Annotated in this window: 68 protein-coding genes (2 of these 68 running past the window's edge); 67 read left to right on the top strand and 1 reads right to left on the bottom strand. The window is 32.7% G+C overall.

Annotation, left to right across the window (positions count from 1 at the left end):
* From rpsG to ctlX, 36 genes are all read left to right on the top strand, one after another.
* Window positions 1-154 carry the end of a 30S ribosomal protein S7 gene (gene rpsG, locus H600_RS0105690; protein WP_026727879.1) on the top strand. It extends 323 nt beyond the left edge of the window, so 154 of the gene's 477 nt are visible here — the last part of the coding sequence; its start codon lies beyond the left edge, outside the window; the stop codon is at window positions 152-154.
* Window positions 155-165: 11 nt separating this feature from the next.
* Window positions 166-2,322 carry an elongation factor G gene (fusA, locus tag H600_RS0105685; protein WP_026727878.1) on the top strand — a complete coding sequence of 719 codons (2,157 nt, stop codon included), beginning with the start codon at window positions 166-168 and terminating at the stop codon, window positions 2,320-2,322.
* A gap of 10 nt (window positions 2,323-2,332) precedes the next feature.
* A complete protein-coding gene (rpsJ, locus tag H600_RS0105680) occupies window positions 2,333-2,638 on the top strand; it encodes a 30S ribosomal protein S10 (protein WP_007803605.1) in 306 nt (101 codons plus the stop codon).
* 406 nt (window positions 2,639-3,044) lie between these two features.
* Window positions 3,045-3,662, top strand: a complete 618-nt coding sequence (gene rplC / locus H600_RS0105675) for a 50S ribosomal protein L3 (RefSeq protein WP_026727877.1) — start codon at window positions 3,045-3,047, stop codon at window positions 3,660-3,662.
* Entirely contained in the window at window positions 3,662-4,291 is a 630-nt protein-coding gene (rplD, locus tag H600_RS0105670) for a 50S ribosomal protein L4 (RefSeq protein ID WP_026727876.1), read from the top strand. The genes rplC and rplD overlap by 1 nt, the downstream gene beginning before the upstream one ends.
* A gap of 7 nt (window positions 4,292-4,298) precedes the next feature.
* Window positions 4,299-4,589, top strand: a complete 291-nt coding sequence (rplW, locus tag H600_RS0105665) for a 50S ribosomal protein L23 (RefSeq protein ID WP_008464286.1) — start codon at window positions 4,299-4,301, stop codon at window positions 4,587-4,589.
* A gap of 9 nt (window positions 4,590-4,598) precedes the next feature.
* Window positions 4,599-5,423, top strand: coding sequence for a 50S ribosomal protein L2 (gene rplB, locus H600_RS0105660; RefSeq protein WP_026727875.1), 825 nt, complete (start codon window positions 4,599-4,601; stop codon window positions 5,421-5,423).
* Window positions 5,424-5,429: 6 nt separating this feature from the next.
* Window positions 5,430-5,708, top strand: coding sequence for a 30S ribosomal protein S19 (gene rpsS, locus H600_RS0105655; protein ID WP_008464288.1), 279 nt, complete (start codon window positions 5,430-5,432; stop codon window positions 5,706-5,708).
* A gap of 8 nt (window positions 5,709-5,716) precedes the next feature.
* Window positions 5,717-6,130, top strand: a complete 414-nt coding sequence (gene rplV, locus H600_RS0105650; protein ID WP_007803631.1) for a 50S ribosomal protein L22 — start codon at window positions 5,717-5,719, stop codon at window positions 6,128-6,130.
* A gap of 5 nt (window positions 6,131-6,135) precedes the next feature.
* Window positions 6,136-6,894: a 30S ribosomal protein S3 gene (rpsC, locus tag H600_RS0105645; protein ID WP_008464292.1), complete on the top strand. Its 759-nt coding sequence runs from the start codon at window positions 6,136-6,138 to the stop codon at window positions 6,892-6,894.
* 19 nt (window positions 6,895-6,913) lie between these two features.
* Window positions 6,914-7,339, top strand: coding sequence for a 50S ribosomal protein L16 (gene rplP, locus H600_RS0105640; protein WP_008464295.1), 426 nt, complete (start codon window positions 6,914-6,916; stop codon window positions 7,337-7,339).
* A gap of 12 nt (window positions 7,340-7,351) precedes the next feature.
* Window positions 7,352-7,543: a 50S ribosomal protein L29 gene (rpmC, locus tag H600_RS0105635; protein WP_026727874.1), complete on the top strand. Its 192-nt coding sequence runs from the start codon at window positions 7,352-7,354 to the stop codon at window positions 7,541-7,543.
* A gap of 17 nt (window positions 7,544-7,560) precedes the next feature.
* Window positions 7,561-7,821 (top strand): 30S ribosomal protein S17, encoded by a 261-nt coding sequence (gene rpsQ / locus H600_RS0105630; protein WP_008464298.1) that lies wholly within the window; start codon window positions 7,561-7,563, stop codon window positions 7,819-7,821.
* Window positions 7,822-7,823: 2 nt separating this feature from the next.
* Complete coding sequence (rplN, locus tag H600_RS0105625; protein ID WP_007803649.1) at window positions 7,824-8,192, top strand: 50S ribosomal protein L14; 369 nt, start codon at window positions 7,824-7,826, stop codon at window positions 8,190-8,192.
* Window positions 8,193-8,203: 11 nt separating this feature from the next.
* Complete coding sequence (gene rplX, locus H600_RS0105620) at window positions 8,204-8,518, top strand: 50S ribosomal protein L24 (RefSeq protein ID WP_026727873.1); 315 nt, start codon at window positions 8,204-8,206, stop codon at window positions 8,516-8,518.
* A 2-nt stretch (window positions 8,519-8,520) separates the two neighbouring features.
* The gene (gene rplE / locus H600_RS0105615; RefSeq protein ID WP_026727872.1) at window positions 8,521-9,072 is read left to right on the top strand and encodes a 50S ribosomal protein L5; all 552 of its coding nucleotides are present in this window, start codon (window positions 8,521-8,523) and stop codon (window positions 9,070-9,072) included.
* A gap of 3 nt (window positions 9,073-9,075) precedes the next feature.
* On the top strand, window positions 9,076-9,345 hold the full coding sequence (gene rpsN / locus H600_RS0105610) for a 30S ribosomal protein S14 (RefSeq protein WP_008464305.1): 270 nt from the start codon (window positions 9,076-9,078) through the stop codon (window positions 9,343-9,345).
* Between the two features lie 105 nt (window positions 9,346-9,450).
* Window positions 9,451-9,849 (top strand): 30S ribosomal protein S8, encoded by a 399-nt coding sequence (gene rpsH / locus H600_RS0105605; protein WP_008464306.1) that lies wholly within the window; start codon window positions 9,451-9,453, stop codon window positions 9,847-9,849.
* An 18-nt stretch (window positions 9,850-9,867) separates the two neighbouring features.
* Window positions 9,868-10,410: a 50S ribosomal protein L6 gene (gene rplF / locus H600_RS0105600; protein WP_012022483.1), complete on the top strand. Its 543-nt coding sequence runs from the start codon at window positions 9,868-9,870 to the stop codon at window positions 10,408-10,410.
* Between the two features lie 11 nt (window positions 10,411-10,421).
* Window positions 10,422-10,772, top strand: coding sequence for a 50S ribosomal protein L18 (gene rplR, locus H600_RS0105595; protein WP_026727871.1), 351 nt, complete (start codon window positions 10,422-10,424; stop codon window positions 10,770-10,772).
* Window positions 10,773-10,775: 3 nt separating this feature from the next.
* Window positions 10,776-11,300: a 30S ribosomal protein S5 gene (gene rpsE, locus H600_RS0105590; RefSeq protein ID WP_085949269.1), complete on the top strand. Its 525-nt coding sequence runs from the start codon at window positions 10,776-10,778 to the stop codon at window positions 11,298-11,300.
* 12 nt (window positions 11,301-11,312) lie between these two features.
* Entirely contained in the window at window positions 11,313-11,495 is a 183-nt protein-coding gene (gene rpmD, locus H600_RS0105585) for a 50S ribosomal protein L30 (protein WP_026727870.1), read from the top strand.
* Between the two features lie 11 nt (window positions 11,496-11,506).
* Window positions 11,507-11,959 carry a 50S ribosomal protein L15 gene (gene rplO / locus H600_RS0105580; protein WP_026727869.1) on the top strand — a complete coding sequence of 151 codons (453 nt, stop codon included), beginning with the start codon at window positions 11,507-11,509 and terminating at the stop codon, window positions 11,957-11,959.
* A gap of 12 nt (window positions 11,960-11,971) precedes the next feature.
* The gene (secY, locus tag H600_RS0105575) at window positions 11,972-13,318 is read left to right on the top strand and encodes a preprotein translocase subunit SecY (RefSeq protein ID WP_026727868.1); all 1,347 of its coding nucleotides are present in this window, start codon (window positions 11,972-11,974) and stop codon (window positions 13,316-13,318) included.
* Window positions 13,319-13,326: 8 nt separating this feature from the next.
* Entirely contained in the window at window positions 13,327-13,542 is a 216-nt protein-coding gene (gene infA, locus H600_RS0105570; protein WP_007136545.1) for a translation initiation factor IF-1, read from the top strand.
* A 12-nt stretch (window positions 13,543-13,554) separates the two neighbouring features.
* The gene (gene ykgO / locus H600_RS22680; protein WP_002987490.1) at window positions 13,555-13,671 is read left to right on the top strand and encodes a type B 50S ribosomal protein L36; all 117 of its coding nucleotides are present in this window, start codon (window positions 13,555-13,557) and stop codon (window positions 13,669-13,671) included.
* Between the two features lie 2 nt (window positions 13,672-13,673).
* On the top strand, window positions 13,674-14,048 hold the full coding sequence (rpsM, locus tag H600_RS0105565) for a 30S ribosomal protein S13 (RefSeq protein ID WP_026727867.1): 375 nt from the start codon (window positions 13,674-13,676) through the stop codon (window positions 14,046-14,048).
* A gap of 8 nt (window positions 14,049-14,056) precedes the next feature.
* Window positions 14,057-14,440, top strand: a complete 384-nt coding sequence (gene rpsK, locus H600_RS0105560; RefSeq protein WP_026727866.1) for a 30S ribosomal protein S11 — start codon at window positions 14,057-14,059, stop codon at window positions 14,438-14,440.
* A gap of 92 nt (window positions 14,441-14,532) precedes the next feature.
* Window positions 14,533-15,138, top strand: coding sequence for a 30S ribosomal protein S4 (gene rpsD, locus H600_RS0105555; RefSeq protein WP_008464326.1), 606 nt, complete (start codon window positions 14,533-14,535; stop codon window positions 15,136-15,138).
* 21 nt (window positions 15,139-15,159) lie between these two features.
* The gene (locus tag H600_RS0105550; protein ID WP_026109818.1) at window positions 15,160-16,152 is read left to right on the top strand and encodes a DNA-directed RNA polymerase subunit alpha; all 993 of its coding nucleotides are present in this window, start codon (window positions 15,160-15,162) and stop codon (window positions 16,150-16,152) included.
* Window positions 16,153-16,214: 62 nt separating this feature from the next.
* Complete coding sequence (rplQ, locus tag H600_RS0105545) at window positions 16,215-16,706, top strand: 50S ribosomal protein L17 (RefSeq protein ID WP_026727865.1); 492 nt, start codon at window positions 16,215-16,217, stop codon at window positions 16,704-16,706.
* Between the two features lie 245 nt (window positions 16,707-16,951).
* Complete coding sequence (carA, locus tag H600_RS0105535; RefSeq protein ID WP_026727864.1) at window positions 16,952-18,070, top strand: glutamine-hydrolyzing carbamoyl-phosphate synthase small subunit; 1,119 nt, start codon at window positions 16,952-16,954, stop codon at window positions 18,068-18,070.
* Window positions 18,071-18,172: 102 nt separating this feature from the next.
* Window positions 18,173-19,465 (top strand): phosphopyruvate hydratase, encoded by a 1,293-nt coding sequence (eno, locus tag H600_RS0105530; RefSeq protein WP_026727863.1) that lies wholly within the window; start codon window positions 18,173-18,175, stop codon window positions 19,463-19,465.
* A 156-nt stretch (window positions 19,466-19,621) separates the two neighbouring features.
* Window positions 19,622-20,899, top strand: a complete 1,278-nt coding sequence (locus H600_RS0105525; protein WP_026727862.1) for a citrate synthase — start codon at window positions 19,622-19,624, stop codon at window positions 20,897-20,899.
* 62 nt (window positions 20,900-20,961) lie between these two features.
* Window positions 20,962-21,876 (top strand): dimethylarginine dimethylaminohydrolase family protein, encoded by a 915-nt coding sequence (locus tag H600_RS0105520; RefSeq protein WP_026727861.1) that lies wholly within the window; start codon window positions 20,962-20,964, stop codon window positions 21,874-21,876.
* Between the two features lie 77 nt (window positions 21,877-21,953).
* On the top strand, window positions 21,954-22,889 hold the full coding sequence (gene ctlX, locus H600_RS0105515) for a citrulline utilization hydrolase CtlX (protein ID WP_026727860.1): 936 nt from the start codon (window positions 21,954-21,956) through the stop codon (window positions 22,887-22,889).
* A gap of 73 nt (window positions 22,890-22,962) precedes the next feature.
* Here the strand turns inward: ctlX and H600_RS0105510 are convergent, their stop codons facing one another.
* Complete coding sequence (locus tag H600_RS0105510; RefSeq protein ID WP_026727859.1) at window positions 22,963-23,589, bottom strand: MarC family NAAT transporter; 627 nt, start codon at window positions 23,587-23,589, stop codon at window positions 22,963-22,965.
* Between the two features lie 257 nt (window positions 23,590-23,846).
* Here H600_RS0105510 and H600_RS0105505 point away from each other — a divergent pair, with 257 nt between their 5' ends.
* From H600_RS0105505 to H600_RS0105355, 31 genes are all read left to right on the top strand, one after another.
* Window positions 23,847-25,040, top strand: coding sequence for a C10 family peptidase (locus H600_RS0105505; protein WP_026727858.1), 1,194 nt, complete (start codon window positions 23,847-23,849; stop codon window positions 25,038-25,040).
* A 4-nt stretch (window positions 25,041-25,044) separates the two neighbouring features.
* Window positions 25,045-25,512 (top strand): hypothetical protein, encoded by a 468-nt coding sequence (locus tag H600_RS0105500; protein ID WP_026727857.1) that lies wholly within the window; start codon window positions 25,045-25,047, stop codon window positions 25,510-25,512.
* A gap of 136 nt (window positions 25,513-25,648) precedes the next feature.
* The gene (locus H600_RS0105495; protein ID WP_026727856.1) at window positions 25,649-26,014 is read left to right on the top strand and encodes a CoA-binding protein; all 366 of its coding nucleotides are present in this window, start codon (window positions 25,649-25,651) and stop codon (window positions 26,012-26,014) included.
* 151 nt (window positions 26,015-26,165) lie between these two features.
* Window positions 26,166-26,786, top strand: a complete 621-nt coding sequence (recR, locus tag H600_RS0105490; protein ID WP_026727855.1) for a recombination mediator RecR — start codon at window positions 26,166-26,168, stop codon at window positions 26,784-26,786.
* 72 nt (window positions 26,787-26,858) lie between these two features.
* Window positions 26,859-27,650, top strand: a complete 792-nt coding sequence (locus tag H600_RS0105485) for a polysaccharide biosynthesis/export family protein (RefSeq protein ID WP_026727854.1) — start codon at window positions 26,859-26,861, stop codon at window positions 27,648-27,650.
* Window positions 27,651-27,672: 22 nt separating this feature from the next.
* Window positions 27,673-30,120, top strand: a complete 2,448-nt coding sequence (locus H600_RS0105480) for a polysaccharide biosynthesis tyrosine autokinase (protein ID WP_026727853.1) — start codon at window positions 27,673-27,675, stop codon at window positions 30,118-30,120.
* Between the two features lie 11 nt (window positions 30,121-30,131).
* A complete protein-coding gene (locus H600_RS0105475) occupies window positions 30,132-31,121 on the top strand; it encodes an SDR family oxidoreductase (RefSeq protein ID WP_026727852.1) in 990 nt (329 codons plus the stop codon).
* 20 nt (window positions 31,122-31,141) lie between these two features.
* Complete coding sequence (locus H600_RS0105470; RefSeq protein ID WP_026727851.1) at window positions 31,142-32,533, top strand: UDP-glucose 6-dehydrogenase; 1,392 nt, start codon at window positions 31,142-31,144, stop codon at window positions 32,531-32,533.
* A gap of 84 nt (window positions 32,534-32,617) precedes the next feature.
* Window positions 32,618-33,082 (top strand): UpxY family transcription antiterminator, encoded by a 465-nt coding sequence (locus tag H600_RS0105465; RefSeq protein WP_026727850.1) that lies wholly within the window; start codon window positions 32,618-32,620, stop codon window positions 33,080-33,082.
* A 283-nt stretch (window positions 33,083-33,365) separates the two neighbouring features.
* The gene (locus H600_RS0105460; protein WP_026727849.1) at window positions 33,366-34,646 is read left to right on the top strand and encodes a nucleotide sugar dehydrogenase; all 1,281 of its coding nucleotides are present in this window, start codon (window positions 33,366-33,368) and stop codon (window positions 34,644-34,646) included.
* A 29-nt stretch (window positions 34,647-34,675) separates the two neighbouring features.
* Window positions 34,676-35,683 carry a mannose-1-phosphate guanylyltransferase gene (locus H600_RS0105455; protein WP_026727848.1) on the top strand — a complete coding sequence of 336 codons (1,008 nt, stop codon included), beginning with the start codon at window positions 34,676-34,678 and terminating at the stop codon, window positions 35,681-35,683.
* 9 nt (window positions 35,684-35,692) lie between these two features.
* Entirely contained in the window at window positions 35,693-36,739 is a 1,047-nt protein-coding gene (rfbB, locus tag H600_RS0105450) for a dTDP-glucose 4,6-dehydratase (protein WP_026727847.1), read from the top strand.
* Window positions 36,740-36,785: 46 nt separating this feature from the next.
* Window positions 36,786-39,236, top strand: a complete 2,451-nt coding sequence (locus H600_RS0105445; protein WP_026727846.1) for an SLBB domain-containing protein — start codon at window positions 36,786-36,788, stop codon at window positions 39,234-39,236.
* Between the two features lie 10 nt (window positions 39,237-39,246).
* Window positions 39,247-40,317 (top strand): Wzz/FepE/Etk N-terminal domain-containing protein, encoded by a 1,071-nt coding sequence (locus H600_RS0105440; protein ID WP_026727845.1) that lies wholly within the window; start codon window positions 39,247-39,249, stop codon window positions 40,315-40,317.
* Between the two features lie 370 nt (window positions 40,318-40,687).
* The gene (locus tag H600_RS0105435; protein ID WP_026727844.1) at window positions 40,688-42,232 is read left to right on the top strand and encodes a lipopolysaccharide biosynthesis protein; all 1,545 of its coding nucleotides are present in this window, start codon (window positions 40,688-40,690) and stop codon (window positions 42,230-42,232) included.
* Window positions 42,229-43,518, top strand: a complete 1,290-nt coding sequence (locus tag H600_RS0105430) for an O-antigen polymerase (RefSeq protein ID WP_026727843.1) — start codon at window positions 42,229-42,231, stop codon at window positions 43,516-43,518. The genes H600_RS0105435 and H600_RS0105430 overlap by 4 nt, the downstream gene beginning before the upstream one ends.
* 68 nt (window positions 43,519-43,586) lie before the next feature.
* On the top strand, window positions 43,587-44,882 hold the full coding sequence (locus H600_RS0105425; protein ID WP_035108380.1) for a glycosyltransferase family 2 protein: 1,296 nt from the start codon (window positions 43,587-43,589) through the stop codon (window positions 44,880-44,882).
* Window positions 44,883-44,902: 20 nt separating this feature from the next.
* The gene (locus tag H600_RS0105420) at window positions 44,903-45,940 is read left to right on the top strand and encodes a polysaccharide biosynthesis protein (protein ID WP_026727841.1); all 1,038 of its coding nucleotides are present in this window, start codon (window positions 44,903-44,905) and stop codon (window positions 45,938-45,940) included.
* 12 nt (window positions 45,941-45,952) lie between these two features.
* Window positions 45,953-46,813 (top strand): SDR family oxidoreductase, encoded by an 861-nt coding sequence (locus H600_RS0105415; protein ID WP_026727840.1) that lies wholly within the window; start codon window positions 45,953-45,955, stop codon window positions 46,811-46,813.
* A 5-nt stretch (window positions 46,814-46,818) separates the two neighbouring features.
* Window positions 46,819-47,943: a non-hydrolyzing UDP-N-acetylglucosamine 2-epimerase gene (gene wecB, locus H600_RS0105410; protein ID WP_026727839.1), complete on the top strand. Its 1,125-nt coding sequence runs from the start codon at window positions 46,819-46,821 to the stop codon at window positions 47,941-47,943.
* A 56-nt stretch (window positions 47,944-47,999) separates the two neighbouring features.
* The gene (locus H600_RS22495; protein WP_026727838.1) at window positions 48,000-49,211 is read left to right on the top strand and encodes a glycosyltransferase family 4 protein; all 1,212 of its coding nucleotides are present in this window, start codon (window positions 48,000-48,002) and stop codon (window positions 49,209-49,211) included.
* A gap of 6 nt (window positions 49,212-49,217) precedes the next feature.
* Window positions 49,218-49,625, top strand: a complete 408-nt coding sequence (locus H600_RS0105400) for a sugar 3,4-ketoisomerase (protein WP_026727837.1) — start codon at window positions 49,218-49,220, stop codon at window positions 49,623-49,625.
* A 1-nt stretch (window position 49,626) separates the two neighbouring features.
* Window positions 49,627-50,040, top strand: coding sequence for a sugar 3,4-ketoisomerase (locus H600_RS0105395; protein WP_026727836.1), 414 nt, complete (start codon window positions 49,627-49,629; stop codon window positions 50,038-50,040).
* Entirely contained in the window at window positions 50,041-50,496 is a 456-nt protein-coding gene (locus H600_RS0105390) for an acyltransferase (protein WP_026727835.1), read from the top strand.
* Window position 50,497: 1 nt separating this feature from the next.
* Window positions 50,498-51,601 carry a DegT/DnrJ/EryC1/StrS family aminotransferase gene (locus tag H600_RS0105385; protein ID WP_026727834.1) on the top strand — a complete coding sequence of 368 codons (1,104 nt, stop codon included), beginning with the start codon at window positions 50,498-50,500 and terminating at the stop codon, window positions 51,599-51,601.
* Window positions 51,601-52,848, top strand: coding sequence for a glycosyltransferase family 4 protein (locus H600_RS0105380; protein WP_026727833.1), 1,248 nt, complete (start codon window positions 51,601-51,603; stop codon window positions 52,846-52,848). The genes H600_RS0105385 and H600_RS0105380 overlap by 1 nt, the downstream gene beginning before the upstream one ends.
* Window positions 52,849-52,859: 11 nt before the next feature.
* Window positions 52,860-53,492, top strand: a complete 633-nt coding sequence (hisH, locus tag H600_RS0105375) for an imidazole glycerol phosphate synthase subunit HisH (RefSeq protein ID WP_026727832.1) — start codon at window positions 52,860-52,862, stop codon at window positions 53,490-53,492.
* Window positions 53,492-54,253 carry an AglZ/HisF2 family acetamidino modification protein gene (locus H600_RS0105370; protein ID WP_026727831.1) on the top strand — a complete coding sequence of 254 codons (762 nt, stop codon included), beginning with the start codon at window positions 53,492-53,494 and terminating at the stop codon, window positions 54,251-54,253. The genes hisH and H600_RS0105370 overlap by 1 nt, the downstream gene beginning before the upstream one ends.
* Before the next feature lie 17 nt (window positions 54,254-54,270).
* Window positions 54,271-55,398 (top strand): N-acetyl sugar amidotransferase, encoded by a 1,128-nt coding sequence (locus H600_RS0105365; protein ID WP_084157354.1) that lies wholly within the window; start codon window positions 54,271-54,273, stop codon window positions 55,396-55,398.
* Between the two features lie 90 nt (window positions 55,399-55,488).
* Window positions 55,489-56,100: a GNAT family N-acetyltransferase gene (locus H600_RS0105360; protein WP_026727829.1), complete on the top strand. Its 612-nt coding sequence runs from the start codon at window positions 55,489-55,491 to the stop codon at window positions 56,098-56,100.
* Window positions 56,084-56,579, top strand: the 5' portion of a protein-coding gene (locus H600_RS0105355) for a sugar transferase (protein ID WP_026727828.1). 95 nt of this gene lie beyond the right edge of the window; only the first 496 of its 591 coding nucleotides appear in the window; the start codon lies at window positions 56,084-56,086; its stop codon lies beyond the right edge, outside the window. The genes H600_RS0105360 and H600_RS0105355 overlap by 17 nt, the downstream gene beginning before the upstream one ends.

Genomic DNA, 56,579 nt, shown 5'->3' with positions numbered 1-56,579 from the left:
TTATTCTAGAAGAAGAAATGAAAAATCTATGGCACAACGTTTAGCGTCAGAGTGTTTAGCTGCTGCTAAAGAAGAAGGTGCTGCGGTTAAGAAAAGAATGGATACTCACAAAATGGCAGAGGCTAACAAAGCATTCTCTCACTTTAGATTTTAATTCGTAAAGAAATGGCTAGAGATTTAAAATATACAAGAAATATCGGAATCGCTGCTCACATTGATGCTGGTAAAACAACAACAACTGAGCGTATTCTTTTTTATACTGGAAAGTCACACAAAATTGGTGAGGTACACGATGGTGCTGCAACAATGGACTGGATGGCTCAAGAGCAAGAAAGAGGTATTACAATTACTTCTGCTGCTACAACTTGTACCTGGAACTTTCCAACTGTACAAGGTAAAGTTATTCCAGAATCGTTACCATACCACTTTAACATTATTGATACTCCTGGACACGTTGACTTTACTGTAGAGGTAAACCGTTCTTTGCGTGTACTTGATGGTTTGGTTTTCTTATTTAGTGCTGTTGATGGTGTTGAGCCTCAATCAGAAACTAACTGGAGACTTGCTGATCAATATAGAGTTCCTCGTATGGGATTCGTAAATAAAATGGACCGTCAAGGTGCTAACTTTTTAGCTGTATGCGGACAGGTTAAAGATATGTTGAAATCAAATGCGGTTGCAATTACTTTGCCTATTGGTGATGAAGCAGATTTTAAAGGTATTGTTGACTTAGTTAAGAATCAAGCTATCGTATGGCATGATGAAACTCAAGGAGCTACTTTTGACGTTGTGGATATCCCAGCTGATATGGTTGATGATGTTAAGCATTACCGTTCTATCCTTATCGAAGAGATTGCAACTTATGATGAAAATCTTTTAGATAAGTACATGGAAGATGAAAATTCTATTACTGAAGAAGAGATCAACAACGCTTTAAGAGCGGCTACTATCGATATGGCAATCATTCCTATGCTTGCTGGTTCTTCTTTCAAAAACAAAGGTGTTCAATTTATGTTGGATGCAGTTTGTAAGTATTTACCATCTCCATTAGATAAAGAAGGTATTGAAGGAATTCACCCTGATGATGCTGAATTATTAGAAGAAGATCAAACTAAAATTATTCGTAGACCAGATGTAAAAGAGCCGTTCGCTGCTTTGGCATTTAAAATTGCTACTGACCCATTCGTTGGTCGTTTAGCTTTCTTCCGTGCTTACTCTGGACGTTTAGATGCAGGTTCTTACGTTTTAAATACTCGTTCTGGTAACAAAGAGAGAATTTCTCGTATTTACCAAATGCACGCTAACAAACAAAATCCAATCGAATTTATTGAGGCTGGAGATATTGGAGCTGCTGTAGGATTTAAAGATATCAAAACTGGAGATACTTTATCTGACGAGAAGCACCCAATTATCTTGGAATCTATGAAATTCCCAGAGCCAGTAATTGGTATTGCTATTGAGCCTAAAACTAAAGCTGACGTTGATAAAATGGGTATGGCTTTGGCTAAATTAGCTGAAGAGGATCCAACATTTACTGTAAGAACTGATGAGGCTTCAGGTCAAACTATTATTTCTGGTATGGGTGAGCTTCACTTAGATATCTTAGTTGATCGTATGAAACGTGAGTTTAAAGTAGAGGTTAACCAAGGTGAGCCACAAGTAGAGTACAAAGAGGCGTTTACTAAATCTGCTCAACATAGAGAAACGTACAAAAAACAATCTGGAGGTCGTGGTAAATTCGGTGATATCGTATTTAGAATCGAGCCTGCTGATGAAGTTGATGGTAAAGTTCCAGTTGGATTACAGTTCGTTAACGAGGTAAAAGGTGGTAACGTTCCTAAAGAATATATCCCTGCTGTTGAAAAAGGTTTCCGTGAGGCTATGAAAACAGGTCCATTGGCTGGATACGCTGTTGATAGTTTGAAAGTAACTTTGTTAGACGGATCTTTCCACCCTGTGGATTCTGATGCTCTTTCTTTTGAATTAGCTGCTAGAATGGGTTATAAAGAATCTGGACGTGCTGCTGGAGCTGTTATTCTTGAGCCAATCATGAAAATCGAAGTTATTACTCCTGAAGAAAACATGGGTGATATCGTAGGTGACTTGAACCGTCGTAGAGGTCAAGTTAATGACATGGGTGATAGAAATGGTGCTAAGACTATCAAAGCTGATGTGCCTTTATCAGAAATGTTTGGTTATGTAACTACATTAAGAACATTATCTTCTGGTAGAGCTACTTCGACAATGGAGTTCTCTCACTATGCAGAAACACCTTCTAATATTTCAGAAGAGGTAATCAAAAAAGCAAAAGGTAACGCTTAATTTAAAGAAAATGAGTCAAAAAATCAGAATAAAACTAAAATCTTACGATCACATGTTGGTGGATAAATCTGCTGAAAAGATCGTAAAAACAGTAAAAACTACTGGAGCGGTTGTAACAGGTCCAATTCCGTTGCCAACTCACAAAAAACTTTTCACTGTATTGCGTTCTCCGCACGTTAACAAAAAAGCGAGAGAGCAATTTGAAGTAATGTCATACAAGAGATTGATTGATATTTATTCATCTTCATCTAAAACTATTGATGCTTTAATGAAACTTGAATTGCCAAGTGGTGTTGAAGTAGAGATAAAAGTATAATTTTTTTATATTTTTTTCATATAAAAAGCGAGTCAGAAATGTCTCGCTTTTTTTTGTTTTTTAAAATAGCTTTCACAGTGTCTTTTTACGGGGATTTAAGGTTGGATTTATTTGGAAAATTTGTATAAATGCCTTTGTTTTAAAGCGATGCGAAGTTTTTTTGTTGTGATTTTATTAATTAATTGTTAAGTGTTATTTGTTTGTTGAAGGAAAAAATAAGATTGAATTTCGGGGTAAAAAAGGTCGTTTTTAGTCTTTGTTTTGAGCTTGGATTTTGATTATGAGCGATTTAATTTTTGTAACTGTTTGGTATATTCAATTTTAATAACTACTTTTGCACTCCCTGTTTGGAAATTTCTGTTATTTTCAAATTGAAGGGAATTTTAGTAATTAATAATTAATATTTATGTCTGGGTTAATTGGTAAGAAAATCGGCATGACTAGTATTTTCGACGAAAACGGGAAAAACATTCCTTGTACAGTAATCGAAGCTGGTCCATGCGTTGTTACCCAAGTCAGAACCAATGAGGTTGACGGGTATGAAGCGTTGCAACTTGGTTTCGATGACAAAAACGAGAAACATTCTACGAAAGCGGCTTTGGGTCACTTTAAGAAAGCTGGAACTGTTGCTAAGAAAAAAGTCGTTGAATTCCAAGATTTTGCAACTGAACAAAAATTAGGGGATCTTATTGATGTTTCTATTTTTGAAGAAGGAGAATTTGTAGATGTACAAGGTGTGTCTAAAGGTAAAGGTTTCCAAGGTGTTGTTAAGCGTCACGGTTTTGGTGGTGTTGGGCAAGCTACTCATGGTCAGCACAACCGTTTAAGAGCGCCAGGTTCTGTAGGAGCTTCTTCTTATCCATCTAGAGTATTCAAAGGAATGCGTATGGCTGGAAGAATGGGAGGAGAAAATGTAAAAGTTCAAAACCTTAGAGTTTTAAAAGTAGTTGCTGAAAAGAACCTACTTGTTGTTAAAGGATGTATTCCAGGACACAAAAACTCTTACGTAATCATTCAGAAGTAATGGAAGTAAAAGTATTAGATTTCAACGGAAAAGATACTGGAAGAAAAGTTCAACTTTCTGATTCAGTATTCGCAATTGAGCCAAACAATCACGCTGTATATCTTGATGTTAAGCAATATCTTGCTAATCAAAGACAGGGTACTCACAAAGCTAAAGAAAGAGCTGAAGTAACTGGAAGTACACGTAAGATTAAAAAACAAAAAGGAACTGGTACTGCTCGTGCAGGAAGTGTTAAGAATCCTTTGTTTAAAGGAGGAGGAACAGTTTTCGGGCCAAGACCAAGAAGTTATTCATTCAAATTGAATAAAAACTTGAAAAGATTGGCTAGAAAATCAGCTTTCTCAATTAAAGCAAAAGAATCAAATATTGTAGTTCTTGAAGACTTTAATTTTGAAGCGCCAAACACTAAAAATTTCATTAACGTTTTGAAAGCTTTAGGGTTAGAAAATAAAAAATCTCTATTCGTGTTGGGTGAGTCAAATAAAAATGTATATTTGTCGTCACGCAATTTAAAGGCTTCAAATGTCGTAACTAGCTCAGAATTAAGCACTTACGCAATATTAAACGCTAATAATTTAGTGCTTTTGGAAGGTTCTTTAGAGTTAATTGAAGAAAATTTAAGTAAATAATAGGAATATGAGCATCATTATCAGACCTATAGTAACAGAAAAAGTAACCAAAGAAAGTGAAGTTCTAAATCGCTTCGGATTCGTTGTTAACAAAAAAGCAAACAAAGTTGAGATTAAGAAAGCTGTTGAAGCTGCTTATGGAGTAACTATCGTTTCTGTTAACACAATGAATGTGAGACCAGATAGATCTACTAAATACACTAAAAGTGGTTTAATCAGTGGAAAGACAAATGCATACAAAAAAGCAATTGTTCAAGTACAAGAAGGAGAAACAATTGATTTTTACAACAATATCTAAGATAGAAAAATGTCAGTAAGAAAATTAAAACCTATTACCCCAGGTCAGCGATTTAGAGTTGTGAATGGTTATGACGCCATTACAACTGATAAGCCGGAACGCTCTTTGATAGCGCCGATAAAAAACTCTGGAGGTAGAAATAGTCAAGGAAAGATGACCATGCGTTATACGGGTGGTGGTCACAAGCAGAGATATCGTATTATTGATTTCAAAAGAACTAAAGATGGAATTCCAGCTACAGTGAAATCAATCGAATACGATCCAAATCGTACTGCGTTTATTGCTTTATTAGCTTATGCTGATGGGGCAAAAACTTATATTATCGCTCAAAACGGATTGAAAGTTGGTCAGAAATTAGTTTCTGGGCCAGAATCTCAACCAGAGATTGGTAATACTTTACCTTTAAGCAGAATTCCTCTTGGAACTGTTATATCTTGTATTGAGTTACGTCCAGGACAAGGAGCTGTTATTGCTCGTTCAGCAGGAACTTTTGCTCAGTTAATGGCAAGAGACGGGAAATATGCAACAATTAAAATGCCATCTGGTGAGACAAGATTAATCTTGTTAACTTGTTCGGCTACAATTGGAGCTGTTTCTAATTCTGACCACCAATTAGTTGTATCTGGTAAAGCAGGTAGAACAAGATGGTTAGGAAGAAGACCTAGAACTAGACCAGTAGCGATGAACCCAGTTGATCACCCAATGGGAGGTGGTGAAGGACGTTCATCTGGAGGGCATCCACGTTCAAGAAACGGATTGCCAGCTAAAGGTTACAGAACTCGTTCTAAGAAAAACCCGAGTAACAAGTATATCGTAGAACGTAGAAAGAAATAATAAGATATGGCACGTTCATTAAAAAAAGGACCTTTCGTTCATTATAAATTAGACAAGAAAGTTCAAGAAAACGTAGAAAGTGGTAAAAATGCAGTTGTAAAGACTTGGTCTAGAGCTTCAATGATTACACCAGATTTCGTTGGACAAACTATCGCAGTTCATAACGGCCGTCAATTTGTACCAGTTTACGTAACAGAAAACATGGTAGGTCACAAATTAGGAGAGTTTTCACCAACTAGATCTTTTAGAGGTCATGCTGGAGCAAAAAATAAAGGTAAAAAATAAAAGAAGCAATGGGAGTTCGTAAAAGAGAAACAGCAGATGCGAGAAAAGAGGCCAATAAGTCTATCGCTTTCGCAAAATTGAATAACTGCCCTACTTCACCTAGAAAAATGCGCTTAGTAGCGGACTTGGTAAGAGGTCAGAAGGTAGAAAGAGCACTTAACATTTTAAGATTCAGTTCTAAAGAAGCTTCAAGAAAATTAGAAAAACTATTATTATCTGCAATCAACAACTGGGAGCAAAAAAATAGTGAAGGTAATTTAGAAGAAGCTGGATTATTTGTTAAAGAGATCAGAGTAGATGGTGGAATGATGTTAAAAAGACTTCGTCCAGCTCCGCAAGGTCGTGCACACAGAATAAGAAAACGTTCTAACCACGTAACAATCGTGCTTGGAGCTATCAATAACACACAAAGCAATTCTTAAGCAGCATGGGACAAAAGACAAATCCAATTGGAAATAGACTTGGTATCATCAGAGGATGGGACTCAAACTGGTATGGTGGAAATGATTACGGCGATAAATTAGCTGAAGATCACAAAATCAGAAAGTATATCCACGCTCGTTTATCAAAAGCTAGTGTATCAAAAGTAATCATCGAGAGAACTTTGAAACTTGTAACCGTTACTATCACTACTGCTAGACCTGGTATCATTATCGGAAAAGGTGGACAAGAGGTAGACAAGTTGAAAGAAGAACTTAAGAAAGTTACTGACAAAGAGGTTCAAATTAACATTTTTGAAATCAAAAGACCTGAGTTAGATGCTTATCTTGTGGCTACAAGCATCGCTCGTCAAATCGAAAGCCGTATTTCTTACAGACGTGCAATCAAAATGGCTATTGCTGCTTCTATGCGTATGAACGCTGAAGGTATCAAAGTTTTGATTTCTGGTCGTTTGAATGGTGCGGAGATGGCGCGTTCAGAAGGTTTCAAAGAAGGTAGAATTCCTCTATCAACTTTCAGAGCTGACATTGATTATGCTTTGGCTGAAGCTCACACTACCTACGGTAGAATGGGTATCAAAGTATGGATCATGAAAGGTGAAGTTTACGGTAAGAGAGAGCTTTCTCCGCTTGCTGGAATGGACAAAAAACAATCTGGTACAGGTGGTGGTAAAGGTGGAGATGCTCCTAGAGGCAAATCTAACTTTAACAAAGGCGGTAAACCAGATGCTCGTAAAAGAAAGTAAATTTTTAAACTAAAGAAAAATGTTACAGCCTAAAAGAACAAAATACCGTAAGGTACAAAAAGGTAGAATGAAAGGTAACTCTCAAAGAGGGCATGAACTTTCAAATGGAATGTTTGGAATTAAATCTGTACATGAAGATGGAATGTTCTTAACTTCTCGTCAAATCGAAGCTGCACGTATCGCTGCAACTCGTTACATGAAAAGAGAGGGACAATTATGGATCAAAATTTTCCCAGACAAACCTATCACTAAGAAGCCTCTTGAAGTACGTATGGGTAAAGGTAAAGGAGCAGTTGAATATTGGGCTGCTGTTGTTAAACCAGGAAGAATTATGTTTGAAGTTGGAGGGGTTCCATTGTCAGTTGCAAAAGAGGCTTTGCGTCTTGCAGCTCAAAAACTTCCAGTAAAAACTAAGTTCGTCGTTGCTAGAGATTTCGAAGCATAATTTATATTTATTATGAAACAATCAGAAATAAAAGATCTTTCTGCAGCGGAGTTGCAAGAAAAGCTTAGTCAAACTAAGAAACTATATGCTGACCTGAAAATGGCTCATGCTATTTCTCCAATTGCAAACCCACTTCAAATTAGAAGTGTAAGAAGAACAGTTGCTAGATTGGCTACTGAGTTAACTAAAAGAGAGTTACAATAATTGTATTCTGCTGAAAGATGGAAGAAAAAAGAAATTTAAGAAAAGAAAGAATAGGTGTTGTTACTTCAAATAAGATGGATAAATCTATCGTTATTTCAGAAGTAAGAAAAGTAAAACACCCATTATACGGTAAGTTCGTGTTAAAAACTAAGAAATATGTTGCGCACGACGAAAAAAACGACTGTAACATTGGAGATACTGTAAGAATTAGCGAAACGCGTCCTTTAAGTAAAACAAAATGTTGGAGATTAGTTGAAATCTTAGAAAGAGCTAAATAATTATGGTACAACAAGAATCAAGACTAAAAGTAGCAGATAACACGGGAGCTAAAGAAGTTTTAACTATTCGTGTTTTAGGAGGTACTAAAAGAAGATATGCCTCTGTTGGTGACAAAATTGTAGTTTCTATCAAAGATGCAACTCCAAACGGAAACGTGAAAAAAGGAGCTGTTTCAACTGCAGTTGTTGTACGTACTAAAAAAGAAGTGAGAAGAGCTGATGGTTCTTATATCCGTTTCGATGACAATGCATGCGTTCTTTTGAATGCTGCAGGGGAAATGAGAGGAACTCGTGTTTTTGGTCCGGTAGCAAGAGAACTTCGTGAAAAACAATTCATGAAAATTGTATCATTAGCACCAGAAGTGCTTTAATTCGTTTTAAGATGATAAAGCTAAAAATAAAATCAGGAGATATCGTAAGAGTTATTGCTGGAGACCATAAAGGTGCTGAAGGTAAAGTTTTACGTGTTTACCGTGAAAAAAACAAAGCGATCGTTGAAGGTGTAAACATGGTTTCTAAACATACTAAACCAAGTGCTAAAAACCCTCAAGGTGGTATCGTTAAGAAAGAAGCTTCTATTCAAATTTCTAACATTGCTTTAATTGATCCTAAAACTAAGGAAACAACTAGAGTAGGTATTAGAGTAGAAGGAGATAAGAAAGTAAGATTTTCAAAAAAATCTAATCAAGTACTATAGTAATGGCATATACACCTAGACTAAAAGAAGAATATAAGAGTAGAGTAATCTCTGCTCTTAAAGAAGAGTTCGGATATACAAACGTAATGCAAGTTCCTAAACTTGAAAAAATCGTTTTGAGCCGTGGAGTTGGTGCAGCTGTATCTGATAAAAAACTTATTGACTATGCTGTTGATGAGTTGACAAAGATCACTGGACAAAAAGCAGTTTCTACAATCTCTAAGAAAGACGTTGCGTCTTTCAAATTGAGAAAAGGAATGCCTATTGGAGCAAAAGTTACTTTGCGTGGAGAAAGAATGTATGAGTTTTTAGATAGACTTATTACTTCTGCTTTACCACGTGTTAGAGATTTTGGTGGTATTAAATCTACTGGTTTCGACGGAAGAGGTAACTATAACCTTGGAGTTTTGGAGCAAATCATTTTCCCAGAAATTGATATTGACAAAGTAAACAAAATTTCAGGAATGGATATTACTTTTGTTACTACTGCAAAAACAGACAAGGAAGCAAAGTCATTATTGGCTGAATTAGGATTACCTTTTAAAAAGAATTAAGACATGGCTAAAGAATCAATGAAAGCCCGCGAGGTGAAAAGAGAGAAAACGGTAGCTAAGTATGCTGAAAAGAGAAAAGCTTTGTTGGAAGCTGGAGACTATGAAGGTTTACAAAGATTACCAAAAAATGCTTCACCAGTTCGTTTACATAATCGTTGTAAATTAACAGGTAGACCTAGAGGTTATATCCGTCAATTCGGTATTTCACGTGTAACTTTCCGTGAAATGGCTAACAATGGATTAATTCCAGGAGTTAAAAAGGCTTCTTGGTAATCTCGCAATAAGTTATTACTTTTGCAAACCAAAAAATAATTTTTAATTGATTAAAGGTTCGGGAAACGAGTGTTTCCCGAAAACCATAATCGCAATCAAATACATATGTATACAGATCCTATTGCAGATTATTTGACTAGAGTTCGTAACGCCGTGGCTGCAAACCACAAAGTTGTTGAAATTCCAGCATCTAATCTTAAAAAAGAGATAACTAAGATCTTATTCGATCAAGGTTACATCTTAAGTTACAAATTTGAGCAGAACACTGTACAAGGTTCTATCAAAATTGCTTTGAAGTATGATAAAGATACTAAAGAGCCTGTAATCAAAGATATCCAAAGAATTAGTAAACCTGGTTTACGTAAGTACGCAGGTGCTGCCAAATTACCTAGAATCCTTAACGGATTAGGAATTGCTATTGTTTCTACATCAAAAGGGTTGATGACTGGAAAACAAGCTAAGCAATTAAATGTAGGTGGTGAAGTAATTTGTTACGTATACTAATTTTAAACACTAGATAAGATGTCAAGAATAGGTAAAAGCCCAATTGTAATCCCTGCTGGTGTAACTGTTGAAGTTAAAGACGGTATTATTACGGTAAAAGGAAAAAAAGGTCAACTAGTTCAGGAGTTTTCGGACGTAAATGTAACTGTTGAAGGCGATCAAGTTTTAGTAGAAAGATCGTCTGATCATAAAGACCATAGAGCAAAACACGGATTATTCAGATCTTTGATCAGTAATATGGTTGTTGGTGTATCTGAAGGTTTCACAAAAGAACTAGAATTAGTTGGAGTTGGTTATAGAGCTTCAAACCAAGGTCAAAAATTAGATTTAGCTCTTGGATATTCTCACAATATTGTTTTAGAAATTGCTCCAGAAGTATCTCTAGAAACAATATCTGAAAAAGGTAAGAACCCTATCGTAAAATTAACATCATTTGATAAACAACTTTTAGGTCAAGTGGCTGCGAAAATCAGAGGTTTCCGTAAGCCTGAGCCATATAAAGGAAAAGGTGTTAAATTTGTGGGTGAAGTATTAAGAAGAAAAGCAGGTAAATCAGCTTAAAATATAAGATTATGTCATTAACAAAATCTGAAAGAAGACAGAGAATTAAATTCAGAATTAGAAAATCGGTTAGTGGTACTGCTGCAAGACCTAGACTTTCTGTTTTTAGAAGTAATAAAGAAATTTACGCTCAAATTATTGATGATGTAAATGGAGTTACTATATTAGCTGCATCTTCAAGAGAAAAAGAAATAGGAAAAGGTACTAACGTTGAAATCGCTGCTGCTGTTGGAAAATTAGTTGCAGAGAAAGCGTTAAAAGCTGGGATAGATACTATCACTTTCGATAGAGGTGGATATTTATATCACGGTCGTATTAAATCATTAGCAGAAGGCGCAAGAGCCGCTGGACTTAAATTCTAATATATTATGTCTAAATACAAAAATGTAGAATTGGTAAAACCTAGTGGTCTTGAACTTAAAGATCGTCTAGTTAGTGTTAATCGTGTTACTAAAGTTACAAAAGGAGGTAGAGCTTTCGGTTTTTCTGCTATTGTAGTTGTAGGTGATGAAAATGGAGTAGTTGGTCACGGATTAGGAAAATCTAAAGACGTTTCTGAAGCAATTGCGAAAGCTGTAGAAGATGCTAAGAAAAACTTGGTGAGAATTCCTTTGAATGGTCAATCAGTTCCTCACGAACAAAAAGGTAAATTTGGTGGTGCACGTGTATTCTTAATTCCTGCTTCTCATGGTACGGGAGTTATTGCTGGTGGAGCTGTTCGTTCAGTTCTTGAATCAGTGGGTATTCACGACGTATTGTCTAAATCTCAAGGATCATCTAATCCTCACAACGTAGTGAAAGCAACTTTTGATGCTTTATTACAAATGAGAAGCGCTCACACTGTTGCAAAACAAAGAGGTGTTTCTTTAGAAAAAGTTTTTAAAGGTTAATTCAAGGAAATTATGGCTAAATTATTAGTAAAACAAGTAAGAAGCAAAATCAACTGCCCTCTTTCTCAAAAGAGAGGTTTGGAGGCTTTAGGTCTACGTAAAATTGGACAAGTTGTGGAGCATGATTCAAATCCTGCTATCCTTGGTATGATAAACAAAGTTAAACACTTAGTTTCTGTAGAAGAAGCTAAATAACAAATACTGTTATGAATTTAAGTAACTTACAACCAGCTGAAGGATCAACGCACAATCAAAATAAAAGATTAGGTAGAGGAGAAGGTTCTGGAAAAGGTGGCACTGCTGCAAGAGGTCACAAAGGAGCAAAATCTCGTTCTGGTTACTCTAAAAAGATTGGTTTTGAAGGAGGGCAAATGCCGCTTCAAAGACGTGTGCCTAAGTTTGGTTTCACAAACATCAATCGTAAAGAATACGAAGGTGTTAATTTAGATACGCTTCAATTATTAGTAGACAAAGGTGTGATTACTGATTCTGTTTCTATGACAGATTTCGTGGCGAACCGTCTAGCTTCTAAGAATGAAATCGTTAAGATTTTAGGAAGAGGAGAATTGAAAGCAAAATTAAAAGTAACTGCTCACAAATTTACTGCTACTGCAAAAGCCGCTATCGAAGCTGCTGGTGGAGAGGCTGTAACAATATAATTTTTCTATTGTATGAAGAAATTTATTGAATCAATTAGCAATGTTTGGAAAATCGAAGAACTAAAGAATAGAATTCTAATTACTTTAGGATTGCTTTTAGTATATCGTTTTGGAGCACACGTTACTCTTCCTGGAGTTGATGCAACTCAATTAACAGGTTTAGCGGGACAAACTAAACAAGGTTTAGGGTCTGTCCTAGACATGTTTACAGGAGGTGCTTTTTCTAAAGCATCAGTTTTTGCTTTAGGAATTATGCCTTATATTTCTGCATCTATTGTTGTTCAGTTAATGGGAATAGCTATTCCTTATTTGCAAAAACTTCAAAATGATGGAGAGAGTGGTAGAAAAAAGATTAATCAAATTACACGTTGGTTAACTATTGCTATTACATTGGTTCAAGGTCCAACTTATATCTACAATTTATACAGAACATTGCCTGGTAGTGCTTTTCTACTAGGCTTTAATTCGCCTGAATTTTTATTCTCGTCTGTAATCATTTTAGTTACTGGTACAATTTTTGCTATGTGGCTAGGTGAAAAAATTACTGATAAAGGTATTGGAAATGGAATTTCATTATTGATTATGGTTGGTATTTTAGCTCGTTTACCACAAGCTTTTATGCAAGAATTTAAGTCTGTAGTTACAAACAATACTGGAGGCTTAATGTTAATGGCCATTGAAATTATTGTATGGTTATTAGTAATTATTTCTTGTGTATTGCTTACTATGGCAGTGCGTAGAATTCCAGTTCAATACGCTCGTCGTACTACAACTGGTGACTACGAGCAAGATTTAGCAGGTGGTAATAGACAATGGATTCCACTTAAGCTTAATGCTTCTGGGGTTATGCCAATCATTTTTGCTCAGGCAATTATGTTTATACCTGCGGCTGTAGCTGGATTATCTAAATCAGATACATCACAATCTATTGTTGGTGCATTTAGTGATATGTTCGGTTTTTGGTATAATTTTGTATTTGCAACTTTAATTATTGTATTTACATTTTTCTATACTGCAATAACTGTTCCTACTAACAAAATGGCTGATGATTTAAAAAGAAGCGGTGGTTTTATTCCGGGTGTTCGCCCAGGAGCTGAAACTTCGGATTTTCTTGATAAAGTGATGTCTTTAATAACTTTCCCAGGATCTTTATTCCTTGCTTTGATTGCTGTGTTCCCAGCTATTGTTGTAAGTATTATGGATGTACAACAATCTTGGGCAATGTTTTTTGGAGGTACCTCATTAATAATTATGGTTGGAGTTGCAATAGATACTATTCAACAAATCAATTCATACTTGTTAAACAAGCATTATGATGGTTTAATGAAGACTGGTAAAAATAGAAAAGCGGTAGCTTAGTATTATTTATGGCAAAACAATCAGCAATAGAACAAGACGGATCAATCATCGAAGCATTGTCAAATGCGATGTTCCGTGTAGAGTTAGAAAATGGACATATTGTAATTGCTCATATTTCTGGTAAAATGCGAATGCATTACATCAAATTATTACCTGGTGATAAAGTGAAGTTAGAAATGAGCCCTTATGATTTGTCAAAAGCAAGAATTACTTATCGATATTAAAGGATATTCACTATGAAAGTTAGAGCATCAGTAAAAAAGAGAAGTGCCGAGTGCATTATCGTGCGTAGAAAAGGGAGACTGTACGTAATAAACAAAAAGAATCCTAGATTTAAACAAAGACAAGGATAATTATGGCAAGAATAGCAGGGGTAGATATCCCAAAAAACAAAAGAGGTGTTATCGCACTTACCTATATCTTCGGATTAGGAAAAAGTAGAGCTATTGAGATTTTAGAAAAAGCTCAAGTAAGCCAAGATAAAAAAGTTCAAGATTGGAATGATGACGAGATCGGAGCAATTCGTGATGCGGTTTCATTTTACAAAATTGAAGGAGAATTGCGTTCTGAAATTTCTTTAAACATTAAACGTTTAATGGATATTGGATGTTACAGAGGAATTCGTCATAGATCTGGTCTTCCATTAAGAGGGCAAAGAACTAAAAACAACTCAAGAACAAGAAAAGGTAAAAGAAAAACTGTTGCTAACAAGAAAAAAGCAACTAAATAATAAGTAATATGGCTAAAGCAACTGCAAAAAAACGTAAAGTTATCGTTGAATCAACGGGTGAGGCTCATATTTCTGCCACTTTTAATAACATTATTATTTCTTTGACTAATAAGAAAGGTGAAGTTATCTCTTGGTCTTCAGCTGGTAAAATGGGTTTCAGAGGTTCTAAAAAGAACACTCCTTATGCAGCTCAAATGGCAGCAGAAGATTGCGCTAAAGTAGCACTTGAGGCAGGACTTAAAAAAGTGAAAGTTTATGTAAAAGGACCAGGTAACGGACGCGAGTCTGCTATCCGTTCTATTCATAACGGTGGAATTGAAGTTACTGAAATTATTGATGTTACTCCAATGCCACACAACGGATGTCGTCCTCCAAAAAGACGTAGAGTTTAATTTTTTATTTTTATAGTATAAACAAGGTAGAACATAGATTATCGAAGGATTAGACCTGAATTCATAATTTCTACCTTAAAATTTTTTTTAAAATGGCAAGATATACTGGTCCTAAAACCAAAATCGCTCGTAAATTTGGCGAGGCAATCTTCGGAGATGATAAATCTTTCGAAAAAAGAAATTACCCACCTGGACAACACGGGATGGCTAAAAAAAGAGGAAAAAAATCTGAGTATGCTGTTCAGTTAATGGAAAAGCAAAAAGCTAAATATTCTTACGGAATTTTAGAAAAACAATTCAGAAATTTATTCGAAAAAGCATCAGCTACTAAAGGAGTTACTGGTGAAGTTTTATTACAATTATGCGAAGCAAGATTAGATAATGTTGTTTTTAGAATGGGAATTGCTCCATCTAGAAGAGGTGCGCGTCAAATCGTTTCTCACAGACACATTACTGTAAATGGAGAGGTTGTAAATATTCCTTCTTACCACCTTAAGCCTGGTGATAAAGTTGCAGTTCGTGAAAAATCTAAATCTTTAGAAGCTATCGAACGTTCTTTATCAAATTCAAGTCATGTTTATGAATGGATTACTTGGAACAATGATCTTAAAGAAGGAACTTTCGTTTCTGTACCTGCGAGACTTCAAATTCCTGAAAACATTAAAGAACAATTAATCGTAGAGTTGTACAACAAATAATAATTGACTTAGTCGAAATTTATGGCAATATTTAATTTTCAAAAGCCCGATAAAGTTATCATGATCGATTCAACCGATTTTGAAGGTAAATTCGAATTTAGACCTTTAGAACCTGGTTACGGATTGACAGTTGGTAATGCACTTAGAAGAGTTTTGCTTTCAGCATTAGAAGGTTATGCAATTACATCTGTTCGTATCGAAGGTGTAGATCATGAGTTTTCTACTATTTCAGGTGTTGTTGAAGATGTTACCGAAATTATCCTTAATCTAAAACAAGTACGTTTCAAACGTCAAATTGAAGATATCGATAATGAAGCAGTTACAATTTCTGTTTCTGGTAAAGATCAATTAACAGCAGGTGATTTTCAAAAATTTATTTCAGGTTTCCAAGTTCTGAATCCAGACCTTGTAATCTGTAATTTAGATTCAAAAATCAAATTGAACTTCGATTTAACAATCGAAAAAGGTAGAGGATACGTGCCTGCTGAAGAGAACAAAAAACAGAATGCTGCAATTGGAACGATTTTTACAGATTCTATTTTTACTCCGGTAAAAAATGTAAAATATGCAATCGAAAACTTCCGTGTAGAGCAAAAAACAGATTACGAAAAATTAGTTTTCGAAATCAAAACTGATGGATCTATTAATCCAAAAGATGCTCTTACTGAAGCTGCTAAAGTTTTAATTCATCATTTCATGTTGTTTTCTGACGAAAGAATTACACTTGAGGCTGACGAAATTGCACAAACAGAATCGTATGATGAAGAGTCATTGCATATGAGACAATTGCTTAAAACTAAGCTTGTTGATATGGATTTATCTGTGAGAGCATTAAATTGCTTGAAAGCGGCTGAAGTTGATACACTTGGTGATTTAGTATCGTTCAATAAAAATGACCTAATGAAATTCCGTAATTTTGGTAAAAAATCTTTAACTGAACTTGATGAGCTTGTTGCAGTGAAGAATTTAACTTTCGGAATGGATTTAGCTAAATACAAATTAGATAAAGAATAATTTACTTCATATTTTGCTCTCCATACTGGATTGTAGCAAGATGAAGATAAAAAAAACACGTCATGAGACACGGAAAAAAATTCAACCACTTAAGCAGACAGACTGGACATAGAAAAGCTATGTTGGCTAATATGGCTTGTTCTCTTATCGAGCACAAACGTATTAACACTACTGTTGCTAAAGCTAAAGCGCTTAAACAATTTGTTGAGCCTTTAATCACAAAATCAAAAGAAGATACGACTCACAACCGTCGTATTGTTTTTGCTTACTTGCGTAGCAAATATGCTGTAACTGACTTGTTCAGAGATGTAGCTGCTAAAGTTGGTGACCGTCCAGGTGGATACACTCGTATCATTAAAGTTGGAAATCGTTTGGGAGATAACGCTGATATGGCGATGATCGAACTTGTTGATTTCAATGAACTTTACAACGGAGGTAAAAAAGAAGTTAAAAAAGCTAAAAGCCGTCGTGGGGGTAAAGCTAAAAAAGCTGAAGGAACTGCTCCTGAAGCTCCAGCTGCTGAATCAGAAACGACTACTGAAGCTTCTGAATAATTATGAAAGTAATGATTCTATAAAAATAAAGGATAAGCTAATTTTTAGTTTATCCTTTTTTTTTGTTTTTTTGAAACTGTAAAAATGTAACTTATTTAAAATGTTAGGTTTAATTTTTACGAATGAAAGTTTTAAAAAATCTTGGAAGCGCTCTTTTAAAGAATTAAATTTGCAAAATATCTAATTACAAGTGAAACTTTTTAAGTTTCATACACAATTAAAAAAAAAACAATACAAATTAAAGAATGAAATACACAACACGACAAAGCGCCATTTTATTACTAAGTGATGGAACTATTTTTCATGGAAAGTCTATCGGGATTAGCGGTAAAACTTTTGGTGAAGTTTGTTTTAATACTGGAATGACCGGATACCAGGAGATTTTTACAGATCCTTCATATTTTGGTCAAATTATGGTTACTACTAATCCACACATCGGGAATTATGGTATAAATGATTTAGAAGTTGAATCAGACAGCGTGAAAATTGCTGGTTTAGTTTGTAAAAACTTTAGTTTTAACTATTCAAGAGAAGGTGCTTCTGGAAGTTTAGAAGATTATTTCGCGAAACAAAACTTAATTTGTATTTCTGATGTTGATACAAGAGCTCTTGTTAGTTACATTCGTGATAACGGCGCAATGAATGCAGTTATCTGTACAGATGGAACTTCTATTGAAGATTTGAAAAAGGAACTAGCTAACGTGCCAAATATGGAAGGTTTAGAGTTGGCTTCAAAAGTTTCAACAACAGAGCCTTATTATGTAGGTGATGAAAACGCGACATATAGAATTTCTGCATTAGATCTTGGAATCAAGAAAAATATTTTAAGAAATTTTGCGAAGAGAGATTGTTATATTAAGGTTTTTCCATACAATTCTACATACGAAGATTTGAATTCATTTAATCCAGATGGATTTTTCTTGTCAAATGGGCCAGGTGATCCGGATCCATTACACGGTGTGATTGAAGTTGCGAAGAAAATTATCGCTGATGACAGGCCATTATTCGGAATTTGTTTAGGTCACCAAATTATAGCTTTAGCTAATGGGGTTCAGACTTACAAAATGTTCGGTGGACACCGTGGTATAAACCATCCGGTAAAAAATCTTCTAACTGGTAAAGGAGAGATTACATCTCAAAATCATGGATTTGCTGTAAAGAGAGATGCTTTAGAAGGGCATCCGGAATTAGAATTGACTCACATACATTTGAATGATGATACAGTGGCGGGTATGCGTATGAAAAATAAAAACTGTTTTTCTGTACAATATCACCCAGAAGCTAGTCCAGGGCCGCACGACTCATCATATTTGTTTGATCAATTTGTTGAGAACATCAAAGAGGCTGCCTCTAAAACGATGTAGTTAATAAATAAAGCTATATAATAGTTTAAATACGTTTTTACTATTAAATATTTTTATAATTTCGAAAAAAAAATATAATTTACTAATAAAAAAACAAAAATAATGAGTATTATAATTAAAGTTCACGCAAGACAAATTCTTGATTCTAGAGGTAATCCTACTATTGAAGTTGATGTAGTAACTGAAAATGGAGTTCTAGGTAGAGCTGCTGTTCCATCTGGAGCATCAACTGGAGAGCACGAAGCTGTTGAATTACGTGACGGAGGTAAGGCTTATCTAGGAAAAGGTGTTTTGAATGCAGTGAATAATGTAAATACTATTATTGCTGAAGAATTAGTTGGAACTTCTGTTTTCGAACAAAACACAATTGACCAATTAATGATTGATTTGGATGGTACTCCAAACAAATCTAAATTAGGTGCTAATGCTATTTTAGGAGTTTCTTTGGCTGCTGCAAAAGCTGCTGCTAACGAACTTGGTTTGCCATTATACAGATATGTAGGTGGAGTTTCTGCAAATACATTGCCAGTTCCTATGATGAACATCATCAACGGTGGTTCTCACTCTGATGCGCCTATCGCATTCCAAGAGTTTATGATTTTCCCTGTAAAAGCAACTTCTTTTACACATGCAATGCAAATGGGAACTGAAATTTTCCACAACTTGAAAAAAGTATTACACGATAGAGGCTTAAGTACAGCAGTAGGTGATGAAGGAGGTTTTGCTCCAAACTTGGCTGGTGGAACTGAAGACGCTTTGGATACTATCAAATTAGCAGTTGAAAAAGCTGGGTATTCTTTCGGTGACGAAATTATGATTGCTCTAGACTGCGCTGCTTCTGAATTTTATGTAAACGGTAAATACGATTATACTAAATTTGAAGGTGAAACTGGAAAAATCAGAACTTCTGCTGAGCAAGCTGATTATTTAGCTGAACTTGCTGCTAAATATCCAATTATCTCTATCGAAGACGGTATGTACGAAGATGACTGGGACGGATGGAAAGCTTTAACTGAAAAAATAGGTGATAAAGTACAATTAGTAGGTGATGATTTGTTCGTAACTAATGTAGCTCGTTTGTCAACTGGTATTGAAAAAGGAATTGCTAACTCTATCTTGGTAAAAGTTAACCAAATTGGTACTTTAACTGAAACTATCGCTGCTGTAAACATGGCGAAAAACGCTGGGTATACTTCAGTTATGTCTCACCGTTCTGGAGAAACAGAAGATAATACAATTGCTGACTTAGCAGTTGCTTTAAACTGTGGGCAAATCAAAACTGGTTCGGCTTCACGTTCTGATCGTATGGCTAAATACAACCAATTATTAAGAATTGAAGAAGAACTTGGAAGTACCGCTTATTTTCCAGGGTTAAATGCTTTCAAAATTAAATAATCATACTAGTTATATATTGATTTTAAACCATTCGCCGCGGCGGATGGTTTTTTTTTGGAGTTTTAACAAATTCATAGCAGGATTCTTTTTTTAGTTAGTCTTAAATTCCTTAGATTTGATAAATTATTATTTTATAGAATTATTTCCGATTATATTATGTCAAAAATAGCTACATTAGAAGTAGATGGTAAGAAAATTGAACTTCCGGTTATCACAGGGAGTGAAAATGAATCAGCTATCGATATTAACAAATTACGAGATTTAACAGGTATTATTACAATTGATCCAGGTTACAAAAACTCAGGATCTTGTACAAGTGAAATTACTTTCTTGGACGGTGAATTAGGAATTCTACGTTACAGAGGATATTCAATCGAAGATTTAGCTGAAAAAGCTAACTTTTTAGAAGTGTCTTATCTTTTGATTTTTGGAGAATTGCCAACAGCAGCTGAATTGGAGCAATTTGAAAATGGTATTAAAAAACATTCTTTAGTTAACGAAGAAATGAAAAATATCATTGACGGTTTCCCAAAAACTGCTCACCCAATGGGAGTGTTATCTGCTTTAACAAGCGCTTTGACTGCCTTCAACCCAAAAGCAGTTAATGTTGATAATGAAAAAGAAATGTATGAGGCAATTTGCAAAACAATGGCTAAATTTTTAGTTATTGCAACTTGGACATACAGAAAATCAATGGGATATCCGTTGAATTATTATGACAATACAAAAGGATATGTTGAGAACTTTATGCAATTGATGTTCCAATTGCCTACGGGGCCATTTAGCGCAAATCCTGTTGTTGTTGCTGCATTAGATAAATTGTTTATTCTTCACGCAGATCATGAGCAAAACTGCTCAACTTCTACAGTAAGAATGGTTGGTTCATCTCATGCGGGTTTATTTGCTTCTATTTCTTCTGGAGTTTCGGCGCTTTGGGGACCTCTTCATGGAGGTGCAAATCAGGCTGTACTTGAAATGTTGGAAGAAATCAACAAAGATGGTGGAGATACGGATAAATTTTTGGCGAAAGCAAAAGATAAAAATGATCCATTCCGTTTAATGGGATTCGGACACAGAGTTTACAAAAACTTTGATCCAAGAGCAAAAATCATCAAAAAAGCGGCTACTGAAGTTTTAGAAACTTTAGGTGTTGAAGATCCGATTTTAGATATTGCAAGAAAATTAGAAAAAGCAGCTCTTGAAGATGAGTACTTCAAATCAAGAAACTTATATCCAAATGTTGATTTCTACTCTGGAATTATTTACAGAGCGCTAGGAATTCCAACAGATATGTTTACAGTTATGTTCGCTATAGGAAGATTGCCAGGTTGGATTGCACAATGGAAAGAAATGCGTGAGAACAAAGAACCAATTGGAAGACCAAGACAAATTTACACTGGACATCCTTTAAGAGAGTTCAAGTCTAATAAATAAAAAACGAAAGCTTCACTTAACTGTGAAGCTTTTTTTATATTTGCTCAAAATATAATATAGTTATGTTGCAATTAAATGTAAAGAACGAAACATCGCGGCTTCGCGCCGTAGTTTTGGGTTCTGCTGTTCATAATGGGCCGACTCCAACACTGGAGGAGGCTTATGATCCTAAGTCATTGGAACATATTAAAGCAGGAACTTATCCTGTAGAAAAAGATATGGTTGCTGAAATGGATGCTTTTAATGCCGTTTTTCAGAAATATGATGTAACTGTTTATCGTCCGGAAATGATTGAAAATTATAATCAAATATTTGCTAGAGATATTGGGTTTGTAATTGATAATGTTTTTGTAAAATCAAATATTCTTCCAGACAGAGAGAGAGAATTGGATGCTATTCAATATGTAATAGATCAAATTGATCCATTAAAAGTGGTGCGTCCGCCTGAAGAAGTTCATATAGAAGGAGGAGATGTAATGCTTTGGAACGACCATATTTTTATAGGAACTTACAAAGGCAGTGATTATAAAGATTATATTACTGCAAGAACCAATATGCATGGCGTTAATTTTATTAAAGAACTGTTTCCAAATAAAATTGTAAAAGAATTTGATTTGGTAAAGTCTAAATTGGAAGCCAGAGATAATGCATTGCACTTAGATTGCTGTTTTCAGCCAGTAGGCGAAAATAAAGGAATTATCTACAAAAGAGGTTTTCGCGAAGAAGCTGATTATTTGTATTTGGTGAATCTTTTTGGAAAAGAAAATTTATTTCATATCGAAAGAAATGAAATGTACAATATGTTTTCAAATGTATTTTCTATTGATAAAAATGTTGTGGTTTCTGAGAAAAATTTCACTCGTTTAAATAACTGGCTTCGTGCAAATGGTTTTACTGTTGAAGAAATTCCGTACGCTGAAATTGCAAAACAAGAAGGATTGTTGAGATGTTCAACACTTCCATTAATTAGAGATTAAAAATAGTTTTTTAGTTTCACGTTTCACATTTTATAAAACTTGAGACGTGAAACCTGAAACAAAAAAAATATAAAATCATGAAACAAACAACTAATGCAATCGTGATGATTCGGCCAGTTGCATTCAGAATGAATGAGCAGACCGCAGTAAATAATTATTACCAAAAAGTATTAGACGGGCTTTTGCCAAGTACTGTAAATGCTAAAGCACAGCAAGAATTTGATGCTTTCGTAGAAAAACTTCGTGCGGTAGGAGTTGATGTAACAGTTGTTGAAGATACATTGGAAACAGATACTCCGGACAGTATTTTTCCAAATAATTGGGTTTCATTTCATGAAAATGGAGATGTAGCGCTTTATCCAATGTTTGCCGAAAACAGACGTCAAGAACGTCGTGAAGATATCTTGGACACGTTAGAAGAGAAAGGTTTTGAAATTTCTAATATAATGGATTATACATCTGCGGAAGATGATGGCTATTTTTTAGAAGGAACAGGAAGCTTGCTTTTAGATCGTGCCAATGCAAAGGCATATTGCGCATTATCGCCACGTGCAGATGAAGAGTTATTTATTGAATTCTGTGAAGATTTTGATTATGCCCCAGTAATTTTTGAAGCTTTTCAAACTGTTGATGGAGAACGAAAATTGATTTATCACACAAATGTGATGATGTGCCTTGGCGAAACTTTTGCTGTTATTTGTGCAGATTGCATTGATGATAAAAAAGAACGTAAAATGGTTTTGGATAATTTGAAAGATGACAAAAAAGAAATCATTTTAATTACAGAAGACCAGGTAAATAATTTTGCAGGAAATATGTTGGAAGTTCGAGGGACAAATGATAAAAAATATATTGTTATGAGTGCTTCTGCACATCAGAGTCTAACTCCAAAACAAATTACACAATTAGAAAAACATGCTGAAATTTTGAGCTCAAGTTTAGATACGATTGAAGCTTGCGGCGGCGGAAGTGCAAGATGCATGATGGCTGAAGTGTTTTTGCCAAGAAGCTAGAATTAGCATTTTAATAAAAATAAAAAAGGGATAAAACTTTAAGCGTTATCCCTTTTTTGTTTTTCTGATGATATTAAAAATTCCCTTTTATGATATTTACAATCGAACTTACGATATATTGAATTCCGATAGAAATTACAATAAAGCCAACAATTCTTGAAATGGCTACAATTCCGGAAGCTCCAAGTATTCTTGCTAAGTAATGAGCGCTTTTTAGAATTGCAAAAATGACAACCGAAATAGCTAAAATAGCAAGGCAAGAAAAAATAATTTCCTCCATTTGATGATGTTCCTGATAAAAAGCAATTAACAATGACATTGATCCTGGGCCAGCAAGCATTGGTATTGCTAGTGGTGTTAATGCTATGTCGTTTCTTTGTTGTGCTTCATTTTCAATCTTTTTGTTGATTCCTCGTTTTTTGTTGAATTTTCCAGAAAGTAATGAGAAGCCTGAATTTACGATTACAATTCCTCCGGCAATTCTTAAAGCATCGATACTAATTCCAAAGAAGCTCAAAACATATTGTCCGATAAAATAAGAAACCAATAAAATTATACCAACATTTATGGCAGTCCAGAGTGAAATTCTGGAACGTTCTTTTTGAGAGTCATGTTGTGTTAAGCCAACAAAAATAGGAACAGTTCCGATAGGGTTTAATACTGAAAAAAGTGCGGCAAATAAATAAATGAATAGATCCATAAAGTTTTGATTAGTCAAGTAAAAGTAGTTAAATTTTAAGGTTTGAAATTTATTTTTTTAAGTCTGTTTTTTGAAAAAGTAAAATTAATTTGATATCTATTACAATAATTATTCTGGGTTATCTTGTTTTGAAAGTCATTGGCTTTGTTCTGTCAAAAACAACAGTTGCCTTATAGTTGTGTTATTGTGGCTTATTGTAGCAAGCTTAGTGGTTTTGAAGTGTTTATTTTAAAGCTACTAATTTTAAAACCATAATTATGAAACAATTAAAAAGAAACAAATGGATTTTTATTTTGAGTTTACTTTTTTTATTTTCCTGCTCAAAGGATAACGAATCAGATAATTCAAGCCAAGTATCTCAAGAAAATTTTGTGGGGTTAGCGCAAGCTAAGGAAATTGCTAAAGACGTTTCGTTTAAAAAACAAGCAGAATCACAGACTAGGAAGACGAATTCTTTTGGGATTGAAAAAAAGGCAATACAAGGTATAAATGAAGTCACGAATAAAAAAGGGAAAACAGTATTTTATGTCATAAACTATGTCGGGGGTGGATATATAATTTTATCGTCTGACAATAGAATGCAACCAATAATTGCATTTTCAGAAGATGGTAAATTTTTACTTAATGAAAGTGTTTACTCAGAAGGTTTGAAAGATTGGATGGAAAGTTCTGAAAATCAAATTACTGATATACAGAATTCGAACTTAAAACAAACGGAAGAACATAAATTAGCGTGGAGGCAAGTTAAGAATATTTTTGTTGATCAAGGTTTATTTGGAAAGGTTCCTCCAGACAAGTGTTATGAGCATGTTGAAACAGTGACACAAGGACCATATTTAAGTTCTACATGGGAACAGGGGAATCTTTATAATTATCAATTGCCCTACATAAACTGTAGTGGTTATAGTACACAAGTTATAGCGGGTTGTGTTCCTGTTGCCATGGCACAAGTTATGAGATATTATCAATATCCTGCAAATTATGATTGGTCAGCTATGCCTACAAACTCAGCATCTCTTACTTCTGCAAATTTTATTTTAGATATTCATAATGCAATTCGTAATGTCTATCCTGGACAGCCTGTCTATAGTTGTGGTTCAACGGGAGTAAGTGCCTCTGCTAATATGGGAACCGTTTTGAAAACTCAATTTAAATATTCTTCAGCTGATTGGGCTAATTATGATTATCAAGTGGTGAAAAATAATATCATAGCTGGAATGCCTGTTATCTTGAGCGGAAGTAATTCCAGTAGCGGGCATATGTGGGTTTGTGATGGTTATAAGAGTGTTAAATATGATTTTAATGATTGTACAGGAGTTTCTTATTTGTATTTTCATATGAATTGGGGCTGGGGAGGTGACGGTAATGATTACTTTGCATTTAATAATTTTAATCCAGGAGCCACTAATTATAATTCAAATACAAAAATGATATATAACATTAAACCTTAAAATCATGAAAAAAGCATTAATGTTTTTAATCGCAATATTTTTTTTTGCATGTGATAGCAAAGACGAAGATATTTTATGTTTTAATTATGATACATCCATGAGTTTTTCTGTTTTAAATGCTAAGGGTGAGGATTTGCTAGATCCTGAAATTCCAAATGGTTTTGATGTGTCTAAAATCAGATTGTTTTATGAGATAAATGGGGAAGTCAAAGAGCAGGGACTAAATCCAGATTTCAGAGCTATTTTTAAAAATATGATAACAAATAAATATCAGATTACAATACCTCTAAATAGTTCTGACTTAAATAAAAAGACCGTAACTTATATTCAATGGGATGAAAAGCATGCAGATACTTTGCAATCTACTTTTGATACACGCCACTGTTATACAGGAGTTGATAAAGTTTGGCTTAATAACGAGCTGATTTTAGATGGCTATAATAAGAAATATGTTTATACTCTTGTAAAATGAGTTAAGAAATATTGAGAAAAAGTCAAGCTTAAAGCTTGACTTTTTTTGATGTTAATTTTTTAGAGTCAATATTCTGCATTTATAAGGCAAGCTAAGCTCATTCTTTTTAGCTATTTTTGTAGAATATTTTAAAAAGATGAAAAATAAAAAAACTTTGTTGCTTGGTGCAACGACAAAACCTGATCGTTATGCATTTAGGGCGATAAATATGCTTACTCAAAAAGGGCACACCGTTTTAGCAATTGGTCAAAATACGGGAGAAGTTGCAGGTGTAAAAATTCACACCAAAGCAATTCCGGTTAAAAATATTGATACAGTAACTTTGTATTTAAATCCGGCGCGTCAGCGTGATTATTACAATTACATTATTGAAGCACAGCCAAAACGAGTTATTTTTAATCCCGGAACTGAAAATCCTGAATTATATCAGTTATTAGAATTGAATAATATTGAAGTTGAAGTTGCTTGCACGTTAGTGTTATTGGCAACAAACCAATATTAATTGAAAAAAAACGTTTTTAAAACTTTCCAATCCTATTGGAAAGTTTTGTTTTTATAGGCAGTTAGAAACAAGATTAATTCTCATTTGTTTTAAAATTGAATTTAATTGTTTGAAAGGCGCTGATACCGTTAAAAATGTTACTTTTGTCGTCATGGAATTTTCATCAAAATTAATAGAAAAAGCGGTTAACGAAATGTCGCAATTGCCTGGTATTGGTAAGCGTACGGCGCTTCGGTTAGTTCTTCATTTGTTAAAGCAACCGAAGGAACAAACTGCGTTTCTTTCTCAAGCTTTATTAAATATGCGAGAGGAGATTAAATTTTGTGAAAATTGTCATAATATTTCAGATACAAAAATCTGTGAAATTTGTGCTAATAACTCAAGAAATCATCAGACTATTTGTGTAGTTGAAGATATTCGAGATGTCATGGCGATCGAAAATACAGGTCAGTATAAAGGAATTTATCATGTTCTAGGTGGAAAAATTTCTCCAATTGAAGGTGTTGGCCCCAACCAATTAAATATTTCTAGTTTGGTTGAAAAAGTCAAATCGGGTAAAGTGGTGGAAATCATTTTTGCACTTAGCTCAACTATGGAAGGAGATACTACTAATTTTTATATCTATAAACAAATTGCAGAATCTCAAATTATAATTTCTACAATTGCCAGAGGAATATCAGTAGGAGATGAATTGGAATACGCAGATGAAGTTACACTAGGAAGAAGTATCTTGCATCGTGTTCCTTTTGAAAAAACATTCAAAAATAATTAAACTAAACCCCAAATAAAATATAGATTTTCTGAGAATTAATGGAAAAGCTATATTTGCGATAAAATTTTAACAATGACAAAAAATAGCTTTTATATTCTGTTGCTGACGAGTATTCTTTTTACTTCGTGCATTCCTATAAAAGATTTGGTATATCTGCAGGATAAAAATACTTCGACAGATCAAAATACTGTTTCTGCAGTCGAAACAAAACCTTATAGATTACAAGTTAATGATGTTTTGAGTGTTAGTTTAAAGGCTATTGATCCTAAGCTTGTTACAATTTTTAATAAAACAGAAAGTACATCTGGAACAACAGGAAAATCAGAAGCCGCTTTGTATTTTGATGGATTTACAGTTGACGATCATGGAAATATAAGAATCCCGATTTTAGGCGAAATAAATGTTATCGGCTATACCTTGGAAGAAGTTCGAGTGATAATTGAAAAAAAATTACTTGAAGAATATTTTAAAACAGATGCAAATATTTTCGTTACAGTTAAATTAGCTGGTTTTAGATATACAATAAATGGTGAGGTTGGAAGTACTGGAACAAAAACACTGTTTCAAGAACATGTGAACATTATGGAAGCAGTTGCAAATGCCGGAGATATTACAACAGTAGGAAACAGAAAAGCAGTTACAATAATTCGTCAAACGCCGACAGGTGTGCAAATGAATGAAATTGATCTTACCGACGTAAATGTGATGAAATCACCATACTATTATTTGCAACCAAACGATTATATTTATGTTAAGCCACTTCGTCAAAAAACTTGGGGAACTGGACAAACAGGAATACAGTCAATTGGTACGATTATTACGTTATTGTCACTGGCAACAACGGTATATTTAATTATAAAATAACTATCAAAGCTAGATTCAGAAAATGTTAGATATAAAAGATTTTTCGATTTTTGAAAATCAGTCCAGTTTTGATTTTAAAGGTTTGTTGCTTAAAATTCTCAGCTATTGGAAATGGTTTTTGGTAAGTTTGATAATCGCATTTACTATTGCTTACCAAGTAAATATACGCAAGGAAAAGATTTATGGTATGCAAACCTTAATTTCGATTAAGGAAGAAAGTAATCCATTTTTCACTTCAAATACAAGTTTGGTTTTTAACTGGGGTGGGATTTCAGATCAGGTAAACGGAATTACTACCATATTGCAGTCAAGATCTCATAATGAATTGGTAGTTAGTAAGCTAGAGTATTATATAGATTATCTTACAATGGGTAAATATAATTTAATTGACTCATATGGTGCTGTTCCCTTTTATGTTGATATTGATAAGTCAAGAGGTCAGTTAGCTAGTACGTTGATTAAAATTAAGTTTATCAGTGCAAATGTATATGAAGTGCGTATACCATTCGAAAGTAACTCAGTTTCGTTAATTAATTATGCAGAAAATTCATATTCTAATACTGCGGTTCAGCCGGTAGAATTCATAAAAAGATATAAGGTTGGGGAGCAAGTTTCATTGCCATTTTTGAATTGGAAACTGCAAATCAAAGATAATCCAGGTTTGTATGAAGGAAACGAGTATTTTGTTAAGTTTAATGATTTCGACGGAACAGTTTCTAGATATAAAGGTATAAATGTTAGCTCTGACGATAAAGGTGGTTCGATATTGACTTTAGGAATGCAGGGTACAAACAAGGCTAGGCTTGTTGAATATTTGAACTCAACTGTCAAAATGTTGATTAAAATTCAATTGGATGGCAAAAATCAATTTGCGACGAATACTATTAAATTTATTGACAGTACGCTTGTTGCGATGGAGTCGCAATTGAAGCAAACTGGTAATGAGTTGAAGTCATTTAGAAAAGATAAAAATATATATGAAATAGAGGGCGGTGGTGCTAAGTTCTCTGATAAAATAATGGGTTTTGATGTTGAAAGAGATCACATTACCAGAAAAATTACCTATTATAATTCACTGAAAGCATATTTAAATAATAGTGTAGATTACTCCAGATTGCCAGCTCCTTCTGTAGCCGGAATTGACGATCCTAATATTGTTACAAATATTTCTAAATTAATTGCACTTTCTACACAAAGATCAGAAATGGCTTACGCAGTAAAAAGTGATAAGATATTTAAAGATTTTGATAATCAGATGCAGGCAGTAAAAAATGTTTTGATTGAAAATATTGCTTCTGCAAAAGAATCTTTATTATATGATTTGTCATTGATAAATGCTAAAATTGGTGAAGCTGAAAATACAGTTAAAAGATTGCCGGAAGAGCAACAGGAATTGCTGAAAATCCAAAGAAAATATGATCTCAATGATAATATTTATACAACATTTCTGCAGAAACGAAATGAGGCAGAAATTGTAAAAGCTTCTAACTTATCGGATATTCATTTTATTGATCCGGCGAAAGATATTGGAGGAGGATTGGTTGGGCCAAAAACTTCTGTGAATTATATATTGGCTTTGTTTTTAGGTATTCTAATTCCATTATTGTTTGTATTTGCTCTTTTCTTTATTAATAATTCTGTTCAAAATACTGAAGACGTTTCTAAATTAAGTCAAATACCAATAATTGGAGTAGTTGGAGTAAATAAAGATGGTGTTAATCTTGCTGTTTTTGATAAGCCAAAATCTGCCCTTTCTGAGTCATTTAGGGCAATTCGTTCTTCCCTCCAGTTTTTATACAAAAAACAACAAGTAAGTGGTTCAAAAACATTAATGATTACTTCGTCAATAAGTGGAGAAGGAAAAACATTTTGCTCAATAAACATTGCGACAGTTTTTGCTTTAAGTGAAAAGAAAACTGTTATTGTAGGTTTGGACTTGCGAAAACCAAGATTGGCAGATGAGTTTAACTTAACAAATCAAACGGGAGTTGTGAATTATTTGATTAAGCAGAATAATTTAGAGCAAATTACTAATTCGACAAAAATCGCAAATCTAGATGTTATACTTTCGGGGCCAATTCCACCAAATCCATCTGAATTAATCTTGAGTGATGCTATGAAGGAATTAATTGAGGAATTAAAACAGAAATATGATTATATAATTTTAGATACTCCTCCAGTTGGCTTGGTTTCTGATGCCTTGGAATTGTCTCAATATGCCGATGTAACTTTGTATATTGTAAGACAAAACTATACTAAAAAGGATATGATTACGTTGTTGAACACTAGAGTTAAGAGGGGTGAGTTGAGTAACGCTAGTATAGTTTTGAATGGTTACGAGAATAAAGCAAAATACGGTTCTGGATATGGGTACGGATATGGGTATGGCGATTATTCAAATGGATATCTTGACGAAGAGAAAAAGCCAAAATCAGTAAAAAGGTTTTTTAATAAATTGATGAAAAAATAAATTTGATTTAAATGGAAGGATTTGTTCAAAATACGATTTTAATTACTGGTGGCGCAGGCTTTATTGGTTCGAATTTGTGCGAATATTTTCTGGGTCTTGGTAATAAAGTAGTTTGCTTGGATAATTTTTCAACAGGTCATCAACATAATTTGGATGGTTTTATTGAAAATCCAAATTTTAAATTAATTGAAGGAGATATTAGAAATATTGATGATTGTAATTTAGCGGTTAAGGGTGTTGATTATGTTTTGCATCAAGCGGCTTTAGGTTCTGTTCCGCGATCAATAAATGATCCCGTTACAACAAATGATGTAAATGTTTCAGGATTTCTTAATATGCTTGTAGCTTCAAGAGATGAAAAAGTGAAACGTTTTGTGTATGCAGCAAGCTCTTCGACATATGGAGATTCTATTGGACTGCCAAAAGTTGAAGATGTTATAGGTAAGCCACTATCTCCTTATGCAATTACAAAATATGTTAATGAGTTGTATGCAGAAATTTTTAGCAGAACATATGGGTTGGAAACTATTGGGTTGCGTTATTTTAATGTTTTTGGAAGACGACAAGACCCAAAAGGAGCTTATGCTGCTGTTATTCCAAAATTTGTTATGCAATTGATGAAATATGAAAGCCCTGTAGTAAATGGTGATGGAAATTATTCAAGAGACTTTACCTATATTGAAAATGTAATTCAGATGAATGAATTGGCAATGAAGAGCCAAAATGAGGGTGCAGTAAATACCATTTATAATACGGCATTTGGAGAACGCAATACGTTGAATGATTTGATAGCGTATTTAAAAAAATATCTTTCGGAATTTGATTCAAAAATTGCTGATGTCGAAATTGTCTATGGAGAAAATAGGATAGGTGATATTCCTCATTCATTGGCAAGCATTGATAAAGCTAAAAATATATTGGGTTATAATCCTAAATATTCCTTGCAAGATGGTTTGAAAGAAGCTGTAAGCTGGTATTGGGATAATTTAAAAGAAAAATAGACTAAGAAATAGCATAATAAATGAAAATTACAAAAATTTGTTGCATTGGCGCTGGTTATGTTGGAGGTCCAACAATGGCAGTAATTGCTCAAAAATGTCCTCATATTCAAGTGACCGTTGTCGATTTGAACGAACAAAGAATTAAAGATTGGAATGATCCAAATACAGATAATATTCCAATTTATGAGCCTGGATTGGCAGAAATTGTAGCTGAAGCAAGAGGAAGAAATCTTTTCTTTTCAACGGATGTTGAAAAAGCAATTGATGAGGCTCAAGTGATTTTCATATCGGTTAATACCCCAACCAAAACCTATGGCAAAGGAAAAGGTATGGCGGCTGATTTAAAATATATTGAGTTATGTGCTAGACAAATTGCAAAAGTTGCAAAAGAAAATAAAATCGTTGTAGAAAAATCTACTTTGCCTGTAAGGACAGCAGAAGCCATAAAAAGCATTTTGGATAATACTGGAAATGGCGTGCAATTTCAAATTTTATCAAATCCAGAATTTTTAGCTGAAGGAACTGCTGTGACCGATTTGTTAAATCCAGACCGAATCTTAATAGGAGGAGACACAACGCCTGAGGGTGAAGATGCTATTAATGCGTTGGTTGAAGTGTATGCGAACTGGGTTGATAAAGATAAGATTTTGACAACGAATGTTTGGTCTTCTGAATTGTCTAAGCTTACTGCAAATGCATTTTTGGCGCAACGTATATCTTCGATAAATGCAATGTCTGAATTGTGTGAAAAAACCGGTGCCGATGTAAATGAAGTAGCAAGAGCTATTGGAATGGACAGTAGAATTGGGCCAAAGTTCTTGAAGGCCTCGGTCGGTTTTGGTGGATCTTGTTTTCAAAAAGATATTTTGAATTTAGTTTATATTGCAAAATCATACGGATTAAATGAGGTGGCTGATTATTGGGAACAAGTTATTATAATGAATGATCATCAAAAAAGAAGATTTTCTAATAAGATCGTTCAGACTTTGTACAATACGGTTGCAGATAAAAAGATAACATTTTTAGGATGGGCTTTCAAAAAAGATACAAATGATACTAGAGAATCAGCAGCAATTTATGTTGCAGATGACTTAATTAATGAGCAAGCCCGCATTTCAGTATATGATCCTAAAGTCTCGGAGAGTAAAATGCTAAGCGATTTAGATTATTTACAAACAAGATCAAGCGAAGAAAACAATAAAGCAGTTGCAGTGTTTAATGATCCTTATGAGGCTTGCAAAGGAGCGCATGCGATTTCTGTCTTGACAGAATGGGATGAGTTTGCTGCTTATGACTGGCAAAAAATATTTGATTCTATGCATAAACCTGCATTTTTATTTGATGGAAGAAATATATTGAATCCCAAAGAACTTGAATCTATTGGGTTTATTTATAAAGGAATTGGTTCCTAATTATAGGTTGCTATTGAAATAAAATTTAATATAAATTTAATGATGGAGATAATGTTGCAGATTTTATTTCAATAAATTAGAGTTATGAATTGGTACGTGCTTTATACAAAGCCCAAGTGGGAAAAGAAGGTCGCTGAACGACTTACGCAAATAGGTGTTGAATGTTATTGCCCTTTGATAACGCAGATCAAGCAATGGTCTGATAGAAAGAAGAAGGTTGAAATACCATTATTTAATTCATATGTATTTGTGCAGCTTTCAGAAATAGATAGAAATACTGTATTTAATATTCCTGGTGTTGTAAGGTATTTATTCTGGCTTGGGAAGCCAGCTGTTGTTCGCGATGAGGAAATAAGTATAATAAAATCTAGCCTTAAAGCATCAAATGTAAGTGATATTACAGTGTCGTCAATTCAAGTTGGCGACAGGATAAAATTAGAATCTGGTGCTTTCAGTAATCAAGATGCAATAGTTCAGGAAGTTTCAAAAACACATTATATCTTGGTTTTGGAGTCTATGGGCTGTGTTCTTAAGATAAAATATAAATAATTTTGCTTAAAAAGTATTAAACAGAAGATAAAAATACTCGAATTAGAGATTTTATTTTCTGTTTTTTTTATAGAGTAATTTTTTACAGGCTGATAAATAACTAGTTGACGCTTTTAAAAATTTTCTTATTTTTTGTTTTATTAGTATTACGGGAAACCGTATTGAATAAATTGACTTATTGTCTTATATTTGCCGAAAAAGATTGAATTAGTAACTGAGGCCAAGTGTTGGGACTCGGAACGGCGAAGCCGTAAATTTTAACAACAGAATAAATTAATTAGAATTGGAAAATATTAAAATTGCAGTTATTGGTTTAGGTTATGTTGGGCTTCCTTTGGCTCGTTTATTTGCTACAAAATATTTAGTTATAGGTTTGGATATTAATGAATCAAGAGTTAATTCTTTAAAATCTGGAACAGACACTACTTTAGAAGTTGAAGATGATATTTTGCAAGAAGTTCTTGTAGATAACCTTAATATAAATAAAGGGTTATATTGTACAACATCGCTAAAAGATATTGAAAATTGTAATTATTATATAATTACAGTGCCCACACCAGTAGATAAAAATAATAAGCCAGATTTATCTCCGCTGTATAAATCCAGTGAAGCTGTTGGGAAGGTATTAAAGAAAAATGATATTGTTATTTATGAATCTACTGTTTATCCAGGGGTTACAGAAGAAGAATGTGTTCCAGTGCTAGAAAAGATATCTGGTCTTAAATTAAATGTTGATTTTTACGTAGGATATTCACCGGAGAGAATAAATCCAGGAGATAAAGAGCATACTGTTGAGAAAATTTTAAAAGTCACTTCCGGATCTACTCCGGAAATTGGTTTAAAAGTAGATGCCTTATATAAATCTGTAATTACGGCCGGAACGCATTTAGCACCAACAATAAAAGTCGCTGAGGCGGCGAAAGTGATAGAGAATTCTCAAAGGGATATTAATATTGCTTTTGTAAATGAACTAGCCAAGATATTCAATTTGATGAATATTGATACTCAAGAAGTATTGGCGGCCGCATCTACAAAGTGGAATTTTTTACCTTTCAAACCAGGTTTAGTTGGTGGACATTGTATTGGCGTTGATCCATACTATTTGGCACAAAGGGCTCAAGAATTTGGATATCATCCTGAAATAATTTTAGCAGGAAGACGTTTGAATGATAGTATGGGCGAGTATGTAGCTTCACAAATAGTGAAGTTGATGATAAAGAAATGTATCTCCGTAAATGGCGCTGAGTTGCTAATGCTTGGAATAACTTTCAAGGAAAATTGTCCAGATGTCAGAAATACCAAAATTGTTGATGTTGTAAAAGCTTTAAAAGAATATGGGATTTTAGTAACAATATTTGATCCCCTTGCAAATGCAGATGATGTAATAAAAGAATATAATTTAGTAACATTAAACTCTATTCCAAACAATAAATTTGATGCAATAGTTCTAGGAGTTTCGCATATGGAGTTTTTAGAATTAAATTTTTCAAGTTTACAGAAAGAAAAGAGTTTAATTTATGATATAAAAGGAGTTTTGGGTACTATAGCCGATAATAGATTATAGTTTCCAAGATTCTTTTTTTGTTTAGAAATATGAGTACAGAAAAATCAATTACACATGTAATTTTGACTGGTGGAGTAGGCAGTAGATTGTGGCCTCTTTCTCGTAAAAGTCAGCCGAAACAATATTTAGAAATATTTGAAGGGAAATCTTTATTTGAAATGACTGTCGATCGTAATAGTCATTTAGCAAATAAGGTTATGGTTGTTGGAAATGTTGATAATCACCATTTAAGTGGAAAAGTAATGGATAAATCCAAAACTTCATACACGAATATTGTAGAAGCAACACCTAGAAATACTGCGGCAGCAATTGCATTTGCAGCTTTTGCATCAGATCCAGAAGATATATTAATCGTAACGCCGTCTGATCATATTATTGATTTGATGGAAAATTACAATAATGCTATCGATGAAGCTATTTCAAAAGCAAATGATGGTTTTATTGTTACATTTGGAGTTATTCCAACAAAACCTGAAACGGGATATGGATATATTGAATCAAAAGGAGATAAAGTAATTTCATTCCGTGAAAAACCAAACGAAACTACTGCAAAAGAGTTCATCGCAAGAGGAAATTTTTTGTGGAATAGTGGAATGTTTTGTTTTAAAGCAGGAGTACTTCTGGATGAATTAAAACAATTTCAACCAGATGTTTATGAAAAATCTAAAGCGGTTTGGGAAGCAAGTAACGATGGGTTTTTAGATTTGAATTTATCTATGGAAATTCCTTCAATTAGTATCGATTATGCAGTAATGGAACGAAGCAAGAAAATTAAGGTTGTTCCCGCTTCATTCGCTTGGTCAGATTTAGGGTCATTTGAATCAGTTTATGATTATTTAATATCGAAAGGACATCCAATTGATAAAGATGGAAATATGGTAATTGGGTGTGATTTGCACACTACTTTTTTAGGTTTAAAAAACACAATATTTGTTCATACTGATTCAGCAAATTTAATTTTGCAGAAAGAAAGTTCTCAAGACGTAAAAGATATTTACAGTGAGCTGGAAAAGCAAAATTCTGAATTGTTAAATTAATAAATTGAAATGAAAAAAATTCTTATCACTGGTGGCGCTGGTTTTATTGGGTCACATGTTGTCAGACGTTTTGTAAATAATTATCCAGAATATCAAATTTTTAATTTAGATGCATTAACCTATGCAGGAAATCTTGAAAATATTAAAGATATTGAGGACCAGCCAAATTATACTTTTATAAAGGGTGATATAGTTGACGAGAACTTTATAAACGAGCTTTTTTCTCTACATAATCTTGATGGTGTTTTGCATTTAGCTGCTGAATCTCACGTTGATCGTTCGATTGAAGATCCATTGGCATTTGTAAAAACAAATGTTATTGGAACAATGAACTTGTTGAATGCAGCTAAAAACCAATGGAAAGGCAATTTTGAAGGAAAAAGATTTTATCATATTAGTACTGACGAAGTTTATGGTTCGCTAGGAACAGAAGGATTGTTTACAGAAACAACTCCTTACGATCCTAATTCTCCTTATTCAGCTTCAAAAGCAAGTTCTGATCATTTTGTTAGAGCATATGGAGAAACTTATGGCTTGCCTTACGTTTTAACAAATTGTTCAAATAATTATGGATCATATCATTTTCCAGAAAAATTAATTCCTCTTTTTATAAATAATATAATAAATAATAAACCTTTGCCGGTTTATGGAGATGGAAATTATACTCGTGATTGGCTTTTTGTTGAAGACCATGCTATTGCGATTGATTTAGTTTTTCATGAAGGTAAAAATCACGAGACCTATAATATTGGAGGTTTCAATGAATGGAAAAACATTGATTTGGTTAAATTACTATGCCAAATTATGGATGGTAAATTAGAAAGAGAGAAAGGAACTTCTGAAAAGCTAATTACTTATGTAAAAGATAGACCTGGTCATGATTTGCGTTATGCGATTGATGCATCAAAAATCAATAAAGAATTAGGTTGGAAGCCATCTGTGACTTTTGAGGAAGGTTTGCAAAGAACTATTAATTGGTATTTGAATAATGAGGAGTGGCTTACAAATGTGACCTCAGGATCTTATAAGGATTATTACAAAAAACAATATTCATAATCTAAAATATTTATTTTAACGAAATAAAGGTTAAAACTATAGCTCAATGAAAAAGATAACTTACGTTCTTACATTATTGTTTGTTTTATTAATATCCTATAATGGACATGCGCAGGATTTGCTTAAGTCTAAAGATTTAAGTACAGTAAAAGTCGATTATTTGTCAGATGATGATTTGGCAAAAATTAGTACCCAGTTAAAGAGTAATAATGCAACTCTTGATCAAGTTGAACCAATGGTACTATCTAAAGGGATGAGCCAAACTGAGTTTAATAAATTAAAAGTTAAGCTTGCTGAATATGAAAAGAAAATAGCAAAAGATTCTGGCAAAAATAAAGATTCTGACAAAGAAAACAAGCTGAAAAAAAACGATAAAGATTCTGATTTTGGTAGAAAGCAAGAAAAAATTAAAAATGATAAAGTAAAAGATTCATTAAATGCTTTGATTTTCGGATCTGAATTGTTTGATAATCCAACTTTAAATTTTGAGCCAGATCTAAAATTGGCAACGCCATTGAATTATGTTTTAGGTCCTGGTGATGAGTTGCAAGTGAGCGTATATGGAGTTCAGGAGTATAATTCAAGTATTCCTGTAAGTGTTGAAGGTAGAATCACTATTGATTATGTTGGGCAAATTGCTGTTTCAGGAATGACAATTGAAGCTGCAACGCAAAAGATAAAAGCGGCAATTGCAAGAGTTTACAGCACAGTAAGATCCGGTCAGTCACAAGTTAGTGTTAGTTTGAGCGGAATAAGAACGATTAAAGTAACAATTGTTGGTGGAAAACAACCTGGTAATTATTCAATTTCATCGTTGGCGACTGTTTATAATGCATTGCATTTAGCCGGTGGTCCAGGAAAAAATGGAAGCTATAGAAATATTGAATTGCTAAGAAATAATAAAGTTTATAGAAATATTGATATTTATAAATTTTTGGTAAAAGGAGATCAGTCTGATAATGTTACGTTGAAAGATAATGATGTCATTAGAATTCCTTCTTATACAGACAGAGTTGTAGTTGAAGGTGAAGTTAAGCGTCCTGGAATCTTTGAAATGAAAAAAGGAGAAAAATTCTCTGATTTGTTAAATTTTGCTTCTGGATTTAATGAGTTTGCTTATACGGCTTCAGTAAATGTATTACAAAAAACAGGAAAAGAGTTCAAAGTTCATGATATCAATGAAAGTGAATATAGTACCTATACTCCAAAGTCAGGAGACGTTTTTAAAGTTACAAAAATTTTAAATCGCTTTGAAAATCGTATTAAAATTGAAGGAGCTGTTTTTAGACCAGATTATTATTCATATAGTGAAGGAATGCGAATTTCGGATCTTATTACAAGAGCAGAAGGGCTTAAAGAAGATGCTTATACAAAAAGAGCTAGAATTATACGTTTAAAAACAGATTTGACAACCGAAATTGTCAATGTGGATTTAGGAGGTGCATTGTCTGGAGATCTAAATGCTGATATTGAATTAAAAAGAGAAGACATTGTGACAGTGTATTCTATTTTAGATTTTAGAGAAGAATACAAAGTAACGATAGACGGTGAAGTTAAGAATCCTGGTGAGTACGAATATTTTGAAAATTTAACGTTGAATGATTTAGTTGTTCAAGTTGGAGGTCTTACAGGTTCTGCATCGAAAAGAGTGGAAATTGCAAGAATGGTAAAATCTGACGAAATAGACGATGCGGATCCAAAACGTGTGGAATTAGTTGAGCTTGAAATTACTGCAGATAATAATGAACAAGTAAAGAATTTTATTTTAAAACCTTTTGACGTCATCAACATCAGAAAAATGGCAGTTTACGAAAAACCTCAAATGGTTACAGTTTCTGGTGCGGTAGGTTATCCAGGTAAATATGTTCTAGCAAACAAAAAAGAAACTGTTTACAATGTTGTGATGCGAGCTGGTGGATTAACTTCTATTGCCAATTTAGATGGAATGAAAATTAAAAGGCCAATTAAGCAAGAACAAATTGAAAAGATAGAAAGCGTTGATTTGAATTTGTCTAAAAATGATACACTTAAGGAGAAATTGTCGAAAAAATTAAAGGAAGATTTGAAATACGCCACTATTCCAGTTAACTGGGAGAAGATTGTAAAGGATAAAAATCATTATTCGAATGTAACTCTGTTTCCAGGTGATGAAATTGAAGTTGCTATTTATAATGAAGGTGTAAAAGTTACTGGAAATGTATTATTAACTTCTGAAATTCCATATAGAAATGGTAAAGGATTTAAATACTATATCGATGCTGTGGGTGGTGTTGATAATAAAGGATGGAAGAAAAAAGCATATATAATTTACCCTAATGGTAAAGCATCAGTTACAAAATCTTTTTTGTTTTTTAGATCATATCCTACAGTTGAACCAGATTCGCAAATTGTAGTTCCTGAAAAACCGGAGACAAGAAAAATGTCAGCAGGAGAATGGATAAGTATCGGAAGTGTCTTGACTAGTTTAGCAGTATTAATTGTAACTGCTTTTAAATAGAATTTTTTAAATGGAGAAAAAAAATATCGATACCGAAGAGATTTCAATGAAAGAACTAATCGGAAAAGCAAAAGATTGGAGCCAATATTTAATAAGTAAGTGGAAAATTATCGTTTTTGCCGGAGTTTTAGGAGCATTTTTAGGATTGGCTTATTCTTTTATTAAAAAAACTGCATATACTGCAACATTAACATTTGCATTAGAAGATGAAAAATCCGGAGGAGGATTAGGAGGAGCTTTAGGACTGGCTAGTTCATTTGGAATAGATTTAGGAACTGGTGGCGGGAGTATTTTTACTAGTTCTAATTTAGCTGAATTGTTTAAATCTCGTAAAATGGTCGAGCAGACTTTATTGACTCCCGTAAAAGTAAATGATAAAGTAATATCTTTGGCTGAAATGTACATTCAAAATAATGAATGGAGAAAAAAATGGAATGATGACTCTGAGTTTAAGAACATAGAATTTTCTCCACAAACTCAAAGAAAATATTTTACTCGCGTTCATGATAGTATATTGGGTGAGATTTATAAAGATTTGTCTAAAAATTCTTTATCTGTTGCCCAAAAGGATAAAAAAATATCCATCATATCAATGGATATGACCTCTAATAGTGAATTGTTTTCCCTTTACTTTTGCGAAGCGTTGGCTAGACAGGTTGGTAAATTTTACGTAGAGACAAAAAGTAAAAAAGCCAGGATGAATATGACAATTTTAGAACGTCAAGTCGATTCAGTACGTGGCGAATTGAATAGTGCTATTACAGGAGTAGCAGTGGCTAATGATAATGCTTTTAATTTAAATCCAGCACTCAATGTACGACGAACTCCTTCTGCAAGAAGACAAGTAGATGTACAGGCAAACACGGCAGTTTTGACAGAACTTGTTAAGCAATCTGAGTTAGCAAAAGTTACCCTTCGTAAAGAAACTCCTTTAATTCAAATAATAGATCAACCTATTTTGCCTTTAAAAAATGATAAATTAAGTAAAGCAAAAGGTTTTGTATTCGGAGGAATAATAGCTGGTTTTTTGGTAGTATTATGTTTGTTGTTTAAGAAAATGTTTAATGAATTAAGCGCTTAAATAGCATAAAAAAAAGCAGTTTTGAAATTTAAAGCATTCTAGTTCGCAAATTATCTTATTTGGCAGACTTAAAAATTTCAAATCTATGAGTAAATGTCTAGTATAATTTGTGCACTTATAAAATTGAAATTCACAGATTAAGGAAATCAATTTTTTTAAACACTTAGTAAATAAACTAAAGAAATTGTTTTTAGATATTCTGAAATATAAGGTAATTCTTTGATAATATACTAAGTTGTGTTGGTTGCCAAGAGATAAGTATAAATATGATTTTCATTTCTTTATAAAACTACAGTTTTTTTGACATTTATTGATTGCGAGAATAAGAATGTATCGTGACTTTTTTAGTGCTAAAAATATAAAAAAATAAATGCAGAAAAATAATTCAAATAGTAGTCGGATAGCTAAAAATTCCATTTTATTATATATAAGAATGGTTGTTGTCATGATTATTAACTTATACACTGTTCGAATTGTATTAAAGGCTCTTGGTGCTGTTGATTATGGAATTAATGATGTTGTAGCTGGTGTTATAACAATGCTTATTAGTTTGTCGAGTGTTCTCTCAACAGCAACACAAAGGTATTACTCATCTACTATTGGCGATAATAAAATAAGTAGGCTTCAAGATATTTTTTCAACAAGTATAAATATCTATTTTATTTTATCACTTGTTGTGATAATCTTTGGAGAGACAATTGGTTTGTGGTTTGTAAATCATTATTTAGTTATACCTGACAATCGAATTAATGCTGCAAATTGGATTTATCAATTCTCGATTTTTTCCTTTATTTTCACTTTCCTACAGGTACCTTATTCTGCGGCAGTAATAGCTCGTGAGGATATGGGAATATTTACGGTTATCAGTACTGCAGAATGTCTTTTAAAATTTTCTGCAGCCTTATTGCTTTTTGTGATTCCAAAAGATAGATTAATTGTTTACGGAGCTAGTTTATTATTAACTTCTTTTCTGATAATGATCTCGTATGTTCTAATTGGTTATTTTAAATATGAAGAATGTCGTTATAAAATACAAACTGAAAGAAAATTATTTAGAGACTTAATTTCTTTTTCAGGATGGTCATTATTTGGTTCTTTGGCCGGAGTTGGAATGTCACAAATTACTACGATTTTAATTAACTTGTTTTTTGGTCCCTTATTTAACGCTGCGAGGGCTATATCCTTCCAGTTTAATTTTGCATTAAGTTCATTGACTGCAAGTTTTTTAATGGCACTTAGGCCGCAAATGATTAAATCTTATGCTGAAGAATCATATTTATATTTAAATAAGATTTTTAATTTAAGTAATAAGGTTATTTATTATGGATTGCTAATAGTCTCCTTACCACTTATTTTTGAGATGAATACTGTTTTAATGTTTTGGTTAACCAAAGCTGATCCAGAGACTGTAGTATTTTCTCGACTTATTTTGATTTACACCCTAATAATGTCATTAAATAATCCTATTTCAATAATAATCCAAGCTATTGGCCGGGTTAAGGAGTATCATATACCAGTAGAAACGATTACGCTTTTATGTGTTCCAGTAACATATATTTTGTTTAAACTAGGTTTTCCAGCTTATTCGACTTATATAGTAATGATTTTGGCAGCTATATTTTCGCATTTTATCAGATTAATTTGCCTTAAAAAATTTTATAAAGCATTCGAGTATTCCCAGTATATTAAATCGTTTATTATTCCGGCATTAATTATAACATTATTATCTTCTTTATTAATTTTTATAATATCAAAAAGTTCCATTACTTCATTTGTTAGATTGCCAGTAATTTTTTGTGTGTCTGCATTATCGGTTGGATCATTAGTTTTGATGTTTGGTTTGTCTAAGAGTGAAAAAGAGGACATCATCAAGTTTTCCATCTATTTTAAGAAAAAAATAGGTTTATCATCATGACGATCACAAAAATTTTAAGTAATGCAATTATACTTTTCTTTATTTTAAGCTGGATAGCTACAATTATATTATACCAAGTTAAGAAAAAGCATTTCGATGCAGGGAGTGTACTTTTATTTTCATATCTGTTATATGCGGTTATGTCATTGATTTTATTTAATAATCCATATTATAGTTTCAATGAAATGTCAATATTTCCCTTTATATATTTGTATTTGATGCTTATGTTGGCTTTTTCTCCAGTCTTACGGTATGATTACAATAAAATAGATGAAATTCAAAAGCCTCCAACTATTTTTTTGAATTTAGTTTGCATCATTTTTATTGCCGCTTGCTTAATGCAAGTGCCTACTATTATTTCTGATTTTGCTCTTAATATAGTTAGATTGTTATTTGTTTCTTCTGGTGGACAGGATTTATATAATGAGGCAATGGCCGACAGTTATTCGTTAGGGGATGGTAGTATATCAAATCTTTCGTCGATTATTTCTAATGCCTATGGTAATTTCGGTATTCTTTTATTTTTTTATTATTTATCGTTAAAAAAGAGGAATAAGTTCATTATGATTGGACTGTTTATTTCATCCATTATAAGTATTTTAAGTAATATTTCACTTGGGCAAAGAGGCCCCATTCTTGAAATTGTCCTTTCTATGATTATTACTTATTTTGCTTTGAGAAAATTTTATCATCCAAAAGTTAATAAAATAGTAAAGAACACTGGAATTGTTCTTTTGATAGCAACAATTGTACCTGTAGCCGCTCTGACAGTAAGTCGTTTTGGTGAAAGCGAGGAAGGGTCAGAATCATCTTTGTTCTTTTATGCAGGGCAAGAAAATTTATATTTTAATAATTACGGTTTAGATAATGGAGGAATAAGGTATGGGGACAGAACTTTCCCTTTTTTTAAACGTATGCTAGGTTTTGAGAATGTGCCTGAGAATTTTTGGGATAGAAGATCAAAATATCCAAATTTACAGATAAATGATGAGGTGTTTATTGGTTTTGTTGGTGATTTTACTTTAGATTTTGGGCCATTTATTGCACCTATAATTTTTATACTTTTTACAATATTTGTTTTAAATAATACAATTGTCAGGAACGGCAGACTTCTTTTTCATCAGTTAATCCTGCTTCATTTTGTGATGTCTCTCTGTATGCTTGGGGGTATGAAATTGTATCCATTTTCTGATCTTGGCGGAAATTTGCAACTTATTGTTTATGTTCTTGCTTTTTTGTTCTTTAGATTGATTTATGCTTATAGTTTAAAAAGAGAACAGAGATAAATAGGGTAATTTTTTTAATATTTTATAGTTTTTTTTAATAATAACAAACAGTTTTTGATTTTTTGAAAATGATAAATAATCACAATACAGATTATCCTTTTTTTACGGTTATCATACCTCAAAAGGACAGAGCTGAATACTTAATACATACTTTAAAAACTTGTATTATACAAGATTATCCAAACTTCGAAATAATAATTTCAGATGATTGCAGTTCTGATAATTCTGTTGAGGTTGTTCGCGAATTAATGAAAAATGATTCAAGGATAAAATTGTTTGCACATGATCATCATTTGGGTATGAGGGAAAATTTCGAATTTGCGCTTAGGCAAGTTAAAAAAGGGTATGTTATGGCTTTAGGGGGAGATGATGCTCTTGTTCCTGGTTGTATATGGCGTATGCATGAAATTTTAACTAGTACAAAGAGGGAATTACTTACATGGACTCCCGCTGGATTCACCTATCCTGATCATGAAAATGGTAAAAATATATTTTATGTTAAAAGAAAAAGAAACGCAGGAATAGAATTTATTAATTCCGAGACCTTTTTAAATAAAATATCCCGCACATTTTTATATCAGATTGATGAATGTCCAATGCTTTTTATGAAAGCAGTTGTCTCTACATCACTAATTGAAAGAGTAAAATCTAGAACAAGCGATAATAGTTTTTATTATTGTGCTACTCCAGATGGATTTTCCGGTGTTGTATTAGCTGGAGAAGTTGAAGATTACGCTTTTACATCAGAACCCTTGTCTATAGGTGGTACTACAGTTAAATCTCAAGGAAGAAATTATCAGAGAACTGACAGCAAATCAAAAGAAGAAGCCCAGCAATTTTTTAAGGATAATATTCAGAAAAAGATGCACAATCAGTTAGCTTCGCAAGAATACTCTCCCTTGGTTACCTTAATGACAGCTGATTATTTGTTAACTGCAAAAGATTTACCAGGTTGGCCTGGGAAATTTGATCCAATTTCGTTTGAGGGACTCATTCGTGCATCGTTTAAATTAATTGAAGGCGGTACATTTGAAAGTGAAGTTTTAGCGAGAGAATTAAAAATACTTAGAGAAATAGCTAAACAGCATAATTTGTTAGATTTATTCAATAAATTATTAAGTACTACAAAGCGAAAAGTTTATATAAAGGATGAAGTTTTTGGATTTGTGATTACAAATTCAATTCGATTTGAAGGGACCGAATTGGGTATTAAAAATATTTTTGACGCCTCTCTTGCTACCAATTTTGTTTATAATTTTTATAATAGATTTTCTTTTAAGACTATGCTTTCTCTTTTAAAAAATACAAGAAAGATACTGGTAAGAAGCAAGAAATATAAATTAGAAGACCTTCCGAAAATATAATAAATTATTTAATTGAAAATATGTCATTATTTAAAAATAAAACCCTGTTAATTACTGGCGGTACTGGATCTTTTGGAAATACAGTATTATCTCGCTTTTTATCCACCGATATTGGAGAAATTCGTGTTTTTTCACGTGATGAAAAAAAGCAGGACGATATGCGTCATGAGTTTCAATCTAAAATGCCTGAAACTGCTCATAAAGTTAAATATTACATAGGTGATGTAAGAGATTTAGCCAGTCTTAAAAATGCCATGCATGGAGTAAATTATATTTTCCATGCCGCAGCATTAAAACAAGTTCCTTCTTGTGAGTTTTTTCCCTTAGAAGCTGTAAAGACAAATGTTATAGGTACAGATAATGTACTTACTGCAGCGATTGAGGCAGAAGTAGAGACAGTAATTTGTCTATCAACAGATAAAGCCGCTTACCCGGTTAATTCAATGGGAACTTCTAAAGCCATGATGGAGAAAGTAATTGTTGCAAAATCACGTACTGTGAGCAATGAAAAGATAAAAATTTGCTGTACTCGGTATGGTAATGTCATTGCTTCTCGCGGATCTGTTATTCCTTTGTGGATTGAACAAATTCGAAATAATCAGCCTATTACATTGACAGAATCTTCAATGACTCGTTTTATTATGTCACTCGATGAAGCGATTGACCTTGTCCTTTTTGCTTTTGAAAATGGAGCAACAGGTGATGTACTAGTGCAAAAAGCTCCTGCATGTACAATTCGAGTTCTTGCTGAAGCTGTTTGTGAATTATTTGATTATGATAAAACGAATATTAAAACTATTGGAATTCGTCATGGTGAAAAGATGTATGAAACACTATTGACGAATGAGGAGTGTGCAAATGCTGTTGATATGGGCAATTTTTACAGAGTTCCCTCTGATAATCGTGATCTAAATTATGCTAAGTACTTTGTTGATGGAAATACAGAAAGAAACTTATTGACAGAATTTAATAGTAATAATACTGAACTTTTAGATGTTGAACAAGTAAAAAATAAATTACTCTCAATTGATTATATTCGTGAGAAACTTAACAAATAAAAGCAAATTTATATGAATTTTTTTGTTTTAGGTTGTAATGGGATGGCCGGACATATAATATCCTTATATCTAAAAGAACAAGGTTATTCAGTTCTTGGTTTTGCAAGAACTAAGTCAAAATATGTAGAAAGTGTTGTTGGTGATGCTTTTGATACAGAATTGTTGAAGAAAATTATTTTAGAAAATAAGTTTGATGCAGTTGTTAACTGTATTGGAATGCTTAATCAATTTGCAGAGCAGAATAAGGCTTCCGCCTCATTCATGAATTCTTATTTACCTCATTTTTTAGCAGAGATAACTACTGATACTGATACACAAATAATTCACATGAGTACAGATTGTGTTTTTTCTGGTAAACGAGGCGGTTATACGGAAGAGGATTTTTGTGATGGTGAGACTTTTTATGACAGGTCTAAAGCTCTTGGTGAACTATCTGATCAAAAAAACATAACATTTCGTAACTCAATTATTGGTCCTGATATTAATATAAATGGCATTGGTCTTTTAAACTGGTTCATGAGTCAAAGTGGTGAAATTAATGGCTATACTAAATCTATATGGACAGGACAAACAACACTTCAACTTGCTAAAACTATTGAAAAGGCAGTTTTGGAAAAAGCACATGGTTTATATAATGCCGTACCAGATCATTCTATTTCAAAATTTGAACTTTTAAAACTTTTTAACCATTATTTCAAAGATGATTCTTTAAAAATAAATGCTGTTGAAGGAATAATGGCTGACAAATCACTCATTCGTACCAAATATGAATTTAATTACTTAATTCCGGATTACGAAACCATGATTGCTGATTTAGCTGAGTGGATTAAAAATCACAAAGATATGTATCCGCACTATAATCTATTTAATTAAATAATATGAAGAAATTAAAACTTATGACGATTGTAGGAACTCGTCCTGAGATTATTAAAATGTCATCAATAATAAAGAAGAGTGACAAGTATTTTGATCATATCATAGTTCATACAGGGCAAAATTATGATTATTCATTAAACGAGGTTTTTTTCAAAGATTTAGGTTTAAGAGAACCGGACTACTATCTTGGTGTGGTTGGAGAAAATCTTGGTCAAACAATGGGCAATGTAATTTCTAAGTCATATGAATTAATGCATAATGTTAAGCCTGATGCTATTATTGTTTTAGGAGATACAAATTCATGTTTAAGTGTTATTTCTGCTAAACGTCTTAAAATTCCAATCTTTCATATGGAGGCAGGAAATCGTTGTAAAGATGAAAATTTACCTGAAGAAGTTATTCGTCGAATTGTAGATGTTACCAGTGATGTAAATTTATGTTATTCTGAACACGCAAGACGATATATACTTGAGTCTGGAGTTAGGCCTGAATATACTCATGTAGTAGGTTCTCCAATGGCGGAAATACTCAATGGAGGAATGAAGGAAATAAATGATAGCAATGTATTAGAGACATTAAAATTAGAAGCTGGAAAATATATTTTACTTTCTGCCCATAGAGAAGAAAACATAGATATTGAAAGTAATTTTTATTCGCTCATGAATTCTATAAATGCGATGGCGGAAGAATATAAAATTCCAATATTGTATAGTTGTCATCCTCGTTCAAAAAAGAATATTGAAAGGATTGGATTCAAATTCCATGAAAATGTTATTTTAAACGAACCACTTGGTTTTTTTGATTATAATAAACTACAACAGAATGCTTTTTGTGTAGTATCGGATAGTGGAACTTTGCCAGAAGAAAGTGCTTACTTTAAATTTCCTGCAGTTTCAATAAGAACATCAACGGAAAGACCAGAAGCAATTGAAAAAGGAGTTTTTACAATTGGCTCGATAACATCTGAACAAATTTTGCAAGCCGTTTATTTAGCTGTCGAACTGCACAAAAATGAAGAAAAATCAAGCGTTGTATCGGCTTACAAAGATGAAAATGTATCTACAAAAGTAATTAAACTTATTCAGAGCTATACTGGTATAATTAATAAAATGATCTGGAAGAAATAGAGAATTAAGTTTTTAAGATCTTTGATTTCTATAGACTTTTAATAAATAATGAAAAAATGAAATTACTAATATTAACTTCCGAATATCCTAATCCTAATAGTACTTTTGATACTCCTGTTGTCCATTATTATGCAAAAGAATGGGTTCAACAAGGACATGAGGTTCGTGTTGTTCATTTTAGGTCAGTTTTTCCACGATTTTTCTATTTTTTTGCTAAAATTTTCCAGACACTTTTAAAAAAAATTTTCCAAACAGATTTTATACCCTTTGTTAGATTAAATAAAAGAGTTGAATTTACTCATGAGGATATTAATATAATAAGCCAACCTATTTTTAAAATATTCCCTCATTTTAAGTTTTTTAATAGTACAATTAGAAAACAAGCAAAGATTATTTATAATGACAATTTGAATAAAAAATTTCAGCCCGATGTAATTATTTCGCATTTTGTTAATCCACAATTACCTTTAATTACAGAGCTTAAAAAATATTATCCAACTGTAAAAACTTCATTAGTACTGCATGAAAATCCAAAAGTAATTTCTGATTTATTTGGTTCAAATGCAAAACAGTTGTTAAATAATTTAGACTATGCAGGATTTCGTTTTGACGAAATGAAAAATAATTTTATAAGGTTATTTGGAGAAAGAAAGAATGTTTTTATTTGCCCTTCTGGAATTCCTGAGAGCTATATTTTATCAGAAACTCCAGAGACAAAATTTAGAGGAAATAAAATTTCAATCTGCTTTGTAGGAATGTTAATCCCGCTTAAAAATATTGATATTCTGCTTGAAGCTGTAAATTTGGCATTTCCAGATCGAAATTTCACATTAGAAATATTAGGAGAAGGAATGTTGCACGAAAAAATTTCGCAAAAAATTGTAGAACTTGACTTAGGACAATGCGTTACCATGCTGGGTAAATTGTCAAGAGATGAAGTGCAAAAGAAAATGATTGAAAAAGATGTTTTTGTAATGGTAAGTAAGCCCGAAGCTTTTGGTTTAGTATATGTTGAAGCAATGAGCAAGGGATGTATTACTATCGGAACGATTGGTCAAGGAATTGATGGCGTTATAAAACATGGGGAAAATGGATTTCTCTGTGAAGCAAGAAATGTAGAAGCATTAAAAAACTTGCTTATAGAAATAAATCATATGTCATATGAGGATAAAATGCTTGTAGCAAATAAGGCAATTGAAACAGCATCACTTTTAACTGATAGTAAAGTTGCATTAGATTATTTAGAAAAGATAACTATTAATAATTAGTTTTATATGCTTTTAGAAGACGTCAAAATAATTAATCTTCCAAAAATTGAAGATCAGAGAGGTAATTTGTCATTTTTGGAATCTAATAATCATATTCCTTTTAAAATTAAAAGGGCATATTGGATTTATGATGTGCCTGGTGGTTTTGCAAGAGGTGGTCATGCATTTTTAGAACAACATGAATTTATAATTGCATTATCGGGTAGTTTTGATGTAATTGTTGATGATGGAAAAGTAAAGAAAACTTTTACTTTAAATAGGTCATATTATGGTCTTTACATTCCTTCAACGCTTTGGAGAGAAATGAATAACTTTTCAACCAATTCATTGGCTATGGTTTCAAGTTCAACATTATTTTCTGATGATGATTATGTTAGAGATTATGATCAATTTTTAAAGTTAAAGGGAATTTAATATGAAAGAGAGCACTGTTTATGGCTGCGGTTTAATTGAGTTAAATAAAATACATAATAGGGCTGGCAACATAACTATTATAGAGGAGAACAAAAGCGTTCCTTTTTCAATTGAAAGGATATATTATTTATATGATATTCCAGGTAATGAGAGTAGAGGTGGTCATGGTCATAAAGAGTTACATCAATTGATTGTTGCAGCTAGTGGAAGTTTTAGTATTACATTAAATGATGGACATATTAAAAGAACTTTCTTTTTAAATAATCCAAATGTAGGGTTGTTAATTGTACCAGGTATTTGGAGGGAACTTGATGATTTTTCTTCAGGTTCTGTTTGTTTGGTACTGGCTTCCCACTTGTATAATGAGTCTGATTATATCAGAGATTTTCAGGAATTTATAAATTATAAAAAATAGATGATACATAAATTAGCAGAATGTATTAGTGAACAAGTGCATGAAAGCACAAATATATGGCAATATGTTGTTGTTCTTAAAAATGCAAAAATTGGTAGCGATTGTAATATCTGCGCGCATTGTTTTATTGAAAATGATGTGGTAATTGGAAATAATGTAACGATTAAAAATGGGGTCTATCTTTGGGATGGTATAACTATTGAAGACAATGTTCAGATCGGTCCAAATGTAACTTTTACTAATGATAAATATCCACGTGCAAAAATGCCTTTTGAATTGCAAAGAACACTAATTAAGAGAAATGCCTCGATAGGTGCAGCATCGACAATTTTAGGAGGAGTAACGATTGGAGAAAATGCTATGATTGGTGCTGGAAGTTTGGTTACAAAAGACGTTCCTGATAATGAACTATGGTTGGGAAGCCCTGCAAAATTTATAAGAAAAATTGAAAAATAATATGATTCCATTCTTAAATCTAAAGAAAATAAATGATGAATTTTCAAATGAAATTCAAGATGCTATAAACAAAGTAGTTTCTTCTGGATGGTATTTGCAAGGCGAGGCAAACAATACATTTGAAAAAAAATATTCTAATTATATAGGCACAAAACATACTATTGGTGTAGCTAATGGTTTGGATGCTTTAAGACTTATTCTGAGAGCCTATATAGAAATTGGTGTAATGAATGAAGGTGATGAAGTAATAGTTCCAATAAATACATATATCGCATCGGTATTGGCAATTACTGATAACAATTTAGTTCCAGTTTTTGTAGAACCGGATCCTAAAACACTTCAGATAGATGATAATAGAATCGAAGAGGTTATTTCAGATAGAACTAAAGCAATTATGATTGTGCATCTTTATGGAAGATGTAGTTATACTGATAGAATTGGAAATTTATGCAAGAAATATAATTTAAAACTTATAGAAGATAATGCCCAAGCTCATGGTTGTTTATTTGGCGATATAAAAACAGGAGCAATTGGCGATGCCTCAGGACACAGTTTTTATCCAGGTAAGAACTTAGGGGCTTTAGGAGATGCAGGAGCCGTTACTACTAATGATGATGAGCTAACAAAAACAATTAGAGCCTTAGCTAATTATGGTTCAAGTGAAAAATATGTAAGTAAGTATAAAGGATTGAATAGTAGATTAGATGAAATTCAAGCTGCAGTACTGGACGTAAAATTAAAATATCTTGATAGAGATATCCAGGCAAGAAAGCATGTGGCTCGAAGGTATATGAATGAAATAAAAAATTCTTTAGTTGTTATCCCAGCACTTTCAGATTGGAATAGTCATGTATTTCATTTATTTCCAATTTTTTCAAAAAACAGAGACGAACTCCAGGAATATCTTAAAGCTAATGAAGTGCAGACCTTGATTCATTATCCGATTCCCCCTCATAAACAGTTATGTTACAAAGAGTATAATGAAATGTCATTTCCAATAACAGAACAAATTCATAATGAGGAACTAAGCTTGCCAATTAGTCCTGTTATGACAGAAGAGGAAATTACAAGTGTTATTACCGCAATTAATAACTGGAGTTTGTAGTGAAAAAAGTTTGGTTAATTAATCCAGCAGCGATGCCTCCAAAATTTGAGGCAAGAATTCAGACTCTTAAGCGTGCACAATATTTACGTTTAAGCGGCTATGATGTAACAATTATAAGTGGAAGTTTTTTGCATAATACAGATATCAATTTAATTGATGACAATAAATCTCCATATAAATTTGCAGAATATGAAGAAGGACAAAAGTTTATTCACATACGAACATCTAATTATAATTCTAATGGCTTAATTAGGATTTATAGTATTTTGCAATTTTATTTTAGGCTTTGGTGGTACGCATCTCGTTTTGAAAAACCTGATTTTATTTCCCATATAGCTGCAGTTCCTTTCGGCAATATTACTTATTTTGTCGCAAAAAAAATTAAAGCCAAATTTATTGTTGATATTGTCGATTTATGGCCGGAATCTTTTGTAGCTTATGGGTTAGTATCTAAAAAAAATCCATTAGTAAAACTTGCATATTGGGCTGAATATTGGCTCTATAAAAAAGCAGACTTGCTTATTTTCTCAATGGAAGGAGGAAAAGATTATATTAAAGAAAGAAAATGGGATATTGGTCAAGGGGGTAAAATAGATCTCAATAAAGTGCATTATATCAACAATGGTGTAGATTTAAAAGACTTTGATTATAACAAAATAAATTATAAAATAGCAGATGATGACTTAGAGAATGATCACATTTTTAAAGTTATCTATATCGGATCGATTAGACTTGCTAATAATGTTATGCAATTAGTAGAAGCTGCTGAGCATTTAAAAGATGTATCTGATATTAAATTTTTGATTTACGGTGATGGAGAAGATAGATCAACCTTAGAACAATATTGTAAAGATAATCAAATTGAAAATGTTGTTTTCAAGCAAAAATGGGTGGAGCTAAAATATGTGCCTTATATTTTGAGTAAGAGTTCTTTAAATATATTGAATTATAAACCAAGTTCAATTCTTCGTTACGGCGGTAGTCAAAGTAAATCTTTTCAATACATGGCAAGTGGAAAACCTATTTGCGCGAATGTAGAAATGAATTATTGCCCTATTAAAAAGTTTAATATTGGGATAGGGAAAGAATTTAAAAATTCTAAAGAATATGCAGATGCAATTTTGTCTTTTTATAAAATGGATAAGGATGAATACAATACAATTTGTGTTAATGCGAGAAAATCTTCTGGGAATTATGATTATAAGTTGTTGACGGAAAGATATGTTGAATTGATTAATGGAATTTAGAAGACTTTATAATGGAATATAGAAATGAAAAAGTTGTTATTATTGATTATGGTATGGGAAATATCGGATCAATTGATAATATGTTAAAATACTTGGGAGTAAAAGCTGTTATAAGTTCAGAACCAAGTGTAATTTCGGATGCGGATAAAATTATTTTGCCTGGAGTTGGTCATTTTGATCGAGCTATGACAAATATCAAAGATCTGGGGTTGATGGATGTACTTAAAGAAATGGCTTTAGTTAGGAAAAAGCCTTTTTTAGGAATATGTCTAGGAATGCAAATTATGTGTGAATCCAGTGAAGAAGGCACATTGCCAGGCCTCTCATTTATTAATGCAGAAGTTAAAAAGTTTGAGTTTGGAACAGATTCTAAGCTTAAAGTCCCTCATATGGGATGGAATAAGATCTATATTAATAAATCATCAGATATTTTGGATGGTTTAGATGATGATTCTAGATTTTATTTTGTCCATTCCTATTTCGTAAAATGCAATAATGAAACAGATATACTTACAAAAACAACATACGGATTTGATTTTGTATCTTCTTTTCAATTTGATAATTTGGTAGGAGCACAGTTTCATCCAGAAAAAAGCCATCGTTTTGGGGTTACATTATTTAAAAACTTTTTAGAAAAATATTAATGCTTAGGACAAGAATAATACCAATTCTACTGTTAAACGATGGAGGACTCGTTAAAACAGTGAAATTTTCGAAAGATAGATACATTGGAGATCCAATTAATGCTGTTCGAATTTTTAACAAAAAAGAAGTTGATGAATTAGTATTATTAGATATCGGTGCTAGTAGAAATGGAATATCTCCAAATTTCGTAGAGATTAAAGAAATTGTTTCGGAAGCATTTATGCCTATTGGATATGGTGGTGGCATTTCAAAAATGGAACATATCGAACAATTGTTTAATATAGGTGTAGAGAAAGTAATTTTAAATTCGGTTATTTTTGAGAACAAAGAATTAATTGAAGAAGCGATAAAAATTTATGGCAGCCAAAGTATTGTTGCCTCAATAGATGTTAAAAAAGATATTTGGGGGAGTTACAAAATTTATTCAAATAGTGGAAAAAAGAAGCAAAATATAAGTTTGGATAACTGTATTAAGTTAATACAAGAAATAGGTTTTGGAGAATTAGTAATTAACAATATTGATAAAGATGGAACCATGCAAGGATATGATTTGGATCTCATTGAAAAAGTTACTGAAATGCTAGATATACCAGTTGTTTCTGTGGGAGGCGCTAGTACAATCTCTGATTTTACTAAAGCCATAAAAGCAGGTGCTTCGGCTGTTGCAGCTGGATCAATGTTTGTTTTTCAAGGTGTACACAGAGCTGTCTTGATAAGTTACATTACAGCAGATCAACTTGAACAAGAATTAAAAAAATAATCATATTAATCAAAAAAATGAATACAGTAAAAGTTTGTAGCCGTTGTATAATGGATGAAACGGCAAAAGAAATAACATTCGATAATGATGGAGTTTGTAATTTTTGCCATAATTATGATAATGTACTTGTTAACGATGTACATACTGATAAAGGAGGTGAAGAGAAATTAGAGAAATTAATTGAAGAGATAAAGCGCAAAGGAAAAAATTCAAGATATGATTGTTTGATTGGATTAAGCGGAGGTGTAGATAGTTCATATGTTGCTTATGTCATCAAAAAAAAATATGGACTTCGAGCTTTTGCTATTCATCTTGATAATGGGTGGAATACAGAGTTAGCTGTTGCAAATGTAGAACAAATTGTTAAACGTTTAGATATCGACCTTGATACTTATGTTCTAGATTGGAAAGAATTTAGGGATATTCAGACTTCATTTATAAAATCGTCGATTTCTAATATTGAAATCCCTACCGATCATGCGATTTGGGCGCTTTTGATTAAGACGGCTGCTAAAATGAAAATTCCATACATCATAGCAGGTAATAATGTTGTTACAGAATCGATCATGCCAGAATCATGGTTATATGGATCTAAAGATTCAAAATTAATAAAATCTCTTCACAAACAGTTTGGAAAAGTTAAGATGAAAACTTATCCAAGTTTGTCAACATTGGATTATATTGATTATTTGTTGATTAGAGGAATTAGATGGGTTCCTATTTTAAATTATATACCTTATAATAAAGCGGAGGCAAAACAAACGCTTATTGATGAACTTGGATGGCAGGATTATGGAGGAAAGCACTATGAATCTATATTTACTAGATTTTTTCACGCTTTTTATTTACCAGTTAAATTTGGTTACGATTTAAGAAAATCATATTTATCGGCATTGGTTTGTTCGGGGCAAATTTCTAGAGATGAAGCTTTAGCAGAAATTAGCAAACCACCAGCGCCTAAGGAAATGTTAGATCAAGATAGGGATTACGTAATTAAAAAATTAGGTCTAAGTGAAGATGAATTTGAGAGAATTATGAAATCGCCAAATAAAACGTATGCAGATTATCCTAATAATGAAGGTTTGTGGAAAAGATTTCATGGCGTAATTCGAATTGCAAGAAATTATATTATCCGAGTTGGTTAACAGTAAAACACTTTTTTTAAGTTTTAAAGAGAATGAGAAGATTAACTGTCAGGAATACTGAAAGTTGCTTAATATTTTAAACGAAATGACATGGAAATAAGAGATTTAAATATCTCAGATGTGAAAAAAGTAGCAGAAGTTCATGAAAAATCTTTTAAAGATTTTTTCTTAACATCTTTAGGCAGACACTTTCTTGAAACATATTACGCAGCTTCTATTAATAACAATAAGAGCATTGGAATCGGTTTATTTGATAATGAAGAAAAGTTATACGGATTTGCTACAGGTACAAGTAAATCACTTGGATACCATAAAACACTTTTGTTGCAAAATAGCTTTCTTTTTTTTAAAAGTCTTTTACTTGTTTCATTAAATAGACCAAAAGTTATCTTTAGACTATTTAAAAATATAAATAAAAAATCGGATAAAAAAGATGACAAACAATATGCAGAGTTGTTGTCTATCGCTATTCTACCAGATCTTAAAGGTTCCGGTTATGGAAAAGTTCTATTAGATGAATTTGAAAAAAAAGCGAAATTTCATCAAGCATCAAAAATTGCTTTGACTACTGATTATAATAATAATGATAATGTTATAAAATTTTATAACAAATCAGGTTATGAAGTATATTATGATTTCATAGCTTACCCAAATAGGCATATGTATAAATTGATAAAAAAGTTAGATGAAAAGGATAATTGATTTTTTATTTTCTTTAATCGGTCTAGTTATTTTAATAATACCTTTCATATTTATTGCACTGTTGATCAAAATTAAAATGCCTGGTCCTGTTTTTTTTGTTCAGTCTAGAGTAGGTAGAAATGGTAAGCTCTTCAAGCTCTTTAAGTTTAGAACAATGAGTGTGGCTTCGGGAAAAACAAGTGGCAGCTTTGATGCGGGAGATTCTTCACGTATTACCCCTCTGGGAAGTGTATTACGTAAAACTAAAATGGATGAATTACCACAATTAATAAATGTTTTCGTTGGTGATATGTCTATCGTAGGGCCGAGACCAGAAGTGCAACAATGGACGCAAATTTATCCAGATCAATGGAAAATTGTTCATAGAATACGCCCAGGAATAACAGATAATGCTTCGATAATGTTTAGGAATGAAGAAGAAATATTAGCTAATTCTCAGGACCCAACACTAACATATAAAGAAGAAATTTTGCCTAAAA

It is taken from the genome of Flavobacterium denitrificans DSM 15936, from assembly GCF_000425445.1.
Classification (GTDB): Bacteria; Bacteroidota; Bacteroidia; order Flavobacteriales; family Flavobacteriaceae; genus Flavobacterium; species Flavobacterium denitrificans.
The sequence above is the reverse complement of the archived record's forward strand: the minus strand, read 5'-3'. Positions and strand labels throughout refer to the sequence as shown.

What these genes read in the sequence shown, in the direction of transcription:
- fusA (WP_026727878.1), top strand. Translation starts at nt 166, where the DNA reads ATGGCTAGAGATTTAAAATATACAAGAAATATCGGAATCGCTGCTCAC.
- rpsJ (WP_007803605.1), top strand. Translation starts at nt 2,333, where the DNA reads ATGAGTCAAAAAATCAGAATAAAACTAAAATCTTACGATCACATGTTG.
- rplC (WP_026727877.1), top strand. Translation starts at nt 3,045, where the DNA reads ATGTCTGGGTTAATTGGTAAGAAAATCGGCATGACTAGTATTTTCGAC.
- rplD (WP_026727876.1), top strand. Translation starts at nt 3,662, where the DNA reads ATGGAAGTAAAAGTATTAGATTTCAACGGAAAAGATACTGGAAGAAAA.
- rplW (WP_008464286.1), top strand. Translation starts at nt 4,299, where the DNA reads ATGAGCATCATTATCAGACCTATAGTAACAGAAAAAGTAACCAAAGAA.
- rplB (WP_026727875.1), top strand. Translation starts at nt 4,599, where the DNA reads ATGTCAGTAAGAAAATTAAAACCTATTACCCCAGGTCAGCGATTTAGA.
- rpsS (WP_008464288.1), top strand. Translation starts at nt 5,430, where the DNA reads ATGGCACGTTCATTAAAAAAAGGACCTTTCGTTCATTATAAATTAGAC.
- rplV (WP_007803631.1), top strand. Translation starts at nt 5,717, where the DNA reads ATGGGAGTTCGTAAAAGAGAAACAGCAGATGCGAGAAAAGAGGCCAAT.
- rpsC (WP_008464292.1), top strand. Translation starts at nt 6,136, where the DNA reads ATGGGACAAAAGACAAATCCAATTGGAAATAGACTTGGTATCATCAGA.
- rplP (WP_008464295.1), top strand. Translation starts at nt 6,914, where the DNA reads ATGTTACAGCCTAAAAGAACAAAATACCGTAAGGTACAAAAAGGTAGA.
- rpmC (WP_026727874.1), top strand. Translation starts at nt 7,352, where the DNA reads ATGAAACAATCAGAAATAAAAGATCTTTCTGCAGCGGAGTTGCAAGAA.
- rpsQ (WP_008464298.1), top strand. Translation starts at nt 7,561, where the DNA reads ATGGAAGAAAAAAGAAATTTAAGAAAAGAAAGAATAGGTGTTGTTACT.
- rplN (WP_007803649.1), top strand. Translation starts at nt 7,824, where the DNA reads ATGGTACAACAAGAATCAAGACTAAAAGTAGCAGATAACACGGGAGCT.
- rplX (WP_026727873.1), top strand. Translation starts at nt 8,204, where the DNA reads ATGATAAAGCTAAAAATAAAATCAGGAGATATCGTAAGAGTTATTGCT.
- rplE (WP_026727872.1), top strand. Translation starts at nt 8,521, where the DNA reads ATGGCATATACACCTAGACTAAAAGAAGAATATAAGAGTAGAGTAATC.
- rpsN (WP_008464305.1), top strand. Translation starts at nt 9,076, where the DNA reads ATGGCTAAAGAATCAATGAAAGCCCGCGAGGTGAAAAGAGAGAAAACG.
- rpsH (WP_008464306.1), top strand. Translation starts at nt 9,451, where the DNA reads ATGTATACAGATCCTATTGCAGATTATTTGACTAGAGTTCGTAACGCC.
- rplF (WP_012022483.1), top strand. Translation starts at nt 9,868, where the DNA reads ATGTCAAGAATAGGTAAAAGCCCAATTGTAATCCCTGCTGGTGTAACT.
- rplR (WP_026727871.1), top strand. Translation starts at nt 10,422, where the DNA reads ATGTCATTAACAAAATCTGAAAGAAGACAGAGAATTAAATTCAGAATT.
- rpmD (WP_026727870.1), top strand. Translation starts at nt 11,313, where the DNA reads ATGGCTAAATTATTAGTAAAACAAGTAAGAAGCAAAATCAACTGCCCT.
- rplO (WP_026727869.1), top strand. Translation starts at nt 11,507, where the DNA reads ATGAATTTAAGTAACTTACAACCAGCTGAAGGATCAACGCACAATCAA.
- secY (WP_026727868.1), top strand. Translation starts at nt 11,972, where the DNA reads ATGAAGAAATTTATTGAATCAATTAGCAATGTTTGGAAAATCGAAGAA.
- infA (WP_007136545.1), top strand. Translation starts at nt 13,327, where the DNA reads ATGGCAAAACAATCAGCAATAGAACAAGACGGATCAATCATCGAAGCA.
- ykgO (WP_002987490.1), top strand. Translation starts at nt 13,555, where the DNA reads ATGAAAGTTAGAGCATCAGTAAAAAAGAGAAGTGCCGAGTGCATTATC.
- rpsM (WP_026727867.1), top strand. Translation starts at nt 13,674, where the DNA reads ATGGCAAGAATAGCAGGGGTAGATATCCCAAAAAACAAAAGAGGTGTT.
- rpsK (WP_026727866.1), top strand. Translation starts at nt 14,057, where the DNA reads ATGGCTAAAGCAACTGCAAAAAAACGTAAAGTTATCGTTGAATCAACG.
- rpsD (WP_008464326.1), top strand. Translation starts at nt 14,533, where the DNA reads ATGGCAAGATATACTGGTCCTAAAACCAAAATCGCTCGTAAATTTGGC.
- H600_RS0105550 (WP_026109818.1), top strand. Translation starts at nt 15,160, where the DNA reads ATGGCAATATTTAATTTTCAAAAGCCCGATAAAGTTATCATGATCGAT.
- rplQ (WP_026727865.1), top strand. Translation starts at nt 16,215, where the DNA reads ATGAGACACGGAAAAAAATTCAACCACTTAAGCAGACAGACTGGACAT.
- carA (WP_026727864.1), top strand. Translation starts at nt 16,952, where the DNA reads ATGAAATACACAACACGACAAAGCGCCATTTTATTACTAAGTGATGGA.
- eno (WP_026727863.1), top strand. Translation starts at nt 18,173, where the DNA reads ATGAGTATTATAATTAAAGTTCACGCAAGACAAATTCTTGATTCTAGA.
- H600_RS0105525 (WP_026727862.1), top strand. Translation starts at nt 19,622, where the DNA reads ATGTCAAAAATAGCTACATTAGAAGTAGATGGTAAGAAAATTGAACTT.
- H600_RS0105520 (WP_026727861.1), top strand. Translation starts at nt 20,962, where the DNA reads ATGTTGCAATTAAATGTAAAGAACGAAACATCGCGGCTTCGCGCCGTA.
- ctlX (WP_026727860.1), top strand. Translation starts at nt 21,954, where the DNA reads ATGAAACAAACAACTAATGCAATCGTGATGATTCGGCCAGTTGCATTC.
- H600_RS0105510 (WP_026727859.1), bottom strand. Translation starts at nt 23,589, where the DNA reads ATGGATCTATTCATTTATTTATTTGCCGCACTTTTTTCAGTATTAAAC.
- H600_RS0105505 (WP_026727858.1), top strand. Translation starts at nt 23,847, where the DNA reads ATGAAACAATTAAAAAGAAACAAATGGATTTTTATTTTGAGTTTACTT.
- H600_RS0105500 (WP_026727857.1), top strand. Translation starts at nt 25,045, where the DNA reads ATGAAAAAAGCATTAATGTTTTTAATCGCAATATTTTTTTTTGCATGT.
- H600_RS0105495 (WP_026727856.1), top strand. Translation starts at nt 25,649, where the DNA reads ATGAAAAATAAAAAAACTTTGTTGCTTGGTGCAACGACAAAACCTGAT.
- recR (WP_026727855.1), top strand. Translation starts at nt 26,166, where the DNA reads ATGGAATTTTCATCAAAATTAATAGAAAAAGCGGTTAACGAAATGTCG.
- H600_RS0105485 (WP_026727854.1), top strand. Translation starts at nt 26,859, where the DNA reads ATGACAAAAAATAGCTTTTATATTCTGTTGCTGACGAGTATTCTTTTT.
- H600_RS0105480 (WP_026727853.1), top strand. Translation starts at nt 27,673, where the DNA reads ATGTTAGATATAAAAGATTTTTCGATTTTTGAAAATCAGTCCAGTTTT.
- H600_RS0105475 (WP_026727852.1), top strand. Translation starts at nt 30,132, where the DNA reads ATGGAAGGATTTGTTCAAAATACGATTTTAATTACTGGTGGCGCAGGC.
- H600_RS0105470 (WP_026727851.1), top strand. Translation starts at nt 31,142, where the DNA reads ATGAAAATTACAAAAATTTGTTGCATTGGCGCTGGTTATGTTGGAGGT.
- H600_RS0105465 (WP_026727850.1), top strand. Translation starts at nt 32,618, where the DNA reads ATGAATTGGTACGTGCTTTATACAAAGCCCAAGTGGGAAAAGAAGGTC.
- H600_RS0105455 (WP_026727848.1), top strand. Translation starts at nt 34,676, where the DNA reads ATGAGTACAGAAAAATCAATTACACATGTAATTTTGACTGGTGGAGTA.
- rfbB (WP_026727847.1), top strand. Translation starts at nt 35,693, where the DNA reads ATGAAAAAAATTCTTATCACTGGTGGCGCTGGTTTTATTGGGTCACAT.
- H600_RS0105445 (WP_026727846.1), top strand. Translation starts at nt 36,786, where the DNA reads ATGAAAAAGATAACTTACGTTCTTACATTATTGTTTGTTTTATTAATA.
- H600_RS0105440 (WP_026727845.1), top strand. Translation starts at nt 39,247, where the DNA reads ATGGAGAAAAAAAATATCGATACCGAAGAGATTTCAATGAAAGAACTA.
- H600_RS0105435 (WP_026727844.1), top strand. Translation starts at nt 40,688, where the DNA reads ATGCAGAAAAATAATTCAAATAGTAGTCGGATAGCTAAAAATTCCATT.
- H600_RS0105430 (WP_026727843.1), top strand. Translation starts at nt 42,229, where the DNA reads ATGACGATCACAAAAATTTTAAGTAATGCAATTATACTTTTCTTTATT.
- H600_RS0105425 (WP_035108380.1), top strand. Translation starts at nt 43,587, where the DNA reads ATGATAAATAATCACAATACAGATTATCCTTTTTTTACGGTTATCATA.
- H600_RS0105420 (WP_026727841.1), top strand. Translation starts at nt 44,903, where the DNA reads ATGTCATTATTTAAAAATAAAACCCTGTTAATTACTGGCGGTACTGGA.
- H600_RS0105415 (WP_026727840.1), top strand. Translation starts at nt 45,953, where the DNA reads ATGAATTTTTTTGTTTTAGGTTGTAATGGGATGGCCGGACATATAATA.
- wecB (WP_026727839.1), top strand. Translation starts at nt 46,819, where the DNA reads ATGAAGAAATTAAAACTTATGACGATTGTAGGAACTCGTCCTGAGATT.
- H600_RS22495 (WP_026727838.1), top strand. Translation starts at nt 48,000, where the DNA reads ATGAAATTACTAATATTAACTTCCGAATATCCTAATCCTAATAGTACT.
- H600_RS0105400 (WP_026727837.1), top strand. Translation starts at nt 49,218, where the DNA reads ATGCTTTTAGAAGACGTCAAAATAATTAATCTTCCAAAAATTGAAGAT.
- H600_RS0105395 (WP_026727836.1), top strand. Translation starts at nt 49,627, where the DNA reads ATGAAAGAGAGCACTGTTTATGGCTGCGGTTTAATTGAGTTAAATAAA.
- H600_RS0105390 (WP_026727835.1), top strand. Translation starts at nt 50,041, where the DNA reads ATGATACATAAATTAGCAGAATGTATTAGTGAACAAGTGCATGAAAGC.
- H600_RS0105385 (WP_026727834.1), top strand. Translation starts at nt 50,498, where the DNA reads ATGATTCCATTCTTAAATCTAAAGAAAATAAATGATGAATTTTCAAAT.
- hisH (WP_026727832.1), top strand. Translation starts at nt 52,860, where the DNA reads ATGGAATATAGAAATGAAAAAGTTGTTATTATTGATTATGGTATGGGA.
- H600_RS0105370 (WP_026727831.1), top strand. Translation starts at nt 53,492, where the DNA reads ATGCTTAGGACAAGAATAATACCAATTCTACTGTTAAACGATGGAGGA.
- H600_RS0105365 (WP_084157354.1), top strand. Translation starts at nt 54,271, where the DNA reads ATGAATACAGTAAAAGTTTGTAGCCGTTGTATAATGGATGAAACGGCA.
- H600_RS0105360 (WP_026727829.1), top strand. Translation starts at nt 55,489, where the DNA reads ATGGAAATAAGAGATTTAAATATCTCAGATGTGAAAAAAGTAGCAGAA.